This window comes from Streptomyces sp. NPDC043738, from assembly GCF_056436545.1.
In genome coordinates, this window is record NZ_JBWKCJ010000009.1 from 58,439 (window position 1) to 112,595 (window position 54,157).

Annotated in this window: 61 protein-coding genes and 1 riboswitch (1 of these 62 only partly in view); of the genes, 38 read left to right on the forward strand and 23 right to left on the reverse strand. The window is 71.0% G+C overall.

Translation table 11 applies throughout. The annotated features are described in order from the left end of the window. Window positions 1-95: 95 nt before the first annotated feature. Entirely contained in the window at window positions 96-1,190 is a 1,095-nt protein-coding gene (locus tag AC0680_RS14680; RefSeq protein ID WP_478628209.1) for an NAD(P)-dependent alcohol dehydrogenase, read from the reverse strand. 97 nt (window positions 1,191-1,287) lie between these two features. Beyond that, window positions 1,288-1,761: a DUF4334 domain-containing protein gene (locus AC0680_RS14685; RefSeq protein ID WP_478628211.1), complete on the reverse strand. Its 474-nt coding sequence runs from the start codon at window positions 1,759-1,761 to the stop codon at window positions 1,288-1,290. A 590-nt stretch (window positions 1,762-2,351) separates the two neighbouring features. Between AC0680_RS14685 and AC0680_RS14690 the strand changes: the two genes are divergently transcribed. Beyond that, entirely contained in the window at window positions 2,352-3,278 is a 927-nt protein-coding gene (locus tag AC0680_RS14690) for an NADP-dependent oxidoreductase (protein WP_478628212.1), read from the forward strand. Between the two features lie 4 nt (window positions 3,279-3,282). Then, window positions 3,283-4,221 carry an AraC family transcriptional regulator gene (locus tag AC0680_RS14695; RefSeq protein WP_478628215.1) on the forward strand — a complete coding sequence of 313 codons (939 nt, stop codon included), beginning with the start codon at window positions 3,283-3,285 and terminating at the stop codon, window positions 4,219-4,221. Between the two features lie 238 nt (window positions 4,222-4,459). Here AC0680_RS14695 and AC0680_RS14700 read toward each other — a convergent pair whose 3' ends face one another. Then, window positions 4,460-4,933 carry a MarR family winged helix-turn-helix transcriptional regulator gene (locus AC0680_RS14700; RefSeq protein ID WP_478628217.1) on the reverse strand — a complete coding sequence of 158 codons (474 nt, stop codon included), beginning with the start codon at window positions 4,931-4,933 and terminating at the stop codon, window positions 4,460-4,462. Window positions 4,934-5,023: 90 nt separating this feature from the next. On the opposite strand from AC0680_RS14700, the gene AC0680_RS14705 reads away from it, so the two are divergent. After that, window positions 5,024-5,350 carry a hypothetical protein gene (locus AC0680_RS14705; RefSeq protein WP_478628219.1) on the forward strand — a complete coding sequence of 109 codons (327 nt, stop codon included), beginning with the start codon at window positions 5,024-5,026 and terminating at the stop codon, window positions 5,348-5,350. A 21-nt stretch (window positions 5,351-5,371) separates the two neighbouring features. Here the strand turns inward: AC0680_RS14705 and AC0680_RS14710 are convergent, their stop codons facing one another. Further along, the gene (locus AC0680_RS14710) at window positions 5,372-6,115 is read right to left on the reverse strand and encodes a MerR family transcriptional regulator (protein WP_478628221.1); all 744 of its coding nucleotides are present in this window, start codon (window positions 6,113-6,115) and stop codon (window positions 5,372-5,374) included. 96 nt (window positions 6,116-6,211) lie between these two features. Here AC0680_RS14710 and AC0680_RS14715 point away from each other — a divergent pair, with 96 nt between their 5' ends. The 5 genes from AC0680_RS14715 to AC0680_RS14735 all read left to right on the forward strand — a co-directional run bounded on the left by AC0680_RS14715 (window position 6,212) and on the right by AC0680_RS14735 (window position 10,404). Next, window positions 6,212-6,682 carry a DUF6194 family protein gene (locus AC0680_RS14715; RefSeq protein ID WP_478628223.1) on the forward strand — a complete coding sequence of 157 codons (471 nt, stop codon included), beginning with the start codon at window positions 6,212-6,214 and terminating at the stop codon, window positions 6,680-6,682. A gap of 193 nt (window positions 6,683-6,875) precedes the next feature. Continuing rightward, the gene (locus tag AC0680_RS14720; RefSeq protein WP_478628225.1) at window positions 6,876-7,427 is read left to right on the forward strand and encodes a flavoprotein; all 552 of its coding nucleotides are present in this window, start codon (window positions 6,876-6,878) and stop codon (window positions 7,425-7,427) included. Window positions 7,428-7,593: 166 nt separating this feature from the next. After that, entirely contained in the window at window positions 7,594-8,133 is a 540-nt protein-coding gene (locus AC0680_RS14725) for a hypothetical protein (RefSeq protein WP_478628227.1), read from the forward strand. A 1,247-nt stretch (window positions 8,134-9,380) separates the two neighbouring features. Next, complete coding sequence (locus AC0680_RS14730; RefSeq protein ID WP_478628228.1) at window positions 9,381-9,980, forward strand: hypothetical protein; 600 nt, start codon at window positions 9,381-9,383, stop codon at window positions 9,978-9,980. A gap of 250 nt (window positions 9,981-10,230) precedes the next feature. Continuing rightward, on the forward strand, window positions 10,231-10,404 hold the full coding sequence (locus tag AC0680_RS14735) for a hypothetical protein (RefSeq protein ID WP_478628231.1): 174 nt from the start codon (window positions 10,231-10,233) through the stop codon (window positions 10,402-10,404). A 263-nt stretch (window positions 10,405-10,667) separates the two neighbouring features. Here AC0680_RS14735 and AC0680_RS14740 read toward each other — a convergent pair whose 3' ends face one another. Next, window positions 10,668-11,288 carry a hypothetical protein gene (locus tag AC0680_RS14740; RefSeq protein WP_478628232.1) on the reverse strand — a complete coding sequence of 207 codons (621 nt, stop codon included), beginning with the start codon at window positions 11,286-11,288 and terminating at the stop codon, window positions 10,668-10,670. Window positions 11,289-11,705: 417 nt separating this feature from the next. On the opposite strand from AC0680_RS14740, the gene AC0680_RS14745 reads away from it, so the two are divergent. Beyond that, the gene (locus tag AC0680_RS14745) at window positions 11,706-12,053 is read left to right on the forward strand and encodes a hypothetical protein (protein WP_478628234.1); all 348 of its coding nucleotides are present in this window, start codon (window positions 11,706-11,708) and stop codon (window positions 12,051-12,053) included. 7 nt (window positions 12,054-12,060) lie between these two features. Here AC0680_RS14745 and AC0680_RS14750 read toward each other — a convergent pair whose 3' ends face one another. Further along, window positions 12,061-13,038 carry a hypothetical protein gene (locus AC0680_RS14750; protein ID WP_478628236.1) on the reverse strand — a complete coding sequence of 326 codons (978 nt, stop codon included), beginning with the start codon at window positions 13,036-13,038 and terminating at the stop codon, window positions 12,061-12,063. Window positions 13,039-13,314: 276 nt separating this feature from the next. Continuing rightward, window positions 13,315-14,541, reverse strand: coding sequence for an acyl-CoA dehydrogenase family protein (locus tag AC0680_RS14755; RefSeq protein WP_478628237.1), 1,227 nt, complete (start codon window positions 14,539-14,541; stop codon window positions 13,315-13,317). A gap of 163 nt (window positions 14,542-14,704) precedes the next feature. Between AC0680_RS14755 and AC0680_RS14760 the strand changes: the two genes are divergently transcribed. Beyond that, complete coding sequence (locus AC0680_RS14760; protein WP_478628240.1) at window positions 14,705-15,352, forward strand: TetR/AcrR family transcriptional regulator; 648 nt, start codon at window positions 14,705-14,707, stop codon at window positions 15,350-15,352. A 91-nt stretch (window positions 15,353-15,443) separates the two neighbouring features. Here the strand turns inward: AC0680_RS14760 and def are convergent, their stop codons facing one another. Then, window positions 15,444-16,016, reverse strand: coding sequence for a peptide deformylase (def, locus tag AC0680_RS14765; RefSeq protein ID WP_478628242.1), 573 nt, complete (start codon window positions 16,014-16,016; stop codon window positions 15,444-15,446). Window positions 16,017-16,202: 186 nt separating this feature from the next. Between def and AC0680_RS14770 the strand changes: the two genes are divergently transcribed. The 5 genes from AC0680_RS14770 (at window position 16,203) to AC0680_RS14790 (ending at window position 20,784) form a co-directional block, all read left to right on the forward strand. Next, a complete protein-coding gene (locus tag AC0680_RS14770; protein ID WP_478628245.1) occupies window positions 16,203-17,441 on the forward strand; it encodes a MurT ligase domain-containing protein in 1,239 nt (412 codons plus the stop codon). 38 nt (window positions 17,442-17,479) lie between these two features. Continuing rightward, on the forward strand, window positions 17,480-18,208 hold the full coding sequence (locus AC0680_RS14775; RefSeq protein ID WP_384434810.1) for a type 1 glutamine amidotransferase: 729 nt from the start codon (window positions 17,480-17,482) through the stop codon (window positions 18,206-18,208). Window positions 18,209-18,361: 153 nt separating this feature from the next. Next, a complete protein-coding gene (locus AC0680_RS14780; protein ID WP_478628250.1) occupies window positions 18,362-19,387 on the forward strand; it encodes a 6-phosphofructokinase in 1,026 nt (341 codons plus the stop codon). Between the two features lie 105 nt (window positions 19,388-19,492). Beyond that, on the forward strand, window positions 19,493-20,452 hold the full coding sequence (locus AC0680_RS14785; RefSeq protein WP_478628251.1) for a cytochrome c oxidase assembly protein: 960 nt from the start codon (window positions 19,493-19,495) through the stop codon (window positions 20,450-20,452). 173 nt (window positions 20,453-20,625) lie between these two features. Beyond that, on the forward strand, window positions 20,626-20,784 hold the full coding sequence (locus tag AC0680_RS14790; protein ID WP_478628254.1) for a hypothetical protein: 159 nt from the start codon (window positions 20,626-20,628) through the stop codon (window positions 20,782-20,784). A gap of 61 nt (window positions 20,785-20,845) precedes the next feature. Here AC0680_RS14790 and AC0680_RS14795 read toward each other — a convergent pair whose 3' ends face one another. Next, complete coding sequence (locus tag AC0680_RS14795; protein ID WP_478628257.1) at window positions 20,846-21,340, reverse strand: SSI family serine proteinase inhibitor; 495 nt, start codon at window positions 21,338-21,340, stop codon at window positions 20,846-20,848. 154 nt (window positions 21,341-21,494) lie between these two features. Next, entirely contained in the window at window positions 21,495-22,184 is a 690-nt protein-coding gene (locus AC0680_RS14800) for a hypothetical protein (protein ID WP_478628259.1), read from the reverse strand. A gap of 298 nt (window positions 22,185-22,482) precedes the next feature. Between AC0680_RS14800 and AC0680_RS14805 the strand changes: the two genes are divergently transcribed. The 3 genes from AC0680_RS14805 (at window position 22,483) to AC0680_RS14815 (ending at window position 25,475) form a co-directional block, all read left to right on the forward strand. Then, window positions 22,483-23,211, forward strand: a complete 729-nt coding sequence (locus AC0680_RS14805; protein ID WP_478628262.1) for a lysophospholipid acyltransferase family protein — start codon at window positions 22,483-22,485, stop codon at window positions 23,209-23,211. 176 nt (window positions 23,212-23,387) lie between these two features. Continuing rightward, entirely contained in the window at window positions 23,388-24,518 is a 1,131-nt protein-coding gene (locus AC0680_RS14810; RefSeq protein ID WP_478628553.1) for a GDSL-type esterase/lipase family protein, read from the forward strand. A 129-nt stretch (window positions 24,519-24,647) separates the two neighbouring features. Continuing rightward, window positions 24,648-25,475, forward strand: a complete 828-nt coding sequence (locus AC0680_RS14815; protein ID WP_478628556.1) for a TIGR02452 family protein — start codon at window positions 24,648-24,650, stop codon at window positions 25,473-25,475. Between the two features lie 118 nt (window positions 25,476-25,593). On the opposite strand, the gene AC0680_RS14820 is transcribed toward AC0680_RS14815, so the two are convergent. After that, window positions 25,594-27,231, reverse strand: coding sequence for an alpha/beta hydrolase (locus AC0680_RS14820; protein ID WP_478628264.1), 1,638 nt, complete (start codon window positions 27,229-27,231; stop codon window positions 25,594-25,596). A 547-nt stretch (window positions 27,232-27,778) separates the two neighbouring features. On the opposite strand from AC0680_RS14820, the gene AC0680_RS14825 reads away from it, so the two are divergent. The 4 genes from AC0680_RS14825 (at window position 27,779) to AC0680_RS14840 (ending at window position 29,979) form a co-directional block, all read left to right on the forward strand. Then, the gene (locus AC0680_RS14825; protein ID WP_468985101.1) at window positions 27,779-28,162 is read left to right on the forward strand and encodes a hypothetical protein; all 384 of its coding nucleotides are present in this window, start codon (window positions 27,779-27,781) and stop codon (window positions 28,160-28,162) included. 44 nt (window positions 28,163-28,206) lie between these two features. Beyond that, complete coding sequence (locus AC0680_RS14830; RefSeq protein WP_478628267.1) at window positions 28,207-29,055, forward strand: hypothetical protein; 849 nt, start codon at window positions 28,207-28,209, stop codon at window positions 29,053-29,055. Window positions 29,056-29,125: 70 nt separating this feature from the next. Continuing rightward, window positions 29,126-29,509, forward strand: a complete 384-nt coding sequence (locus tag AC0680_RS14835) for a roadblock/LC7 domain-containing protein (RefSeq protein ID WP_478628269.1) — start codon at window positions 29,126-29,128, stop codon at window positions 29,507-29,509. Between the two features lie 95 nt (window positions 29,510-29,604). After that, window positions 29,605-29,979 carry a roadblock/LC7 domain-containing protein gene (locus tag AC0680_RS14840; protein WP_393500838.1) on the forward strand — a complete coding sequence of 125 codons (375 nt, stop codon included), beginning with the start codon at window positions 29,605-29,607 and terminating at the stop codon, window positions 29,977-29,979. Between the two features lie 3 nt (window positions 29,980-29,982). On the opposite strand, the gene AC0680_RS14845 is transcribed toward AC0680_RS14840, so the two are convergent. From AC0680_RS14845 to AC0680_RS14870, 6 genes are read right to left on the reverse strand one after another with little or no spacing between them, the layout of a single operon-like run. Further along, complete coding sequence (locus AC0680_RS14845) at window positions 29,983-30,828, reverse strand: urease accessory protein UreD (RefSeq protein WP_478628272.1); 846 nt, start codon at window positions 30,826-30,828, stop codon at window positions 29,983-29,985. Then, window positions 30,825-31,520: an urease accessory protein UreG gene (gene ureG / locus AC0680_RS14850; RefSeq protein ID WP_384489647.1), complete on the reverse strand. Its 696-nt coding sequence runs from the start codon at window positions 31,518-31,520 to the stop codon at window positions 30,825-30,827. The genes AC0680_RS14845 and ureG overlap by 4 nt, the downstream gene beginning before the upstream one ends. 57 nt (window positions 31,521-31,577) lie before the next feature. Next, a complete protein-coding gene (locus AC0680_RS14855; RefSeq protein ID WP_478628275.1) occupies window positions 31,578-32,252 on the reverse strand; it encodes an urease accessory protein UreF in 675 nt (224 codons plus the stop codon). A 55-nt stretch (window positions 32,253-32,307) separates the two neighbouring features. Further along, complete coding sequence (locus tag AC0680_RS14860; protein WP_478628277.1) at window positions 32,308-34,029, reverse strand: urease subunit alpha; 1,722 nt, start codon at window positions 34,027-34,029, stop codon at window positions 32,308-32,310. After that, on the reverse strand, window positions 34,022-34,333 hold the full coding sequence (locus tag AC0680_RS14865; protein WP_478628279.1) for an urease subunit beta: 312 nt from the start codon (window positions 34,331-34,333) through the stop codon (window positions 34,022-34,024). The genes AC0680_RS14860 and AC0680_RS14865 overlap by 8 nt, the downstream gene beginning before the upstream one ends. A gap of 17 nt (window positions 34,334-34,350) precedes the next feature. Continuing rightward, window positions 34,351-34,653, reverse strand: a complete 303-nt coding sequence (locus AC0680_RS14870) for an urease subunit gamma (protein WP_360957481.1) — start codon at window positions 34,651-34,653, stop codon at window positions 34,351-34,353. Window positions 34,654-35,176: 523 nt separating this feature from the next. Here AC0680_RS14870 and AC0680_RS14875 point away from each other — a divergent pair. Further along, window positions 35,177-36,121: a M28 family metallopeptidase gene (locus tag AC0680_RS14875; protein ID WP_478628282.1), complete on the forward strand. Its 945-nt coding sequence runs from the start codon at window positions 35,177-35,179 to the stop codon at window positions 36,119-36,121. Between the two features lie 58 nt (window positions 36,122-36,179). Here the strand turns inward: AC0680_RS14875 and AC0680_RS14880 are convergent, their stop codons facing one another. Beyond that, window positions 36,180-36,494: a type II toxin-antitoxin system Phd/YefM family antitoxin gene (locus tag AC0680_RS14880; RefSeq protein WP_478628284.1), complete on the reverse strand. Its 315-nt coding sequence runs from the start codon at window positions 36,492-36,494 to the stop codon at window positions 36,180-36,182. Window positions 36,495-36,552: 58 nt separating this feature from the next. Here AC0680_RS14880 and AC0680_RS14885 point away from each other — a divergent pair, with 58 nt between their 5' ends. From AC0680_RS14885 to AC0680_RS14900, 4 genes are all read left to right on the forward strand, one after another. Beyond that, on the forward strand, window positions 36,553-37,188 hold the full coding sequence (locus tag AC0680_RS14885) for an ATP-dependent Clp protease proteolytic subunit (RefSeq protein ID WP_478628287.1): 636 nt from the start codon (window positions 36,553-36,555) through the stop codon (window positions 37,186-37,188). A gap of 5 nt (window positions 37,189-37,193) precedes the next feature. Further along, entirely contained in the window at window positions 37,194-37,499 is a 306-nt protein-coding gene (locus AC0680_RS14890; protein ID WP_478628288.1) for a hypothetical protein, read from the forward strand. 291 nt (window positions 37,500-37,790) lie between these two features. After that, window positions 37,791-37,978, forward strand: a riboswitch (cyclic di-AMP (ydaO/yuaA leader). Between the two features lie 4 nt (window positions 37,979-37,982). Then, entirely contained in the window at window positions 37,983-38,456 is a 474-nt protein-coding gene (locus AC0680_RS14895; RefSeq protein ID WP_478628290.1) for a C40 family peptidase, read from the forward strand. A 57-nt stretch (window positions 38,457-38,513) separates the two neighbouring features. Further along, window positions 38,514-39,161, forward strand: coding sequence for a GNAT family N-acetyltransferase (locus AC0680_RS14900; RefSeq protein WP_478628292.1), 648 nt, complete (start codon window positions 38,514-38,516; stop codon window positions 39,159-39,161). A 65-nt stretch (window positions 39,162-39,226) separates the two neighbouring features. Here AC0680_RS14900 and AC0680_RS14905 read toward each other — a convergent pair whose 3' ends face one another. After that, window positions 39,227-39,907, reverse strand: a complete 681-nt coding sequence (locus tag AC0680_RS14905; protein WP_478628294.1) for a LysE family translocator — start codon at window positions 39,905-39,907, stop codon at window positions 39,227-39,229. A gap of 71 nt (window positions 39,908-39,978) precedes the next feature. Here AC0680_RS14905 and AC0680_RS14910 point away from each other — a divergent pair, with 71 nt between their 5' ends. Beyond that, window positions 39,979-40,896, forward strand: coding sequence for a LysR family transcriptional regulator (locus tag AC0680_RS14910; RefSeq protein ID WP_478628296.1), 918 nt, complete (start codon window positions 39,979-39,981; stop codon window positions 40,894-40,896). A gap of 236 nt (window positions 40,897-41,132) precedes the next feature. Then, complete coding sequence (locus AC0680_RS14915) at window positions 41,133-41,726, forward strand: NAD(P)H-dependent oxidoreductase (RefSeq protein ID WP_478628299.1); 594 nt, start codon at window positions 41,133-41,135, stop codon at window positions 41,724-41,726. Between the two features lie 102 nt (window positions 41,727-41,828). Here the strand turns inward: AC0680_RS14915 and AC0680_RS14920 are convergent, their stop codons facing one another. Further along, on the reverse strand, window positions 41,829-42,257 hold the full coding sequence (locus AC0680_RS14920; protein WP_478628301.1) for an ATP-binding protein: 429 nt from the start codon (window positions 42,255-42,257) through the stop codon (window positions 41,829-41,831). 257 nt (window positions 42,258-42,514) lie between these two features. Continuing rightward, window positions 42,515-43,741: an 8-amino-7-oxononanoate synthase gene (locus AC0680_RS14925; protein ID WP_478628303.1), complete on the reverse strand. Its 1,227-nt coding sequence runs from the start codon at window positions 43,739-43,741 to the stop codon at window positions 42,515-42,517. 156 nt (window positions 43,742-43,897) lie between these two features. Here AC0680_RS14925 and bioB point away from each other — a divergent pair, with 156 nt between their 5' ends. From bioB to bioD, 3 genes are read left to right on the forward strand one after another with little or no spacing between them, the layout of a single operon-like run. Next, on the forward strand, window positions 43,898-45,058 hold the full coding sequence (gene bioB, locus AC0680_RS14930) for a biotin synthase BioB (protein ID WP_478628305.1): 1,161 nt from the start codon (window positions 43,898-43,900) through the stop codon (window positions 45,056-45,058). Further along, entirely contained in the window at window positions 45,051-46,355 is a 1,305-nt protein-coding gene (locus tag AC0680_RS14935) for an adenosylmethionine--8-amino-7-oxononanoate transaminase (RefSeq protein WP_478628307.1), read from the forward strand. The genes bioB and AC0680_RS14935 overlap by 8 nt, the downstream gene beginning before the upstream one ends. A 14-nt stretch (window positions 46,356-46,369) precedes the next feature. Next, window positions 46,370-47,059, forward strand: coding sequence for a dethiobiotin synthase (gene bioD / locus AC0680_RS14940; RefSeq protein WP_478628308.1), 690 nt, complete (start codon window positions 46,370-46,372; stop codon window positions 47,057-47,059). Window positions 47,060-47,545: 486 nt separating this feature from the next. Here the strand turns inward: bioD and AC0680_RS14945 are convergent, their stop codons facing one another. Further along, window positions 47,546-47,917 carry a fic family toxin-antitoxin system, toxin component gene (locus AC0680_RS14945; protein WP_478628310.1) on the reverse strand — a complete coding sequence of 124 codons (372 nt, stop codon included), beginning with the start codon at window positions 47,915-47,917 and terminating at the stop codon, window positions 47,546-47,548. Then, window positions 47,914-48,189: a toxin-antitoxin system HicB family antitoxin gene (locus tag AC0680_RS14950; RefSeq protein ID WP_384435780.1), complete on the reverse strand. Its 276-nt coding sequence runs from the start codon at window positions 48,187-48,189 to the stop codon at window positions 47,914-47,916. Before AC0680_RS14950 ends, AC0680_RS14945 begins: the two co-directional genes overlap by 4 nt. Window positions 48,190-48,380: 191 nt before the next feature. Here AC0680_RS14950 and AC0680_RS14955 point away from each other — a divergent pair, with 191 nt between their 5' ends. The 6 genes from AC0680_RS14955 to AC0680_RS14980 form a co-directional block, all read left to right on the forward strand. After that, window positions 48,381-49,862, forward strand: a complete 1,482-nt coding sequence (locus tag AC0680_RS14955) for an APC family permease (protein ID WP_478628312.1) — start codon at window positions 48,381-48,383, stop codon at window positions 49,860-49,862. A 111-nt stretch (window positions 49,863-49,973) separates the two neighbouring features. After that, on the forward strand, window positions 49,974-50,864 hold the full coding sequence (locus AC0680_RS14960) for a TIGR03621 family F420-dependent LLM class oxidoreductase (protein WP_478628314.1): 891 nt from the start codon (window positions 49,974-49,976) through the stop codon (window positions 50,862-50,864). Between the two features lie 168 nt (window positions 50,865-51,032). Then, window positions 51,033-51,335, forward strand: a complete 303-nt coding sequence (locus AC0680_RS14965; RefSeq protein WP_478628315.1) for a hypothetical protein — start codon at window positions 51,033-51,035, stop codon at window positions 51,333-51,335. A 239-nt stretch (window positions 51,336-51,574) separates the two neighbouring features. Next, window positions 51,575-51,997, forward strand: coding sequence for a GNAT family N-acetyltransferase (locus AC0680_RS14970; protein ID WP_478628316.1), 423 nt, complete (start codon window positions 51,575-51,577; stop codon window positions 51,995-51,997). Between the two features lie 174 nt (window positions 51,998-52,171). Continuing rightward, on the forward strand, window positions 52,172-53,515 hold the full coding sequence (locus AC0680_RS14975) for a hemolysin family protein (protein WP_478628319.1): 1,344 nt from the start codon (window positions 52,172-52,174) through the stop codon (window positions 53,513-53,515). After that, window positions 53,512-54,157, forward strand: the 5' portion of a protein-coding gene (locus tag AC0680_RS14980; protein WP_478628321.1) for a hemolysin family protein. Its footprint extends 374 nt past the window's final position; 646 of the gene's 1,020 nt are visible here — the first part of the coding sequence; its start codon is at window positions 53,512-53,514; the stop codon falls past the right edge of the window. Before AC0680_RS14975 ends, AC0680_RS14980 begins: the two co-directional genes overlap by 4 nt.

Sequence of the window (54,157 nt, forward strand, 5' to 3'; positions counted from 1 at the left end):
GAAGGGGATCGCTCCCTCCTCGTCTTCTCCTCCGCGCACCAGCGGGACGCCCCCCCCCCCCCCCCCCCCCCCCCCCCGCCCGTGCCTGCGATCGGTCAGTCGAAGGTGAGCACTGGCTTGATGACCTCACCGGAGGCTGCGGCCCGGGCGGCCTCCTCGACGTCGCGGAAGGGGTATCGCGTGATCAGCTTCTCCACGGGCAGCCGCCCTTGCCGATGCAGTGCGATCAGGCGGGGGATGAACTCCTGGGGGACCGCGTCCCCCTCGATCACGCCGCGCAGTTGGATCCCCTTCCCTATCACCGTCATGATGTCGAGTTCGGCCGTTTTGCCGATTCCGACCAGTGCCAGCGTGCCGCGGTGCCGCAGGGCCGCGATGGCCTGGGAGATCACGTTCGGCTGGCCGGTGGTGTCGATGGCGTGGTGTGGTCCACCGGAGGTGATGTCCCGCACTGCTGCCGCCACATCGCCAACCTCCGTCGGGTCGAGGGCTGCGACGGCGCCGAGGTCTCGCGCTACCGCGCGACGGGAGGCGACCGGATCAACGGCGACCACCGAGACGCCCTCGCTCACCGCGGCCATGACCGCGCTCATCCCGACGCCGCCGGCGCCGAACACGACGAGCGACGAATCCGCAGCCGGTCGCAAGGTGTTGAGGACCGTGCCGGCGCCCGTCTGTACTCCGCAGCCGAGTGGGGCGGCAATGACGGGGTCGAGGTCGCCAGGGATCTTGACGCAGTTGCTCTCGTAGGCGATGGCGTACGTGCTGAAGGAGCTCTGGCCGAAGAAGTTGCCGAAGACCGGCTGACTGTCGCGAGAGAGGGGAGTGCTGCCGTCAGGTCGGGCGCCGCTCGCGTTGAGGGCGTTGATGCCCGTCTCGCAGTACGCCGGCTTAGCGGACGTGCAGTTGCCGCATGTGCCGCAGCTGCGGAACGTCAGGCACACGGTGTCGCCAGGGGCGACAGCGGTCACGGCCGAACCGACGGCCTCGACGACGCCGGCACCCTCATGGCCGAAGACCATGGGCAGACGAGACTGCGGCCAGACGTGCCGGGTACTGAGGTCGGTGTGACAGATGCCCGATGCCGTGATCTTGACGAGGACCTCGTCGGGCCGTGGCTCTTCGATATCAAGATCATGGATGGTGAAAGGGCCGCCGACGGATTCGACGAAAGCCGCCTGGATGCGCACAGGTTCCCCCTGAGCTCTTGGCCGCAGCACGCGGCCGGTTCGAAGGACGGGGCCGCCAGGAGGCCGGCCGACCGTATGAGAAGGGGCGCGGCGAGGGTCAGTCGCGTTCGAGGACGAAGTAGAAGTGGTTTCCCCGGTCGTCCAGGACGCCCTTGCCGTTCATGACGCCCAGGAGCGTCTGGGCATCGATCTGCTTGAAGTGATCGAGGATCGGGCGGGCGTCGTAGACCATGGTTGCTGTGGACTGACCGCGGAACTCGACCATCCACAAGCTGGCCCCACCACCGTTGCCCAGCTCGGTGTTGGAAAAGAGCTGTCCCTGGTCATCGCGGCAGATGAGGGGGTGCACCTCGGTGATGGACTCGAACTTCTTGCCGTGCCAGTTCGCTGTGGTGAGCATGGTCTCCACCGGATGCCCCGTGGCGAACGCGCTGCCCTTCCAGTCTCCGAGGATGTCCTCGGGCCGTACGGTTGGCAGTGCCATCCAGAGCTCGTCGAGTTCGACGGTGGATACCTGACCGCCGGCTGCGCGGATCTCGGCTATGCGGGCGCGGGCCTGCTCGTGGGTCATCGTGCTCCTCATCAACGGATACGACGACCCTATCTGTCGGGTTGTCAGGGGCTGTCGGGTTGTCAGGGCCTGTGTGGGACCGCCGAGTTCCACGGGGCGCTCCTGGCCCCCGCGCGGTCATCGTCGGGGCGGGGCTGCCAAGGGCTGCCTTCGACAGCCCCGCCCCGTGCGGCGTCCGGCGCCGATGTCAATGCCGATGCCGATGCCGATGCCGAGGGTTAAGCGACGGCCGGTACGTCGTTCGGATGGAGGATCTATCTGTCCCCGAACAGCGCCGCCAGCGCCCCCCAAGCCGGCCGGGATACCGGAACCGGAACCGTCGCTCCTTCTTCGGCAACAGCGTGGCTCGATCCGCACCCGCAAGTCATCCGGCAAGGTCCACGGCGACGTCCCCATGAGACGGGCAATGTCCGTCCCTACGACCGCGGCCCCGCGGTGGTCGCCGCGCGTGCCGGTGGCGGGGTGAGGAAGACTGAGGGTATCCAGGCGGAAGACGATGGGACATGTTTCCGAGACGGTAGGCCATTACGCAGCTCATTCGATCTCCCTAACGTTTAGGGCATCAACCCGAACGACAAGGGAGAGTTCCCATGCGTGCTGTTGTCCAGAATTCCTTCGGTGGCCCCGAGGTCCTGGAGACCGTCGACATCGACCGTCCCGAGCCCCTCGGCGGAGAGGTGCTCATCCGCGTTCGGGCCAGTGGCGTGAACCCCGTGGACGTTGCCGTCAGGTCGGGAGCCTATCCGCTGCTGGGCGAGCCGAGTTTCGGTGTGGGCTGGGACATCTCCGGCGTCGTGGAGGAGGTCGGTCCGGGAGCCCGGTTCAAGGTGGGGGACGAGGTGTTCGGGATGCCGTTCTTCCCGCGTGCCGCGACCGGGTATGCCGAGTACGTCGCCGCGCCCTCGCGACAGGTCGCCCGCAAGCCCGCCTCGCTCGACCATGTGCAGGCCGCCGCTGTGCCGCTGGCCGCGCTGACGGCTTGGCAGGGGCTGGTGGACGCGGCGCGAGTGAAGGCCGGCGACCGGGTGCTGATCCACCGCGCCGCCGGTGGAGTCGGGCACTTCGCGGTGCAGATCGCGAAGGCGCGGGGCGCGCACGTGATCGCGTTGGCGAGTGAGGCGCGGCACGAGTTCGTGCGGAGCCTTGGGGCGGACGAGGTGATCGACTACCGGGTCACCGACTTCGCTGATGCGGTGCGTGATCTCGATGTCGTCTTCGACTCGAACGCCCAGGGTTCGCGTTCGCTGAGCGTACTGCGCCCGGGCGGCACTCTGGTGAGCATCATGGAGCACTGGAACCAGGAGTTGGCAGCCGAAGTCGAAGCGGCGGGGCGGCACTTCGCGGGCGTGTCGGTCGAGCCCGACTACGCGTCGCTGGAGGCGATCGCCGCGCTGATCGATGCGGGACGGATCCGGCCCCATGTACAGGAGACATTCCCGCTCGAGGAGGCGGGCAAGGCTCACGAACTCGTCGGATCCGGGCGGGTGCAGGGCAAGGTCGTGCTCACCGTAGGGTGAGGGCGTGGACATCCTGACCGAGGCGCTGAGTTCGATGCGGACCGGGCTTCCCACGTCCGTCCGCACCGACGGCCGTGCCCCCTGGGGGCTTCGGCTGCCGTGCGTCGCGGGGGCGGGCTTCCACGTGGTGCTGTACGGAACGTGCTGGCTGGTCCCCCTGGACAATGCCCCACCCCACGTGGAGCCGATCGCCCTGAGTCCGGGCGATGTGGTCTTCCTGCGCGACGGCCGTGGCCACATCCTCGCCGACCATCCGTCCACACCGGCCCAGGTGGAGAGGCCCGAGCAGTTCCACCCGGGATCGCCCGTCGGTACGGTGAAGCTGGGCGGCGACGGCGCGCTGACCAGCCTGCTGTGCGGCAACTACCACTTGGACCAGAGGCGGCCGCACCCGTTGGTGCGGCAGCTGCCCGAGGTGATCCATCTGAGGACAGGGCACGGCCGCCACCCCGAGCTGAGCGCCGCCGTCCAACTGCTCGGGATGGAGCTGGAGAACCCACGGATCGGATCGGCAGGCATCGTCCCCGCGCTGATCGACTCGCTGCTGCTCTACATCCTGCGCGCCTGGCTGGAGGACCAGCCCCCGGCCGCCGCGCAGGGCTGGGCCGCGGCACTCGGCGACTCGGCGGTCGCCCCGGCGCTGGCGGCCATCCATGGGGATCCCTCGGCTGCGTGGACCGTCGAGTCGCTGGCCGATCGGGCCGGGCTCTCGCGGGCGGCCTTCGCGCGCCGCTTCGCAGCGCTGGTCGGCGAGCCGCCCATGGCCTATCTGACCCGTTGGCGCATGACGACCGCGGCCCGGCTGCTGCGCGAGTCCGACAACCCACTGATCGCTGTCGCCGCGCAAGCCGGATACAGCTCCGAGTTCGCCTTCGCGAAAGCGTTCAAACGCGAGTACGGCCTGGCCCCCGGCGGATACCGCCGTCAGGCCCGGACGGCCTGACGACAGCTCCGCCACCGGGCACGAAGGCCAGCCGACCATGGGCGACGCGAGAGTCCTGGACGACTCCTGGACGGCTCCTTGGACGGCTCCTGGACGACTCCTGGATGGCTCCTGGACGGCTTCTTGGACGAAGAGGCCGTGCCCGGCGGCCTGAGCGGGTCGACGGCGCGATTCCTGCTCACCGTCGCCCCGACGGACGAGCGCACGGACGAACCCCCGGGAAGCCCGCGGACCCGCATCAGCGCGAACGGTCCGCCCCACCCCGAGCGAGCGACTCCGTCAGACGCTCCAGGCGCATGGCGAAGGCGGCGGCCTCACCCGGCGGCCACGTCGCCATCTCCTCGGCCAGGAAGGATTCCATCGCCCCGCGCAACGTCGTGACCGCCCGCTCGCCCTCCTCGGTGAGGACCAGCCTGGTGGCACGGGCGTCGGCGGGGTCGGGGCGACGGGCGATCAGCCCGGCCTCCTGCAGCCTGGTCGCATAGCGGGTGGTGACGGTGCGGTCCATCCCGATGGCCTCGGCGAGCTTGGTGGCGGTGACGGGGCCCACGCGAGCGAGCCCGGACAACACCGGGTAGGTCGTGGCGTCCACGCCCTCCACCCCCGAGGTCAACCGGCCGTAGAGCCCGGCGCGGGTGGCTCGCAGGGTCAGTGCCCCGATGGCTGCTGCCACGCGGGCGGCGGGCGCGCTGTCATGCGTCGTTTCACTCACGCCTCGATGATACGTGCAAAAAGCACGGAGTCCTGTTACCGTCTAATGCGTGCAGAAAGCACGTTCATTCAACACGCAAAGGGTCCGGTCATGTCACATTCGTCTTCGCACCCGCACCCGCACCCGCACCAGCACCAGCACCAGCACCAGCACCAACCCGTCGTACGCCCCGAAGACGTGCTGCCCGAGGGGATCGACTCGACCGCCATCAACGGGCTGACCGTCCGCAAGGGTTCGGTGGCCGCATTCGTCGCCAACGCCCTACGACTGGACGACCTCACCGAGGGAACTCCCGAGCACGCAGCCGTTGTCACGAAGATGCGAGAGCTCGCCCCCGTCCTGCGCACCATCGGCCTCCTCGACGTCTTCCGGCCCCGCTCCCCCGCAGTGGAACGGATCCTCGCCGAGGTCGCGTAGCGCGGAAACAAGCGGGATCAGTCACGTAGCGCGGCGTGCGAAGCGACGAGCGGGGCAAGCGGGATCAGGTCGCGCGCCGTGCAGGGAGAGCAGGGCGCCGAGTGCGGCGGCACCGTCGAGCAGGGCTCTGGAGCGAGCCGTGATGCCGGCGTCCCTGGCAGCCAGCGCGGAGGCGACATCGTCCAAGCGGCGGGCGTGCGCCAGCTCCGGCATGAGGGCCCGAAGGGGTGCGATGCGGTAGCCGGCCTTGCGCAGTTGGTGAACGATCCGCGCATTGCGCACCTGAGTCGGGGTGTATCGGCGCGTTCCCCGCGCGGGGTCGCGGTCCGGGACGACGAGTTCCTCCGCATCCCAGTGCCGCAACGTCGAAGGGCGCACGCCCAGAGCGGTGGCGAGTTCGGAAACGCCCATCGAGTCCGAGGCGCTGACGTCCTCGATCGGCTCGCCGGCGATGGCTCGGGCGGCCTCCCTGGCCTGACTCAGTTCCGTGCGCTCCGTGTCGAGCCGGGCGTGCGCCGCGTCGAGAAGGGCAAGCGCCTGTGCGGTGGGGAGCTGGTGGACGGCCCGAACGATCTTCTTGGCCTCCGTCGGACCCGCGCCCGCCGCGAGGGCGCGGTAGGCCAGCGCGGACTGCAGATGTGCCTCCCCATAGATCCGGTAGCCCGTGGCCGTGCGCGCCGCCGGCGGAAGCACACCGTCGCGCTCGAGATTGCGAATCTGCTGAACGGAGTACCCGGCACACCGCGCGACATCGACCGTGCGCATCTCCCCCGATTTGAGACCTGGCAACGTGAATCTCCTCGCTCTCGACCCCGAAGTCTCCACGAGCACTTCAATGCAACGCTAGAGCACATGACCACCATGGACGAGATCATCAGCTTCGTGGGCGGCCTCGACGGCGTCCTGACCATCAGGCCGGCACCCGGCGACGGCTCACCGGAAATCAGCTGGGGCGACACGTTCTTCCACTACGCGCCCGATGGCGTCGCCCCGGCGACCGCCCAACCGTTCGCCACGATCGTGACCAAGGACTACCCCGGCGACGAGGCATCGCGTCTGGACCGGGCGGACACCTTCCGCGTGAACATCGCCGCCGGGAAGGAGGCGTTCATCCGGTGGACCGGGCACGCCCCACGCGAACCGGCCGCCACCGACGTCGACCCCAGCACCACCGACGCCGTGATCGCGCACCCCGCCTACGGCGCCGTCGGCTGGCTGGCAGTGGTGAACCCGGGCGAGCGTACGGAGGCGGCAACCCGTGAGCTGCTGCGTGCGGCCCATCACCTGGCACGCTCACGCCACGAGCGACGCGCTGAATCGACAACCCGATAAAGCGGCCCGGAGACGGGGCTGAGCCGGGGCGGCGGCCACCCGCCGTCGCCCCGACTGCCGACCCTTTTCATCACCACCCCGCATCCTCGGTAGGACCCCTCGGTAGGACCCCTCGAAAGCATCGTGAGGTCGAGCAACTCCCGCCCGAAGAGGCACCGTTGCGCGGCGTGGCGGATCGCGGTGGACTGCACCGATGACCAAGACCCACACCCTGTACCTGATCACCTGCGCCGCACCGCCCGCCCGCCGTCTGGAGATCCCCGTCCACGCTGCCCAGAAGGCGGGTTGGGACGTCTGCCTGATCCTCACACCGTCCGCGTACCGGTGGGCGATCGAGGACGCCGAGGGCGAGATCGAGGCCCTGGAGCAGCTCACCGGCCACCCCGTCCGGCACCAGTACAAGCTCCCCAGCCAGGACGACGTCCTGCCGCCGCCGGACGCGCTGCTGGTCGCCCCGCTGACCTGCAACACCCTCAACAAGTGGGCTGCGGGCATCAGCGACACCCTCGCGCTCGGGCTGATCACCGAGGGCATCGGGCTCGGCCTGCCGATCGTCGCCCTGCCGCACTGGGGCGAAGCCCAGGACGCGCATCCCGTCGTCGCCCGCAACGTCGACTTCCTACGGGTCGCCGGCGTGACCGTGCTGTACGGCGAGGGAGGGTTCGTGCCGCACCAGTTCCGCAACGGCGACCTCGACGCCTACCCGTGGCAAGCCGCGATCGACGCACTGCCGGCCATCGGCTGACCCCGGACAGCGCCTGCTCCCCGCAAGCGCGGATCGTCCCGTCGCCAACCTGGCGGCTGACAGCGCTCGTCTGCCGGCCGCCGGTTGGTCCCGGCGTCACATCAGGCGCTGCTGATTCCCTTCTGGGCTGCCGCAACGGCACTCCCGGCTGGCAGACTCCTCGATCATGGCGAACAGCGGACTGTGGGTCGGCATCCTCACTGCACTGACCGCGCTCGGAGCCAGCTACATCACCGCGCGGGCGACCTCACGCGCGGCGCTGGTCCAAGCCCGAACGACCACAATGGCGGAGGCCCTTCGTGAGCAGCGCGACCGGCGTAGGTCCACCTATCGGGAGATGATGAGTTGCGCGCACGCCTTCTCAGAGGTCACCTGGCAGATCGACGACGCCGACGCGGCACGTGACCGTGACAGCAAGGACCGGATCCTGAGGCAGATGTATGAGCGCATCGGCCCGACCATCGGGAACATGAACCGGGCAACCCACGAGGTCCGGCTCGATGGTCCTGCTGAGGTCTCCGCCGCGGCGGAGCAGGTGCGGCAGATGGCACGACGCGTGCAGCCGCTGCTCAAGGCGCTCATCGGTGACGACGGTCCCGAGCGCAGGCACGAATACGACGCCGCGTACCGGGATTTCCGGCAGGCCTTCGTCACGTTCGTAGGTCTGGCGAGACAGGCGTTGGAGGTCGAGGACCGAGAAAGCTAGCCCTCCCGCGCCGTCCGCACGGCAGCCGCCCACGGTATCGACGGGGCCGCCCGTCGAAGGCCTGCCCCTGCACGGGCCGGAGCCTTCGACCAGTGAGTGAACTACCCGCCACTGGCAGCGAGTTGGTCAGACCTAGCGAATCGGCGTGCCAGGCCGTCTGGGGTGAGGTGAGGGCGGGGCGCCGGAGGGCCAGCAATCGGCACAGCCCCACGGCACCGTTGTGCTTCTGTCAGCAAGCCCAGTGGCGCGAGGCCAAAGACGAGGGCGTCAGCCATCCAGGGTTCGTCCGTAGTACCGAGCCGCTGGCATGTCGAGGGACGCAAGGGCGGCAAGAAGCCGGACTTCCCGACATGGCTGGCGTCCTGCGAGCCGTTCCCCTCGTTATGGCCCATGCCAGGCTCCAGCTTGTCCGCACCTGGCTCAAGATCCTTTGAGGTTGCGCCGGCCGCACATGGCCGCCTACCGACGGGAGGGGCGGCCCGGCGGGTCTGCCCCCGAACACGGCTGGACGCGCACACTGCGAAATCGACCGGAGGTGACGTCCTACCGAGACGAGGCAGCGTTCCGCAGCTGGGGGCAAAGTCTGAGCCCGGTCCGCCGCCTGGTCGGGCAAATTTCGCTCATGGGGTTGCAGACGTTAGCGAAGGCTGAGATCCAGTGGGCGAATGTTCCAACACGCCAATGTCCCGATGGAAGGAGCCGTCTGGCTGATCAGCAACGTCCAGCAGCTTGCCGATCACCGACGGTGGCAGAAGGTCTCGTCGCTCGCTGATCTCCACTTCGCCGACCTACCTCACCGGCCGCCACAGTCGCTCAGTTGTCCCTGAAGTACCTGCAGGTCGGCCACGCATGGACCCGTGGGACGACAACCCCGCGCGCGGCCGAGCGCTGATGCAGGACCTCGTCCCCGCCCGGGGCGTCGAGGCATCTTGAGACTGACGGCATCGCACGACGAAGCGCCCCGCCCCTGCTGCGTCACAGCCGGGGCGCCGTCGCGCCACGCCCTCCCCACATGATCCACTGCCGTCACCAACAGTGACCACTATTACTGATCAGCGAAGCTCTGAACCCGGCGCACCTAGCAGCGACCTCCCCGGCGGTTTGTCCGTGATCCCCAGAAGGGGCCCTGCCCCATCCCTGGCCGATTGGGCGGTGACTCACCGTTGCCGCAGGCGCTTCGGCTTGCCAGTGAGGCCGCTCGGGTGAAGCCTGGAGTTGTGGTATCGGTCCGCCGGCAATGCCGCTCTTTGCCGCAGCGCCTGCTGATGTACGGCTCCTCGGCAGCCCTGGCTGCAGGAGGTGTACTGATTCCGAACGACGCATTGACTGCCGCCGCGATGCCACACCACGCCGCAACACCCACGGTTGCCGCCGGTATTGGCATCCCCGCCGTGGACTGGGCGGAGGTTACTGATCCCCCGAGTGGCGTCACAGCCCGACTTCCCGGAAAGGTCAAGGTCACGGAATCCAGTGACCCGCACTGCCGAATGTACTCGGCCCTCACGGCCGACACGCACGTGGTCTTCGGCGTCTGCGATCTCCCAGAAACCCCAACGATGGAGGGACTCCACGAAATCGCCAAGGGAGGGGCTGATTCCTTCCGCAAGAACTCTGGCAACGTGGCAATCAACTCCGGCACACGAGAGACCAAATTCGACGACCACCCAACTCTCGACCTCCGCCTGTCCACCAAGGAGGGCGGTCCTGATACCCCCGTCGGCGCCTTTCGCTACATCGCCGACGACTCCCGCGTCATCATTGCCGAGACCGTTGCCTATGCACAGAACGAGAAGTCACTGAACTCGACACACAAGCAACTCATCGCCGGCATCCGCATTCCAGACTGAGCCGTTCGTTCAGCGCCGCGAGGTAGGAGTAGGTGGCGGATCATCTTTCACCGGTTCCATCCACCGGGCTGCTGCTCGGCCTCCTGCCTGCGCCCTGCGCAGCAGCCGCCTTGGTCGGTGAACTCCGGGCAGTCCGCAATGCTGCACACTCGCCAACCTGTTCGTCTGGGCACCAGGCGCCTCCGTCCCTACGCTGTGCCCACCGATGTGAGGGTGAGGTATGAGGAGTGAGCCTGCGGCCGGAGTGGTTGTGACCGCGCTGATCGTGTTGCTGGTCAGCGTCGCGCAAGGGTGGACCGCGTGGGCCGTGCTGGCGGGCGCCACGATGGTGGGGACGACCACGCGGCGCCGGTTGAGTCCGCCGCCGGAAGTGACGTTGCAGCCGGGCGGCGAGGATCGACCCTGGCGTCGGCCGAAGGGCTGACTGGGGATTGCCGCCAGCTGGTTGGCCTGCTGCGGCGAGCGCCCCTCGGGCCGGGCAGCAGGCTCGGGTCCGCCTGGGGGTGTGCGGGCACCGTCGATGGCTTGCGCGGCTTTGGGTGCGCGCTGCTGCGTCAGCCGGTAGCTGGCGGCCTGGAGGCGTATCTCCGGGAGGGCATACGTGGTGCGCTGCATGTCACTCCTCGCGCGCCCTGCTGGACCCCGTCAACGCGATGAAGCCAAGACCGTGTCGGGGGCTTCGTCGTGTCAGCGGGTTCCGGCTGGTGGCCGATCGTCGATGACGATTCGGGTTACGTCGGGTCGTGTGGTGTGGGTGGTGAAGGTGGTCTCACTTGCTACGGCGTTGAGGGCTTGCCCGATGCGCTTGTAGATGATGGCGGCGAGATGCCGGGTTCCGGGGTCGGCTGTGTGGTCTTGCTGGGCTTTCCAGAGGGCGTCGAGGACGGCGATCAGGGTGCGGCCGGAAGCATCGGCGGTGACGAGACCGTCGTCCTTTTCATCGACGGCGCCGGGGAGCCGGAAGTGCCGGCCGCCGCTGGATTGGGTGACGAGGAAATCCCAGTGGTCTCGGTGGCAGGTGACCTCGGCGTAGGCGATGCCCGCGGCGAGGGCGAGGAGTTGCTCGAATTCAGCATTCTCGGGCTCGGTCTGCTGGGCTGGCTGTTGTGTGCTGCCCGGCGCGGGTTCCGCCGTGGGTGCAGCGGGGGCGCATGTGGCCGCTACCTCGGCTCGCCAGCTCTCGACGACGGCTCTGAGGCTGGCGAACTCGGCGAGGAGTCGCGTGCTGCCGGCCGGGTTCGGCCTTGGGCTGCTGCCGCTGGACGTCGCTGCGGAGGGCCTGGAGCTCGGTGTGGATGGCGTCGACACGGCCGTGGACGGCGGCTGCGGAGTCGCGGGCATTCTGCGCTGCGGTGAGCGTGGTTTCGACGGTGACACGAATTCCTGAGACTGCGTTCTCAAGCTTGCCGGGGAGCTCATTGAGGATCTGTCGCGGGATTTCACTGATGGCGGCGACGATGCGTTCGGTCTTGAAGGCCACGTATTCCCCCCTGGGTACTGGTGCCGAGCTGATGCTCCCCTGTGACGATCTGGTTGACGCGGCAGCTTTCGGCCGCTGTCGAATCGGGGGTGCATCGGGGGTGCATCGGGGCACGCAGCGTTGTGTTGGGGCGGACTCGCTCTCCCTTGCCCGTGCGCGGCTCACACCGACGTTCGCCCCTACACGCCTCTGCTGAACACCTCGTTCCGCTGGCAGGCTGTCGCCCTTCTGACTGAGGGGGTTTGATGGCGCTCGCCTGTCCGCGCTGCAAGGACCACAACCAGGTGTTGGATCTGCCGGAGTTTTGGCGGTCGTTGTCGCAGGATGCTGAGGCAAAACACAAGTACGCGCAGCCGCACGAGTGCACGATGCAGTGGACGTTGCCGGTTGCCTCGGTCGTGCTGGGTGTGGTGGCTCTGGTGGGCGGCGAGATCGCGGCCGGCCTCCTGCTGCTGGCCGGGGGTGTCGGGATCGGGGCGTGGTTGTGGCGGCGGGCGGCGGCGTCGGTGGAGGCGCGGGAGCGGTGGACGCGGTCGATGATCTGCCGGCAGTGCCCGGCGGTGTTTCTGCGGGAGGAAGCTGTGGCCGTCTGAGCCATACTCACGCTTGCATGCCGTGGAGCAGCTCTTCACGGCAGGCGATTCGCAGGGCGTCTATAGCGTCTGCCACGTCTTGGGTTTTCGCTGCGAACGTGTCGAGGGTTAGGGGCGATTGCAGTCGGGTGTGGGCCATGGACTGACCCGCGATCATCTTGAGGTTCCTGCAGAGTTCTCCCAGCTCTAGTGCCGCGTCAGAGGCGGCCTGGGCCGCCTGCATAACGGGGGCTGTACCAAGCAGTTCGGCCTCCAGTGAGAGTGTGATGACGTTCATGGTCTGCTGTTCGAGCTCGTTGATGTGGGCCTGGTTTAGTTGCTGCATCGAGACCTGATGCACAGCCTCGGCGGCTTGCCGGAACAACAGTTGCAGGGCACTGAAGATCTCTCGGTAGGTCCGGTTCCGTTCTTGTCGGACCCAGTGGACGTGTTCGCTGGCTGCTTGTCCGCTGACCTGTGCAACGGCGGCGTGGACGGCCGCGTCGGCACTGTGGCGTGCGGCTCTCCAGCTGGCCCATCCGCCGACTGCGGCACCGATGATGGCTGCGGCGAATCCGATGATGGCGGCGTAGAGAGCCGCCTTCCCCTCGTCCATCTTCCCCCCGGGGTGTGGTGCGTGGCGGGAGGCTATCGACTTCGAGGAGTGGACGTGTCCCCGTCCGAGGAATCGGGTGGGCGCCGGAATCTTGCGGATTTGCGGCAGGTTGGCGCCGTCCCATCCGAGCAGGTCGCGGGTGCTGGCTTCCCAACCGGCGAGGACGCCTTCGATGCCGCCGGTGGCGACTGGTACGCCGAGCGGCCCATCGTGCACAGCAGGGTGCCGCGGGGAGTCGTGCGAGGAGCCAGGGCGCGTGCCGACATCCGACCGGTCTTGGGCGTCGAGGGCATGGTGCCGCACGGACTCCGGCACAGCCACATGGTCCGGCTGGACGAGGGCGGACATCCCCGCGTCGCCGTCGAGGCTCGCATGGGTCATGTACTGCAAGGCGTAGAGGGTGTTCACTCACATGTGACGCTGCCCATGGAACTGAGGATCGCCGACCAGTTGCAGGGCCTGTGGGAGGACTCCCTCCGCCCGGTCCTGGATCGTCGCGAGTACGGGCCGTTCCCCGAGCTCACATCTCCCCGTCGCAAGCGATCTCCCAAAAATCCCCCACAAGCTGTTTGAGACGCCTGGGAGACACCCAAGGGCCCCACTCCGAGAAGAGCGGGGCCCTACTTCGTTCGCCGCGAACTACGCGCGTCTTACAGGGAGTTGACCCTAGCGAATCGGCATGCCCGACAGCGTGCGGGCGATGACCAGGCGCTGGATTTCGCTGGTGCCCTCGAAGATGGTGTAGATGGCGGCGTCGCGGTGCATGCGCTCGACGGGGTATTCGCGGGTGAAGCCGTTGCCGCCGAGGATCTGGATGGCCTGGGCGGTGACCTTCTTGGCGGTCTCGCTGGCGAAGAGCTTGGACTGCGAGCCCTCCGCGGCGGTGAACGGCTTTCCGTTGACGGCCATCCAGGAGGCGCGCCAGACCAGCAGTCGGGCCGCGTCGATGGAGGTGCGCATGTCGGCGAGCTGGAAGGCGACGCCCTGGTTGTCGATGATCGGGCGGCCGAACTGCTCGCGGGTCCTGGCGTACTCCAGGGCCTCCTCGTACGCGGCGCGGGCGGTGCCGACGGCCATCGCGCCGACGGCCGGGCGGGAGGCCTCGAAGGTGGCCATCGCGGCGTTCTTCACGCGCTCGCCGCCCGCCTTGGCGCGCTCGCGGGCGCGGGCCAGCCGCTCGTCCAGCTTCTCCTTGCCGCCGAGCAGGCAGCTGCCGGGGATCCGGACGTCCACCAGGACTACCTCGGCGGTGTGCGAGGCGCGGATGCCGTGCTTCTGGAACTTCTGGCCCTGGGAGAGGCCGGGGGTGTTGGGCGGGACGATGAAGGAGGCGTGGCCCTTGGAGCCGAGCTCGGGGTCGACGGACGCGACCACGACGTGGACGTTGGCGATGCCGCCGTTGGTGGCCCAGGTCTTGGTGCCGTTGATGACCCACTCGTCCTTGGCCTCGTCGTACACCGCGCGGGTACGCATCGAGGCGACGTCCGAGCCGGCGTCGGGCTCGGAGGAGCAGAAGGCGGCGACCTTCACGTCGTCGGCGTCGCCGTACATCTGCGGCACCCAGGTGCCGATCTGCTCCTCGGTGCCGTTGGCGAGCACGCCGACCGCGGCGAGGCCGGTGCCGACGATGGACAGGGCGATGCCCGCGTCGCCCCAGAACAGCTCCTCCATCGCCATGGGGATACCGAGGCCGGTCGGGTCGAAGTACTGCTGCGCGTAGAAGTCCAGCGAGTAGATTCCGATCTTGGCGGCCTCCTGGATGACCGGCCAGGGGGTCTCCTCGCGCTCGTCCCATTCCGCGGCGGCGGGGCGTATGACGTCGGCGGCGAAGCCGTGAATCCAGTCACGGACCTCCCTCTGCTCGTCGTTGAGCTCCATGGTGAACTCGGCCATGTCCCCTCCAGCGCTGCAGGCAGTACGATGTTACTAGCGGTAACCCGGAGTGTGTTACTCGCCAGTAGGCACTGTCAACTCCCCCGGCGGCGGATTCACGGTGGAGTACGGGTGTTACGTTGCGCGAGCGCCGCAGATTCACAAACGGGTGGGGAGCACGACCATGGAGAGCACAGAGCACGGCGAGGGACGGCATTCGGCGACCGAACGCCGGCGGCGGGAGCTGCTGGAGGCCGCGGAGCGCATCGTGCTGCGCGACGGCCCGGACGCGTCGATGAACGCCATCGCCGCCGAGGCCGGCATCACCAAGCCGATCCTCTACCGGCACTTCGGCGACAAGGGCGGGCTGTACCGCGCGCTGGCCGTACGGCACACCGACGCCCTGCTGGACAATCTGCGCACCGCACTGGACGCGCCGGTCCTGCGCCGGGACCGGGTCGAGGCCACCCTCGACGCCTATCTGCTCGCGATCGAGACCCGCCCGCAGGTCTACCGCTTCCTGATGCACCCCTCGGACGAGGAGAACTCCCCGGAGTCCGGTTTCGACGTGGGGCGGCACTCCGCTCCGCTGCTGCGCCGGCTCGGCGAGGAGCTGGCCAAGGTCATCACCGACCGGCTGGACCTGGGGCCGGGCGGCGAGCTGAGGGCCCGGGTGTGGGGGCACGGCATCGTCGGGATGATGCACGGTGCCGGCGACTGGTGGCTGCGCGAACGCCCCTGCTCCCGCGAGCAGTTGGTCGAGCAGCTGACCGACCTGCTGTGGGGGCAGCTGGCCATGGTCGAGGACCGCGCGGGCGGCCCCGGCTTCTGAGCCGAGCCGGGGCCGCGATGCCGAAGCCGCGAGGGCCGGGCCCGTCGCCGCCCTCGGCGGGCGGCCCGGCGGCCCGGCGGCACCCGTCGCCTCAGCGGGCGGCCGCCGCCTCCGCGGCCGCGGCGCGCGCCGCCCAGGGAGACCTGGCCGCCGTGCGCAGCACCCGGCGGCGGCGCAGGCCGGTGAGCCGGTCGACGTACAGCTGGCCGTCGAGGTGGTCGCACTCGTGCTGGAGGCAACGGGCGAAGTACCCGGTGCCGGTCACCGTCCTCGGCTCGCCGGTGACGGTGAAACCGGTCACCACGGCGCGGTCGTGGCGCGGGGTGCCCGCCTCGATTCCGGGGAGCGAGAGGCAGCCCTCCGGCCCGCGGATGACCGGCCCGTCGACCTCGACGAGCCGGGGGTTGACGAGATGTCCCAGATGGCGGACGTCCTCGTCGTCGGGGCAGTCGTAGACGAACACCCGCAGCGGGACACCGACCTGGTTGGCGGCGAGACCGACGCCGTCGGCTGCGTACATCGTCGCGAACATGTCCTCGACCAGCCGGGCCAGCTCGCCGTCGAAGGCGGTGGCGTCCTGACAGGTATCGGTCAGGGCCGGATCGCCGAGCAGGCGCATCGGGCGGAGACGGCCGGAACTACCGGGAATGGTGCGGGAGCGCATGGGGCCAAGCGTACGGTCCCATGAACACCGGATGACGTCGCACGGGTGGCGGGGTTCGGGCCCGCGGCCGGATCTCGATAGGCTGATCCCCGACCGAAGCCTCCGGCCGGTCATCGGCGGCGGAGGAGGCGTTCCACCGGCAGCCACACCGCAGGGGGGCGCCGGACGCAAGGAGGATCAAGGACGATGGCAGGCAACACGGAGCCGCTGTCGCCGCGGGCCAAGCTGGCCGTGACGGCAGGCAAGGCCGCGGCGGCGGTATCGCGCGCGGCGGGCCGCGGCAGCGGATCGGTGATCGGTGGCCGGGTGGCGCTCAAACTCGACCCCGACCTGCTCGCGCGGCTGGCCCGGCACCTGGACGTGATCCTGGTGTCGGCGACGAACGGCAAGACCACCACGACGCGGCTGATCGCGGAGGCACTGCGGGCCAGCGGCCCGGTGGTCTCCAACGCGCTCGGCGCCAACATGCCGGCGGGCATCACCTCCGCGCTGGCCGGCGGCTCGGACGCCAAGTACGGCGTCATCGAGGTCGACGAGAAGTACCTGGCCGGTGTGGCACGCGATGTGACGCCGAAGGCCATAGCGCTGCTGAACCTCTCGCGCGACCAGCTCGACCGCGCCGCCGAGACCCGGATGCTGGCGGAGCGCTGGCGCGAGGGCCTGGCCGACTCCAAGGCGCTGATCATCGCCAACGCGGACGACCCGCTGATCGTCTGGGCGGCCTCGTCGTCCGCGAACGTGGTGTGGGTCGCGGCCGGCCAGGAGTGGAAGGACGACGCCTGGTCCTGCCCGTCGTGCGGTGGCGTGATGCAGCGCCCGGGCGACGACTGGTTCTGCGGCGAGTGCGGCTTCCGCCGCCCGATGCCCAGCTGGGCGCTCTCCGGTGATCACGTCCTCGACCCGCACGGCAGCGCCTGGCCGATCAAGCTGCAGCTGCCCGGCCGCGCCAACAAGGCGAACGCCACCACCTCCGCCGCGGTCGCCGCCGCCTTCGGGGTGCCGCCGCAGGTGGCCCTGGAGCGGATGTTCTCGGTGCAGGCGGTGGCCGGCCGCTATGACGTGGTCAGCTTCATGGAGCGCGAGCTGCGGCTGCTGCTGGCGAAGAACCCGGCCGGCTGGCTGGAGACGTTCTCGCTGATCGACCCGCCGCCGACCCCGGTGATCATGTCGGTGAACGCGCGCGGCGCGGACGGCACGGACACCTCCTGGCTGTGGGACGTCGACTACACCCGGCTGGCCGGACACCCGCTCTTCGTGATCGGCGACCGCAAGCTGGACCTGGCGGTGCGCCTGGAGGTCGCGGGGCTCGACTTCCAGGTGTGCGAGAACGTCGACGAGGCGGTGCGGATGGCGCCGCCCGGCCGGATCGAGGTCATCGCCAACTACACGGCCTTCCAGGACCTGCGCCGCCGCGTGGGCAACTGAGTGCGGTCCACGGACGTTACGGACAAGGACGAGCGAGCATGAGTGACAACAGCCTGCGCCTGGTGTGGGTCTACCCGGACCTGCTGAGCACGTACGGCGACCAGGGAAACGCCCTGGTGGTGGAGCGGCGGGCGCGCCAGCGCGGTCTGGACGTCCAGCGTCTGGACGTACGCTCCGACCAGCAGATTCCCACCTCCGGTGACATCTACCTGATCGGCGGCGGGGAGGACCGGCCGCAGCGGCTGGCCTCCGAGCGGCTGATCCGCGACGGCGGTCTGTCCCGCGCGGTCTCCAACGGCGCGATCGTCTTCTCGGTGTGCGCCGGCTACCAGATCCTGGGCCATGAGTTCATCAACGACCTGGGCGAGCGGCAGCAGGGCCTGGGGCTGCTGGACGTGGTGAGCACCCGCGGCGAGGGCGAGCGCTGCGTCGGCGACGTACTGGCCGACATCGACCCGAAGTTGGGGCTGCCGCCGCTGACCGGCTTCGAGAACCACCAGGGCGTCACGCATCTGGGCAAGACCGCCCGGCCGTTCGCCAAGGTGCGGTTCGGCAAGGGCAACGGCGTCGGCGACGGCTACGAGGGCGCGTACAACGACACCGTCTTCGGTACGTACATGCACGGCCCGGTGATGGCCCGCAACCCGCACATCGCCGACCTGCTGATCAAGCTGGCGCTGGACGTCAACGCGCTCCCTCCGGTGGACGACCGCTGGTACGAGGCGCTGCGCCAGGAGCGGATCGCCGCGGCGACCCAGCCCGCCTAATCCGATTCGCCCGAATCACCCCCTTTTCGTACGCCCGCAGTCCCGCACTGCGGGCGTACGTGTACCCGCCGCCTTCGCGCTTGTAGGGTGTGCGGAATCCAACCGGACGACGGGGTCCGGGCCCCCGGTTGAGTTGCAGAGGTTTTTCGAGCAATGCGCATTGGTGTACTCACCTCCGGCGGCGACTGCCCCGGACTGAACGCCGTCATCCGCTCCGTCGTCCACCGCGCCACCGCCGATCACGGCGATGAGGTGATCGGCTTCCGCGACGGCTGGAAGGGCCTGCTGGAGGCCGACTACCGCAAGCTCGACCTCGACGCCGTCGGCGGCATCCTGGCGCGCGGCGGCACGATCCTGGGGTCGTCGCGGGTGCAGCCCGCCCATCTGCGGGACGGTGTCGAGCGGGCCCGCGGGCACGTCGCGGAGCTGGGCCTGGACGCGATCATCCCGATCGGCGGCGAGGGCACGCTCAAGGCGGCGCGGCTGCTGTCGGACGCCGGGCTGCCGATCGTCGGCGTACCGAAGACCATCGACAACGACATCGCGGTCACGGATGTGACGTTCGGCTTCGACACCGCGGTGGGCGTCGCCACCGAGGCGCTGGACCGGCTCAAGACCACCGCCGAGTCGCACCAGCGGGTGATGATCGTCGAGGTGATGGGGCGGCACACCGGCTGGATCGCGCTGCACTCGGGCATGGCGGCCGGTGCGCACGCGATCGTGGTGCCGGAGCGGCCCTTCGACATCGACGAGCTGACGGCGCGGGTCTCCGAGCGGTTCGAGGCCGGCAAGAAGTTCGCCATCGTGGTGGTGGCCGAGGGCGCCAAGCCGCGCGAGGGCACGATGTCCTTCGACGTCGGCGGCAAGGACATCTACGGGCACGAGCGGTTCGCCGGCGTCGCCCGCCAGCTCTCCGTCGAGCTGGAGAACCGCCTCGGCAAGGAGGCCCGCCCGGTGATCCTGGGCCACGTCCAGCGCGGCGGCACCCCGACCGCGTACGACCGGGTGCTCGCCACCCGCTTCGGCTGGCACGCCGTCGAGGCCGCGCACCGCGGCGACTTCGGGATGATGACCGCGCTGCGCGGCACGGACATCACGCTGGTGCCGCTGGCCGAGGCCGTGGAGACCCTCAAGACCGTGCCCGCCGAGCGCTACGACGAGGCCGAGTGCGTGCTGTGATCCAGCGGTAGTTCAGCGCTCCACGAACCGCCCCCGGCCACCGCCATGGCCGGGGGCGGCTCTACTCTTGTCGCCGGAGCATTGGTACGAATCAGGAGCGAGCGGATGGATCACAGCGGGCACGGCATGGACGGCATGAACATGGATCTGCCGCCGTTCACGCTGGGGCGGGGCCTGGAGTTCGGTGGTGATCCGTTCTTTCTGGTCGGCTGCCTGCTGGCGCTCGGGCTGTACGGCTGGGCGGTGGTCCGGCTGCGGCGGCGGGGTGACGCATGGCCGGTGGGCCGGACCGTCGGCTGGGCGCTGGGCGTACTCACCGTGGCGCTGGCGATGTGCACCAAGCTCAACGACTACGGCATGGCGATGTTCAGCGTGCACATGGTCCAGCACATGATCATCAGCATGCTCTCGCCGATCCTGCTGCTCCTGGGGGCGCCGGTGACGCTGGCGCTGCGCGCGCTGCCGGCCGCCGGACGCGGCCGCAAGGGCCCGCGCGAACTGCTGGTGGGTCTGCTGCACAGCCGCTACATGCGGATCATCACGCACCCCGCGTTCACCATCCCGCTGTTCATCGCGAGCCTCTACGCGCTGTACTTCTCGCCGCTGTTCGACTTCCTGATGGAATCCAGGGCCGGGCACATCGGGATGATGGTGCACTTCCTCGCGGTCGGCCTGGTCTTCTTCTGGCCGATCATGGGCGTGGACCCGGGGCCGCACCGGCCGGGCTATGTGATGCGGATGCTGGAGCTGTTCGCGGGCATGCCGTTCCATGCGTTCTTCGGCATCGCGCTGATGATGGCGTCGGAGCCGATGGTCGACACCTTCGTCCACCCGCCGGCCTCGCTGGGGATCGAGGCGCTGGCCGACCAGCAGGCCGCCGGCGGCATCGCCTGGGCCTTCAGCGAGATCCCGTCCGTCGTGGTCCTGATCGCCCTGGTCTACCAGTGGTACAAGTCCGAGGCGCGCCAGTCGCAGCGCGCGGACCGGGCCGCCGAGCGCAACGGCGACAAGGACCTGGCCGACTACAACGCCTACCTCGCCTCGCTCAACACGCGGGGGCGCTGACGACGGGTCGGCACGTAGCGCCGTCTTCTGGGGGTCGGGCGACGGGCGGGCGGGTCGCCCATCTGGCGGTACGGGCCGCGGCCGGGGACGATGGTCCCATGGCCGCGGCCCGTGGCGTGTGAGCGGACGAAGCGAGCGCAGCGTTCAGCGGCCGCCATGAGGAGGTTGCGGGTATGCCCGGATCTGCTAGGACGATGGCCGTGCTGACGGTGGGCGGGCTGGTGGTGGCCACCGCCTACACCGTGGCGCTGGGCGCCGACGGCTGGCTCTGGTTCTGTTGGGTGGTGCTGGCGCTGGTGACGGTCGGGGTCGTGGCGGCACGGCCGGTCTGAGCGCGCTGACGTGTGCGGCTCCCGCCGGTGTCTCCCGGATCCTGGAAGTCCTCAAGAGCCCTCAGAAGCGGAAGACCGGCCCGGTGGCGGAGTCCATCGTGCAGAGGTTGGCGAACTCCTGGTGCCAGTCCACCGCGGCGCCCCGGAAGGTGCCCCGCGCGCTGACGGTGACCGGGGCGAACTGCTTGGTGCAGCCGTGCGGCTCCCCGGGCAGCGCGTCGAAGTCCCCGCGCGCCCAGGTCAGCGCGTTGCACGCGGCCAGCGCGTGCGGATGTCTGCCGTAGGTGTCAGGGCAGCCGAGTCGCACCCCGCGGATCCAGGTGTTGCCGTCCCCGGACACGGTCAGCAGCAGGCCCTGGTCGGCGGCGGGCGGCTTCGGCGCGGCGGACGGCGGCGGCTCGGCGGCGGGTGACTTCGGCTCGGCGGCGGGCGGCGGCGGCTCGGCGGCGCCCGCCGGGGTGGGGAGGAAGGTGCCGGCCAGCACCGCGGACACGGTGGCGAGCACGGCGGCGGGCAGGGCGGCACGGGCGGAGGTGGGTCGGCGGCGCACGGGCATCGGTGTCTCCTCGGAACCCTCGGTGGATTCAGGCCACCTCGCCCGACGCCGGCGCACAAGCGGCCACGCCGCGAGGTCGCCCGTACGGGCCGCTCACACGACAAGGTGACCGGCGGCGGAGGAGGCGGCTCCGCCACCGGTCACCGGACCGGGACTACCCGACGCGCTCGATCCGGGCGCGGCGGATCAGGAACTTCCCCTCCTCACGTACCTGCTCGAACGCCGCGTTGTTGAGCAGTACGCAGCTGCCCGACGTCGAGGTCACGGACACGGTCGTCGACTTGTTGTTGTCCAGGTTGGTCACCTTCAGCTTGGTCCCGGCGGGGAACTCGTTGCTGGAGGCGGCCGGTGCCCCGCCCTCGCCGGAGAGCGTCACCGTCGAGCCGGGGCAGACGACGTCGCCGTCCCCACCGGGCGGGGCGGCGGAGGCCGACGGGTCGTCCGCTGCGGGCGGCTCCGCCGAGCCGGGCGGCTCCTCGCCAGCGGGCGGCTGCCCGGACGCGGGCGGCTCACCGGCGGCGGGCGGCTCCTGGGCCTTTGGTGGAGCGCCCGCGGCATCGCCCCCGTCCGCTCCCCCGCTGCAGCCGGCGGCCTTCTGCTTGGCCTGGATCTCCTTGATGACGGCCTGCCGGTTGGCGATCCGCGCCGCCGACTGGGCGTCGGGACGGGCCTGCTGATCGGCGATGAACTTCTGGTTGTTGCTCAGGGCGGTGGCCAGTCCGTCGCACGCCACCGATGCCTGACTGGTCCCCGTCGTCGCGATGGCGATGCCGCCGACCAGCGCCGCGGCGCTGATCCCGACGACGATCTTCTGACGACGCGTCACTCTTCTCTTTCGGGACATGTATGACTCCCTGTCCTCGGCCTGGAACCTGGGGTCCAGACTCGGTTGCCGGCCAGTACGGCGCGCCGGGCCGGCCTCGTTCAGGGGGAGGGGAAAGTTGTCCGCGGATGCCAAAGCGAGGTGCGGCGGCGGTCCGGCCGGCTCCGGGCGCCGTCCCGCCCCGCCCGGACGGCGTGATCCGGGCCGGGGGTGTTACCACCGACGGCGGTTGCCCATACACTCACTGCCCATCCGGGAGCCCTCGTGACCTGGAACGACGCAGCCGCCGAGACGATCCGACGGGAGAGGGAGCCGCCCCGTGTTCTATCAGGTGCTGAAGTACTTCCTACTGGGGCCGTTACTGCGGCTGGTGTTCCGGCCGCGGATCGAGGGACTGGAGCACGTCCCGGAGGAGGGCGCGGCGATCATCGCGGGCAACCACCTCTCGTTCGCGGACCACTTCGTGATGCCGGCGATCGTGCCGCGCCGGGTGACGTTCCTGGCCAAGGCCGAGTACTTCACCGGGCCGGGTCTGAAGGGGCGGCTGACCGCGGCGTTCTTCCGCGGCGTCGGGCAGATCCCGGTGGACCGCTCCGGCGGCCGCGCCTCACAGGCGGCGATCTCCTCGGGACTCGCCGTCCTGCGCAAGGGCCGCCTGCTGGGGATCTACCCGGAGGGCACCCGCTCGCACGACGGCCGGCTCTACAAGGGGCGTACCGGGGTCGCCTCGATGGCCATCCAGGCGGGGGTGCCGGTGGTGCCGTGCGCGATGATCGGCACGTTCGAGGCGCAGCCGACCGGTCGGCGGCTGCCGCGGGCCATGCGGATCACCATCCGCTTCGGTGCGCCGCTGGACTTCTCGCGCTATGCGGGGCTGGCCGACGAGCGGATCGCGCTGCGTGCCGTCACCGACGAGATCATGTACGCGATCCTCACACTGTCCGGCCAGGAGTACGTGGACAAGTACGCGGGCGAGGCCAAGGCTGAGGCCCAGGCGCAGGCCCGCGCCAACGGGCGGCGCGGGCACGGCGGCGGACAGGCGGGGTAGGCGCCCGGCCCCCGAGGGCGGCCCGGCGGCAGACCTGTCGCCAGGTGCGGAAACTCGGATGCCCAATGGGCCTCCGGTTGGCAGGCTGGGATCATGAACTCCGAGCTCAACGACGTCACCGGCCTGCCGAGGAGGGCGATGTGACGGACTGGATCACCACGCCCGTCGAAGCGCGCATGCTGCGCGGCGCCCTCGATGTGGAACGCACCGCGCGCGGCGTGCTGCCGCACCGGCTGCCCGCCTGGGCCCGCAAGCAGTTCCCCGACGAGAACTTGGCGATGACCGAGGCCAAGCCCGCCGGGGTGCGGCTCGTCTTCCGTACCGCGGCCACCGCCGTCGAGCTGGACACGCTCCCCACCAAGGTCGTCTACGAGGGCGTTCCACCGCTGCCCGACGGCAGGTACGACCTGCTCGTCGACGGCCGTCTCACCGGCCGGGCCACCGCCTCCGGCGGCAATGTGCAGACCGTCGACATGGCCACCCAGTCCGTGGTCACCCGGCCCGGACCGGCCGGCACCGTCCGGTTCGACGCACTGCCGGCGGGGATCAAGGACGTCGAGATCTGGCTGCCGCACAACGAGATCACCGAGTTGATCGCCCTGCGCACCGACGCCCCGGTCGAGGCCGCACCGGACCACGGCCGCAGGGTGTGGCTGCACCACGGCAGTTCGCTCAGCCACGGCTCCCATGCCACCTGCCCGACGGAGACCTGGCCGGCGCTGGTCGCCGCCCGGACCGGCGTGGAGCTGATCAACCTGGGGTTCGGCGGCAACGCGCTGCTCGACCCGTTCACCGCACGTGCCATGCGGGACACCCCCGCCGACCTGATCAGCGTCAAGATCGGCATCAATGTGGTGAACGCGGACGTGATGCGGCTGCGTGCCTTCGGCCCGGCGGTCCACGGCTTCCTCGACACCCTCCGCGAGGGCCACCCCAGCACACCGCTGCTGGTCGTCTCCTCGGTCCTGTGCCCCGTCCAGGAGGACACCCCGGGCCCCCTCATGCCGGACTTCAGTACCGGAAGGCTGCAGTTCCGGGCCGTGGGAGACCCGGCGGAGCGCGCCGCCGGGCGGCTGACGCTGAACGTCGTCCGCGACGAGCTCCGCCGCATCACCGCGCAGCGGGCGGCCGACGACCCCCACCTGCACTACCTCGACGGCCGCTCGCTCTACGGCGAGGCGGACTTCGCCGAACTGCCCCTGCCCGACGGGGTCCACCCGGACGCCGCCGGTCATCGCCGTATAGGTGAGCGCTTCGCCGAGCTGGCATTCGGCGCCGGCGGACCGTTCGCCGCCGCGGCCGACTGACCGTCATGGGGCCCGGGGCGGTGGACGGTGGGTCTCACCGCCCCGGTACCTGCCGCAATTCGCTCGCGCGGTGCACCGTCCGGCCCGTACCTTGATCACCATGAGTGATCGGATGCGGGGGTGCCGACGATGAGCGCCCGGCTGCGCGGGATGGCGCAGGAGACGGAACGGATCGTTGCGGCGGGTGCGTATCGCGCGCCGGGCGGACGACTGGTGGAGATCGCGGCGGCGGTCGACGGGGCGCGGGCGGGGACCCGGATGTACGGGCCGGAGCCGGTCGCGGTCGAGCGTCCGGCTGCCGGGCCGGGCGCGACGGTCTTCGAGGTGACGGGAGAGGGCGGTCTCACCGCCGGCCGGCGGCTGTCCGAGGCGGGCGGCGGCCCCCTGGCCGTGCTGAACTTCGCCTCGGCGCGCAATCCCGGAGGCGGATATCTCAACGGTGCGCAGGCCCAGGAGGAGGCGCTGTGCCGCGGGTCGGCGCTCTACACCTGCGTGCGCGAGGCGCCGGAGTTCTATGCGGCGCACCGGGCCGATCCCAGTCCGTTCTACAGCGACCGGGTGATCCTCTCGCCCGGTGTGCCGGTGTTCCGGGACGACCGGGGCACACTGCTCGAAGTGCCGTACGAGGCGGGTTTCTTGACGGCCGCGGCGCCCAACGCGGGAGTGATCGCACGCCAGCGGCCGGACCAGGCGGCGCGGGTGCCGGCGGCACTGGCCGCGCGTGCGGAGCGGGTGCTGGAGGTCGCGGCAGCCGGCGGGCACCGCAGGCTGGTGCTCGGCGCCTGGGGCTGCGGGGTCTTCCGCAACGAACCGGCCGATGTGGCACGGGCGTTCGCCGCGGCGCTGCTCGACGACGGCCGCTTCGCCGGCTGGTTCGACCGGGTGGTCTTCGCCGTGCTGGACCGCCGGGCGGACTCCCCCACCAGGGCCGCCTTCGCGGAGGTCTTCCCGGTCTGACGCGCCGGGAGCGGGCGGACGGTGACGCGCCGCGGCTGGTTCGGCCAACGGCGCGGAACGCGAGAAGGGGCGGCCGGGAGGGGATTCCCGGCCGCCCCTTCGTGTCACCTGCGTGCCGCTACGGCGCGGCCGGCAGGTCGGCCGCGCCCTTGGCGACGGCCTTCGCCGTCGGCTTGGCCGGCTTCGGCGTGGCGTGCGGGGCGCACGTCACGTCCTTGGCGTCGGTCTTGCCCTCCAGGAAGTAGGCGTCGACCCGGTCGTTGATGCAGGGGTTGACCTGGCCGGTGACGCCGTGCGAACCGGCGTCCTTCTCGGTGATCAGACGCGAGCCCGCGAACCGCTTGTGCAGCTCGACGGCGCCACCGTACGGCGTGGCCGCGTCCCGCTCGCTCTGCACGATCAGCACGCTCGGCAGCCCCTTGCCGGTGGCGACCTCCACCGGGCGCTGCTGCTTGACCCCCCAGGTGGCGCAGGGCAGGTTCATCCAGGCGTTGGACCAGGTCATGAACGGTGCCTGCTGGTGGATGCGGGTGTTGTCCCGGTCCCACTTCCGCCAGCTGGTGGGCCACTTGGTGTCGGTGCACTCGACGGCCGTGTAGACGGCGTTGCCGTTCTCCGAGGCGATGTTGCCGGCCGTGTCCTTGAGGTTGGGACCGGCGTTCTCGACCAGCGGCTTGCTGTCACCGGCGAGGTAGGCGCTCCAGACCTCGGCGACCGAGGCCCACATCGAGTCGTAGTACGGCGCGTTCTGGAAGAAGCCCGTCAGCTCGGCGGGGCCGACGACTCCGCCGATGGGGTCCTTCTTGGCGGTGGCCCGCAGCTTCTCCCAGGCGGCCTGGACCTTCTCGGGGGTGTCACCGATGTGGTAGGCCGCGTCGTTCTCGGCGACCCACTTCTTCCAGTCGCCCCAGCGGGTCTCGAAGGCGAGATCCTGGTCGAGGTTGGCCTGGTACCAGATCTTCTCGCGGGACGGGTCGACGACACTGTCGACGAGCATCCGGCGGACATGGTCCGGGAAGAGCGTCGCGTAGACGGCGCCGAGGTAGGTGCCGTAGGAGACGCCCAGGTAGTTGAGCTTCTTCTCGCCGAGCGCGGCACGCACCACATCGAGGTCGCGGGCGGTGTTCGCGGTCGTCATGTACGGCAGGAGGTCGCCGCTGCGCTCGGCGCAGCCCTGCGCGTACTGCTTGGCGAGCTTGCGCTGGGCGCGCTTGTCCGCCTCGCTGTCCGGCACCGGGTCGGCCTTGGGGGCCTTGACGAACTCCTGCGGGTCCATGCAGGAGATGGCGGCGGAGTGGCCCACTCCCCGGGGGTCGAAGCCGACGAAGTCGTATGCCTTCGCGGTCTTGGCCCACAGGGGGTTCTTGGTGGTGATACGGGTCGGGAACCGCATGCCCGAACCACCGGGTCCACCGGGGTTGTACAGGAGGGAGCCCTGTCGCTCCTCCTTGCCGCCGGTGCTGACGGCCCGGTCGACGGCGATCTTGATGGTGCGGCCGTCGGGCCGGGCGTAGTCGACCGGGACGGTGACATAGCCGCACTGGACGGGCGACTTCAGGCCCCAGTCCGCGGGGCAATCCTGCCAGTCGATGCCCTTCTTGGCCGCGCGCGCGGCGGCGGTCTGAACGCCGCGCGCTTCGGCCGTCTTGGTCTTCGGGTGCTCGCCGGCGCTGGCGGGCGTGGCGGCTATCGCTCCGGTGAGGAGCGCGCCGGTCACCAGGGTGCCGGCGGCGCCGAGCGCTGCTTTTCTTCTCACGTGGTGGTTTCCCCCTGCTCGGTTGCCACTTGTGGCGGCGTTGATCACAGGTCTTACGGAGGGATCCTGTCGTCTTACAGCCCCTCCTGAACAGGTTTGACCGGCAATTCTTTACCAAGCCGTAGGTTTTGAGGCCGGGTGGGCTCCGAAAGCGGAACGGCCGGACATCGCGGCAGAACCGCATCATTCCAGCCAAGGCGAGCGGGCAGAGGTGCGCGGCGCAGGGCTCGGCACGCCGTACCGGGGTGGCTGCCAACCAGAGCCGCACACGGGGCAGTTGACGTGGCGGAATGGAGACGGCCGCGTGGCCGGGCGACTCGCGCGCCGTCGCGTCCCGGCGAGGCGGGACCCGACTCGATGGCCGCCGGAGGACCGCGGATGGGCGAGAACACGTCAATTGCCACAGACCTGCCCAGGAGGCATGTGCCCATCGCGCACCTTCAGTAACCTTCCGTGAAGGCTCTCCCACACGCTGCCACAACGGGAGGGCTTCGGCGTTTTCGCGCCTCAGCCGCCCCCTCCACAGCCGTCGCGAAGGAGTTCCGAAGTGCCGGGTATCGATCAGGTCTTGTCCCGAGCGATGGGGATACCAGGTGTCCTGGGCGCCGGGCTGATCGACTGGACCAGCGGGCTGACCCTCGGTACGGCCGGGCAGGCCCCGCACGGCGACCATGACGCGGCCGCGGCGGACACCGCCGACGTCGTGCAGGCCGTGGCGCGCAACGCCACCTTCGACACCGGCGGCGCCTCCGGTCCGGCCCTGGAGGACCTGATCATCACGGCCGCCGGCAGCTACCACTTGATCCGTTTCGTGCACACCGCCTTCGACAGCCAGACCTATCTCTACCTCTGGCTGGACCGTGCGCAGGCCAATCTCGCCGTCGCCCGGCTGCGGCTGCGTGATCTGGCGGCGGAGCTGGTCCCGTCCTGACGCCGCTGCTCCGCCACCTCGCACGAACGGTTAGGGAACCAGCCATGGGCCTGCCCATACCTCCTCGCCCGCCCGTCCCGGACGGGCTGCTCGACCGGTTCGCCGCGCAACGCGTCACCGGCGTCCTGCGTGGCCCGCACGGTTCGGTCTACCTGCTCGACGGGGCGGTCACCTGCGTCGAGGGCGCCGCCGCACCCGGGCTCGACGTGCGGCTCACCGCGGCCGGCAAGGTGCCCGAGCAGGGCTGGGGGCAGGCCGTCGACACCGCCGGACCCCAGCACCGCGTCGGCCAGTTCCTGGTCAGCGAGGGCTGGCTGACGCAGGGTGAACTGGAGATCTGTCATCTGGCGGCCCTGCTCGACGCCGCCTTCTTCGCCCTGCCGCTGCCACCCGAAGCCACCTCCTTCACCCCCGGGACCGCCCACTGGCTGGGGTCCGTGCGCCAGATCAGCGCCACCGCCCTGCAGCAGGCCACGGCCCGCCGCCGGGCGCTGCTGGACCGGCTGCGGCCCTGGGCCGCGGTCGACACCTCGCCCGTCGTTCCCGTACGCCCGGGCCGCCGGGCCCGTGCCACGGCCGGGCAACGGCGGCTGCTGGAACGGGCCGACGGCCGGCACACCCCGTACGACCTCGCCCGCTCACTGGGCCAGTCCGCGTTCGTGACGCTGCTCGACATCCGCCGTCTGGCCGCGGCCGGTCTCGTGCGCGTGCCGTCGCCGGCCGCACTCCCCCGGCGGCGGCCCGGCGCCTGCCTGGACGGGCACCTGCCGGAGCCCGCCGATCGGCGCGCAACCCCGACCTGGCAACTACCGGTACCGGAACTCCTCGACACCGCCGATCCGGATATTGCCCTGCTGATCCGATTGCGTACGGCGCTGGAGGAAAACCTGTGAACCCTTGCGCGCGAAGACCGTGCACGGCATGAGGCGCGCCATCAAACGACTGGCCGCGAAAAGGAGACTGATGACGATCGAGCCCCGGATCCGGGACGAGCTACTCGCTCTGCGGGATCAGGTGAGGCATTTCCAGGGCGGAATGGTGGCGAGCGTGGACGGCATGGTCATCGCCCACGACCTTCCGGACATCGAACCGGACGGCCTCGCCGCCCTGACCGCCGCGGCCATCGGGGTCGCCAAGCGCCTCACCGAGGCGACCGGTCAGGGGACGTTCGAGGAGTCCCTGACCCGCGGCGCCGGTGGCTACATCGCGGCCTACTCGGCCGGCCGCCGCGCCGTCCTCACCGCCGTGGCCAGCCCGGACACCAACGTGGGCCGGCTTCATCTGCAGGCCAGACGGGCGGCCGAACGCATCGGCGCCCTGGTCGACTCGGCACCGCACCGGCAGTAGCGCCCCGCACGGGAATTCCTTCACCGCACACCTACGACCTCAACACCACGCACCACGCAGCAACACCTTCGAAGAACGGAAAGGTCACACCCCTCATGGCTCAGATGGAATCCGCCCTCGCCGACGCCATGTCGACCATCGAAGGCGCCATAGGCGTCGCCCTGGTCGACTACACCAGCGGAATGGCGCTGGCCACTCTCGGCGACAACCTGGCCCTGGACCTCAATATCGCCGCGGCCGGCAACACCGATGTCGTCCGCGCGAAGATGCGCACCATGGAGATGCTGGAACTCCAGGGCTCCATCGAGGACATGCTCATCACCCTGACCGCCCAGTACCACATCATCCGTCCGGTCACCGGCAAGAGCGGCAGCGGCCTCTTCCTCTATCTGGTGCTGGACCGCAAGCGCGCCAATCTCGCGCTGGCCCGCCACCGCCTCGCCCGGCTGGAGGCCGACCTGGAGGTGTGAGCCTCACCCGGCGGCGGCGCTGCGGGCGGCCTCGTCCAGCAGGCGCCGCAGCCGCAGCGCGTCCGGCGCGAGGGCCGTGGCCAGCGCCCCGCCACCGGCGAGCGGCGCCAGGACCCCCTGACCCGCGCCGTCGGCGGACCGGTCGCCCGCCGCCGCGCCCAAGAGCCGTACCTCGGCCGGCCCGGACTCCCCCTGCCGGTCGATCACCAGGAGTTGCCCGACGGCCCGGTGGCCGCCCAGTACTGCCGGGGTGTCCCAGCCGGGGACCCCGGGCCCGTACGCGGTCTCCTGGTCGAGCAGCGTAAGGCCGGCACGGCGCACGGTGAGCCGGCTGCGCAGCGCTCCGGTCTGCTCGCCGCTGCGTCCCAGGACCTGCTCCTCGCGGAGCACCAGGCGGGCGGTGGGGGCGAGTTCGACGGTCGTGGTCATCCGCAGATCGCTGCCCGCGGCGGAGATCAGCGGCTCGGGCAGCCAGTCCAGCCGTGCGCCGTCGCCCACCGTCAGATGGACGTCGTAGGTGGCCGGTGCGCCGGTGCGGCCGGGCAGCGCGACGGTCGCCGCGGCGGCCGTGATGTGCAGCGCGCTGCCCGCCTCGGCCGTGGCCTCGATGCGCAGCCGGTCGCCGCCGAGCGGTGCGCTCATGGCGCCGACGACGCAGACCCGGGCCTGGTCGCCGTGCGTGCGGATACGGCGCAGCGCGAGCGGGCCGTCGCCGTCGAGGACCGGCAGCCGGGTGGTGCCCGAACCGCCGTCGGACCGCGCGACGATCCGGGCCGTGGCACGCAGACCGGCTGCCGGGACCGCGGTGGCCTGCGGCCCCGCCGCCTGCTTCGGGAGCGCGAGGGTCATGCCGGGCCCGCGGTCCACTCCGCCAGCCGGGCGCGGACCCAGTCCGATACGGGCTTCACACCGTTCGGCGACTTCAGTGCCGTGAACGCGACGGGCAGTTCGCCGCGCTGGGCCTTGGCGTCGCGGGCCATGCCCTCCAGGTCGACACCCACGTAGGGCGCGAGGTCGGTCTTGTTGATGACGAGGAGGTCGGCGGTGGTGACGCCGGGGCCGCCCTTGCGGGGGATGTCGTCGCCGCCGGCCACGTCGATGACGAAGATCTGGGCGTCGACCAGTCCCTTGGAGAAGGTGGCGGTGAGATTGTCACCGCCGGACTCGACCAGGACGAGGTCGAGGGGGCCGACCGCCTCCTCCAGGTCCTCGACGGCTTCGAGGTTGGCGGAGATGTCGTCGCGGATCGCGGTGTGCGGGCAGGCGCCGGTCTCGACGGCCGTGATCCGCTCGGCGGGCAGTACGGCCTCGCGGAGCAGGAACTCGGCGTCCTCGCGGGTGTAGATGTCGTTGGTCACCACGGCGATGGACAACTCGTCGCGCAGCGCCCGGCACAGCGCGGCGACGGTGGCGGTCTTGCCGGTGCCCACCGGGCCGCCGAGGCCGAGGCGCAGGGCGCGGCGCGTTCCGTCGGCGCGTACCGGGTCGGCGGCGCTGTAGGTGTACCGCTCGGGGAAGGTGTCCTTGTGGTCGAGGTGCATACGGGCTCCGGGGGCTTGGTGTGGGGTTCGGGGGCGGGGTCTGTGGTGGCGTGGTGCTCAGGAGGCGAAGAGGCGTACCGGCCAGGCGGCGTGCTGCTGGGCGGTGATGTCCAGCAGTGGCGCGGAGGCGGCGGGCAGCGCGTCGACCCCTTCGGCGCGCACCCGCCGTGCCGCCTCGGCCGCCCGGCCGGCGACCTGATCGAGGTCGGCGGCCAGGTGGGCGAGCACCGCGGTGGCGTCGAAGGGGTCCAGGCTCAGCAGGCGGACGGCCGCGGTGGCCGGGCCGCTGACGTTCTCGTACGCCACCGCGTACGCGGCGTCCAGCGGCTCCAGCCCGGCCGACCGCGCGGCCAGCCCCAGCACGACGGGCTGGTGTGCGCCCCGTGGCCGGGCCGCCGCCAGCGCGTCGAGTTCGGGTGACGGCCAGGTGGCGCGGGCGGCCCGCATCATCTGCCGCCCCAGCTTGCGGGCGGTGGTCCGCAGCGCGGGCACCGGTGTGCGGGCGTCGGCCGCGTCGTCCAGCGCGAGCGGGTCGTGCCCGGCGGCCGCCGCGGCGGACAGCGCCGCCGCGACCAGGCCCGCGGTGTGCAGCCGCCCCCGGCAGAAGCTCGCAAGGCTCGCGGCGTCCTTGATGCGTCCCGCCGTGACGGCCGGTTCGGCGCCGCCCGAGTGGGCGTGCCCACCGGCCGGGAACCGTCCGTCGGCGAGGATCAGCAGCGCCGCCCGGCTCATCGGCGCCGCTCCAGTGTGTTTCGGGTGTGCTGCCCCGGTTCGTTCATCGCGGCGCTCAGAAGAGGAAGTACCGCTGGGCCATGGGGAGTTCGGCGGCGGGAGCGGGTTCGACCACTTCGCCGTCGATGGTCACCGTGAAGCGGTCGGGGTCGACATGGACGCGCGGCAGGGCGTCGTTGTTGCGCATGTCGGCCTTGGTGACGCCCCGGGTGCTGCGGATCGCCTCGTACGGCTTGGCGAGCGCCAGGCGCTCGGAGAGGCCGTCCTCGATCGCCTGCTGGGAGACGAAGTTGACCGAGTTGCTGCCCGGGGCCCGGCCGGTGGCGCCGAACATCGGGCGGGGCAGGACGGGCTGCGGGGTGGGGATGGAGGCGTTGGCGTCGCCCATCTGCGCATAGGCGATCTGGCCGCCCTTGATGACCAGCTGCGGCTTGACGCCGAAGAACGCCGGGTCCCACAGGACGAGGTCGGCGAGCTTGCCGTCCTCGACGGAGCCGACGAGGTGGTCGATGCCCTGGGCGATGGCCGCGTTGATGGTGTACTTGGCGACATAGCGGCGGGCCCGGTGGTTGTCCGCGCCGCCGTCGCCGGGCAGGGCTCCCCGGCGCCGCTTCATGACGTGCGCGGTCTGCCAGGTGCGCAGCACGACCTCGCCGATCCGGCCCATGGCCTGGGCGTCGGAGGACATGATCGAGATCGCGCCGAGGTCGTGCAGGATGTCCTCGGCCGCGATCGTGGAGGGGCGGATCCGGGATTCGGCGAAGGCCAGGTCCTCGGGGACGGCGGGGTTGAGGTGGTGGCAGACCATCAGCATGTCGAGGTGCTCCTCGACGGTGTTGACGGTGTGCGGCCGGGTGGGGTTGGTGGACGCGGGCAGCACGTTCGGCTCGGAGACCATGGCGATCATGTCGGGGGCGTGGCCGCCGCCGGCGCCTTCGACGTGGAAGGCGTGGATCGAGCGGCCGGCGATGGCGGCCAGGGTGTCGCCGAGGAAGCCGGCCTCGTTGAGGGTGTCGGTGTGGATCGCGAGCTGGGCGCCGCTCTCCTCGCAGACGTTCAGACAGGCGTCGATGACGGCCGGGGTGGCCCCCCAGTCCTCGTGGATCTTGAAGCCGAGGACGCCGGCCCGCAGCTGGTCGCGCATCGAGGCCATGGACGTGGTGTTGCCCTTGCCGAGCAGCCCGACGTTGACGGGCAGGGAGTCCATCGACTCGAACATCCGGGCGATGTGCCAGGCGCCCGGGGTGATGGTGGTGGCCTTGCTCCCCTCCGCCGGCCCGGTGCCGCCGCCGACCATCGTGGTGACGCCGGAGGCCAGCGCCTCGTCCGCCTGCTGGGGGCAGATGAAGTGGACGTGGGTGTCGATGGCGCCGGCCGTGAGGATCTTGCCGTTGCCGGCGATGACCTCGGTCTCGGGGCCGATCACGAGGTCGGGGTGGACGCCGTCCATCGTGTCGGGGTTGCCGGCCTTGCCGAGCGCGACGATCCTGCCGTCGCGGATGCCGACGTCGGCCTTGACGATGCCCCAGTGGTCGAGCACGACGGCCCCGGTGATCACGGTGTCGGGGGTGCCCTCGGCCCGGGTGGCGCGGGACTGGCCCATCGACTCACGGATTACCTTGCCGCCGCCGAAGACCGCCTCGTCACCGGCTCGTCCGGGTCCGCCCGAACGGTCCTCGGTGATCTCGATGACCAGGTCGGTGTCGGCCAGCCGGATCCGGTCGCCGGCGGTCGGGCCGAAGAGATCGGCGTACGCCTGGCGGGTCAGCTCAGCCATCGAGAGTGCCTCCGGTCTCGCCCCGCAGGCCCTCGACGATCCGCTTGCCCCCGATGGGCACGAGTTCGACCTCGGTGGGAATGCCGGGCTCGAAGCGCACGGCGGAGCCGGCCGCGACGTTCAGCCGCTTGCCGTGCGCGGCCGCGCGGTCGAAGTCGAGGCCGGGGTTGGCCTCGGCGAAGTGGTAGTGGGAGCCGACCTGCACGGGGCGGTCGGCGGCGTTGAGGACCGTCAGGCGGGTGAGCGGGAGGCCTTCGTTGAGGCGCACCGGCTCATCGGCGTGGAGGACCTGTCCCGGGATCATCTGCTGCTCTCCCGCCGTCAGTTGATGGGTTCGTGGACGGTGACGAGCTTGGTGCCGTCCGGGAAGGTGGCCTCGACCTGGACATCGTGGATCATCTCGGGCACGCCCTCCATCACCTCGTCGCGGGTGAGGACCTTGCGGCCGGAGGACATCAGCTCGGCGACGGTGCGGCCGTCCCGGGCCCCTTCGAGGATGTGCACGGTCAGCAGCGCGATCGACTCCGGGTGGTTGAGTTTCAACCCCCGGGAACGGCGCTTTTCGGCCACGTCTGCCGCCACATGAATCATCAGGCGTTCCTGTTCATGCGGGGTCAGTTGCATACGTTCCACCTCACAGTCTTCCCGCCCGGACGCGTAAGCCCAGGTCACGGGCGTGAGCACACCCACGGGTTAGGTGTACCACGCAGCATTTAAAGGAGGAGCAAACCGACTTCCAGCACTTGGCCATCAAGCGCCCCACACCCGGAGGCTAGTTCGGCGGGATTTCGGCGACGTTACAACCAGGGGCACGTCAGCGCCTCGTCGTACGCCCCGTGTAACACGAGGTCTTCGCGCCCGTTACGGCGCGGCAACCGCTGTCCCGCGATCGCGGCAAGGACAGCACCCCCTTGACCGTACGCGGAATCGAGTGGCGAATTCCGTACCCCGAAGGTGCCTCCGCCGCACGAAACGGACGACCCATCGCAGCCCCAATTCCCCGCTATCACAACAAAAGGGACACGCTCCGCTACGCGAACACACCTGTCCGATATGCGCTCTTGACGATCTCCGCGGTGATCGCGATCCTCATGTGCGCGTCAAAACGCTCCGCACCAACCCCCCACACCAGTATCGGAGCCACACAGTGTCTCGTTCTGCACGAATACGTCGGGTCGCGCTGGCCACCGGCACCGCCACCGCCCTGGCCGCCACCCTCTTCGTCGCGACCGGCGCCCACGCCGACCCCGCGCCGGCGGCCGCCCCCGACATCGACGTCAAGGCCGTCCAGGCCCATCTGGACCAGCTCCAGTCGATCGCCGACGCCAACGGCGGCAACCGCGCCCACGGACAGCCGGGCTACAAGGCCTCCATCGACTACGTCAAGGGCAAGCTGGACCAGGCCGGATTCACCACCGAGGTCCAGGAGTTCGACAACAACGGCGCCAAGGGCTACAACCTCGTCGCCGACTGGCCCGGCGGCGACGAGGGCAAGACCGTGATGGCCGGCGCCCACCTGGACTCGGTCGACGCGGGCCCCGGCATCAACGACAACGGTTCCGGTTCGGCCGGGATCCTGGAGGTCGCGCTCGCGGTCGCCAAGGCGGACCTCAAGCCCACCAAGCACCTGCGGTTCGGCTGGTGGGGCGACGAAGAGGACGGCATGGTCGGCTCGAGCCACTATGTCGACACCCTCGGCGCGGGCAAGTCGAAGCTCGACTCGTACCTGAACTTCGACATGATCGGCTCGCCGAACCCGGGCTACTTCGTCTACGACGACGACACCCGCCTGGAGAAGGTCTTCAAGGACTTCTTCGCCACCAAGAACCTCGCCACCGAGAAGGAGACCGAGGGCGACGGCAGGTCGGACCACGCCGCCTTCAAGGACGCGGGCGTCCCGGTCGGCGGCCTCTTCTCCGGCGCGGACTACATCAAGACCGAGGAGCAGGCGAAGAACTGGGGCGGCGAGGCGGGCAAGGCGTTCGACGCCTGCTACCACCAGTCCTGCGACACCTCGAAGAACATCGACGAGAAGGCGCTGGACAACAACACCGACGCCATCGCCCACGCCATCTGGGAGCTCAGCTCCTGAACCGGTCCTCCTGACGTACGGTCAGCGCCCTCCTGAAAGGTCGGCGCCGACCGACCGGTCACCTCTCCCGACCCGGTCGCCGATCCCCGGCGGCCGGGTCGCGGTGTTCTGCGGCGATGCCGAAGCGCCGCCGTTCGCCCGGAGCGGACGGCAGCTGGCGGACGGTGGAGACCGTACTGATCACCTGCTCCTCCTCCCCGCCCTGCTCACGCCGCCCCAGCTCTTCGAGAAGCTGCAGGTCAGCGGCGGATACCAGCGCCACCAGCGGCTTGCCGTGCCGGGTGACGACCACCCGTTCACCGCCATAGACGACGCGGTTGATCAGATCGGCGAGCTCGGCTCGGGCTTGCGTCACCGGAATTTTGTAGGCCATGCTGCCATTCTAACGGGATGTACATCCTGTACATTTTTTACGGAAGAGAGGAGCAGTCATGCTGCGACCCACGGCTCGCTACGTCCTGCCCGAGTTCACCGAGCGCACCTCCCAGGGGACGCGCACCATGGACCCGTACTCCAAGCTGCTCAGCGAGCGCATCATCTTCTTGGGCACCCCGGTGGACGACGCCTCCGCCAACGACGTCATGGCGCAGCTCATCCACCTCGAACACGCCGCGCCGGAGCAGGACATCTCGCTCTACATCAACTCCCCCGGCGGCTCCCTCACCGCGATGACCGCCATCTACGACACGATGCGCTTCGTGTCGTGCGACGTGGCGACGGTGTGCCTGGGGCAGGCCGCGTCCGCCGCCGCGGTACTGCTGGCCGCCGGCGCCCCCGGCAAGCGGCTGGCGCTGCCCGGCGCCCGGGTGCTGATCCACCAGCCGTCGCTGGCCGAACCCATCCAGGGGCAGGCCACCGACCTGCAGATCCAGGCGGAGGAGATGCTGCGCGGCCGCGACATGCTGGTGGAGATGCTGGCGCGGCACACCGGGCAGACCCCCGAGCGGATCGCCACCGACATCGAGCGCGACAAGATCTTCGACGCCCCGGCCGCCCAGGCGTACGGACTGATCGACGGGCTCACCCGCAACCGCAAGCAGTCGGCCCTCCAGCCCGTCACGCGGTGAGCCGGATGCTGCCACCGGAGCCACCGCCACTGCCCGCCCTCACCCGCGCCGAAGGCGAACTGATCGACCGTTACCTGGAGGTGCTCGACCTGCTGGGCCGCATCAACCCGGCCCGCGGCGGCCACACCTACAGCGGCCTGCGGGCCGCGCAGGCGCTCGTCAGCAAGGCCACCGGGCTGCGGGACGCCCTGACGCTGATGCATGACAGAGGCGAGAGCGAGCTGCACCACGACACGCTCGCCCGGGCGCTGCGGGTCCTGGACGGTGAGCGCCGGGCCCAACTGGTCACCGTGCCGCCCGGGGAGCGCTGACCCGACACGCCCAACCCGGGCTGCTCGGACGGCGTAGCGTCCACGGCTTTTGCGAGGAGGTGACGAATTGCGCGGGGCGGAGAGAATTCCTCCGGTCTCCATGTTTCGCCCCAGGTCCCGGGACCGCGACACTGGGCACCCCGCCACCTGAAGGAACAATTCCCCCTATTCGGTCTAAATGTGACCCATCTCACATACGGCATTTTCAGCTCGGAATTCGGGTGGTGGGTGCGTGACGATCCCTTCGACGACAAGACCCCGCCACAGCGACGGGGCGGTCCGGACGGGCGCCTAATCCCGCCGCCGTACCGGATGTCCGGTCGACGGTGTGGACCGGCGGGAGCGGAGGACCCGAGCTAGACGGGGTCCGGGCCTGCACGGCCGACGGACTCCTTGGGGTGAAGCCGTACGCACGGCCGGGCATCTTCGCCTGCCCGAACCCGACAGGTCTTCCTTCGCAGGCGGCTGACGAAGGGTTCGCGCATGACCGTGCGCACGCATACGCCGCATCTGCTGGCCCGCGCCGCCACCGTCTCCGCTCTGACGATGGTCACCCTCGGCGCCACCACCCTCGCCCCGGGGGCGACCACCGACGCCGAGGCCGCGTCCGTCGCCGCGCATGCGGTGCGGGTCGCGGCCTCCAAGCAGGGTTCCCCCTACGAGTTCGGCGCGGAGGGGCCGTACCGCTTCGACTGCTCGGGGCTGACGCTGTATTCGTTCAAACGCGTCGGCCGGGCCCTGCCACGCAGCGCCGCCGCGCAGTACGACCAGACCCGGCACGTCCCGGCCTCCTCCCGAAGACGCGGGGACCTGGTGTTCTTCCACTCGGCCCGCGGCGTCTACCACGTCGGCATCTACGCGGGCCGCGACCGGATGTGGCATGCGCCCAAGACCGGCGACGTGGTGCGGCTGGCGAGGATCTTCAGCACCGCGGTCTCCTATGGGCGAGTGAGCTGACCTGGGGCTTCGCCTTACGCTTGGTCAATTGTCAGTGCGGCTCGGTAGTTTGACGGGGTGACCTGGCACTTGAGCAAGCTGCTGGCGGCCGCGGCACGCGGAAGCTTCCCGCCCGCGGACGGATCGGTGACGGTGCTGCCCCAGCCGTCCCCGCGCGACATCGGCGTGGCGTCCTTCACCTGTCATGCCGTGGTGTTCGCGGACGTGGAGCCCGCATGGGTCCATGAGCGGATAGCGCCCGGCGATCTCGCCGGGCCGCTCAGCCCGCCGTTTCTGACCGCTCTGGGCGAGCGGGTGGGGCGCGAGGCCAACAACATCGACATGACGACGGTCGCCGGAGCCCTGCCCGGTCCACCGCCGCTGGAGCTGGTGGAGACGACGGACCGGAGCCATCCGCGGATAACCCGCGCGCTGCGCCACCGCGACGAGGTGCGGGCTTGGACGACCGCCGACGGCGGGACGGTGGTCATCGGCCGCGGTGTGGCCGGCCGCTGGGAGCTGGCCGTCGAGGTGGACGCCGGCGGCCAGGGGCGCGGTCTGGGCCGCAGGCTGGCGCAGGCCGCCCGGCATCTCCTTCCGGCCGGTGAGCTGCTGTGGGCACAGGTCGCGCCCGGTAACGCCCGCAGTGTGCGCGGGATACTCGCAGCCGGGTTCGTGCCGGTGGGCGCCGAGGTGCTGATGGTGCCGTACGGCGGCCGCGGCTGAAGTCCGCCGGCCCACCCGGACCTCGGCCGGGCCCGCGCACGCCCCACTGGGCCGGCGCACTCACCTCAGCCGACCAGCAGCTCGACGAGCAGGATGCCGCCCAGGGCGCTGAGCAGTGCGCCGGTGACGGCTTCCAGGACGCGGGCGACCTGCGGGCGGCGCAGCCAGGTACCCAGTCGGTCGACGAGCAGTGCGACGGCGGGGAACCACACCAGCGCCAGCACGACAACCATCGTGGCCAGCAGCAGCGTACGGGGCAGCGCCGGCTGGCCCGCCGGTACGAACTGCGGCAGCAGGCTGAGGAAGAGCACGGGGGCCTTGGGATTGAGCGCGTTGGTAAAGAAGCCCTGGCGCAGTCCTTGCGCGGCGCCCAGCAGGGCGGCCGGGCGGGCACCGGCGCAGGGCGCGACGCCGGCGGCATCGGCGTCCGGGCCGGTCGGCGGCGCCGCGTCGGCGGCCCTCGGGCGACGGGCCGCGATCAGCGCGCGCCCTCCCAGGTACAGCAGATAGCCGCCGCCGAGGAGTTGGACGGCGCCGAAGAGCCCGGGCACGGCGACCAGCACCGCGGCGAGCCCGGCGACGGCCAGCGCGGTGTGCACCAAGAGCCCGCCCGCGACCCCGACGGCGGTCGCCACCCCCGCCCGGCGCGAGTCGAGGGCGTTGCGCACCACGACCGCGAAGTCCGCGCCCGGCATGGTGACCATGCCCGCGGCGACTCCGGTGAAGGCGACCAGTTGTCCGTCCATGGGAGCAGCTTCGCTGGCCAGAGCCTTTCCTGGGTATGGACAATCTTCTTGGGGGGCCTAAAGAGGTGGTGATGTACGACCCCACGCGGCTGGCCGCGCTGGTGGCGGTGGCGGAGGCCGGTTCGATCACCCGGGCGGCCGCCCGGCTGGGCTACACCGCGCCCGCGCTCTCCCAGCAGCTCGCCAAGCTGGAACGGGAGGCCGGTGCCGCGCTGCTGGTACGCCACCATCGCGGGGCCCGGCTGACGGCGGCCGGTGAGCTGCTGCTCGTACGCGCGCGGCGGGTGCTCGACGAGCTGGAGCAGGCCCGGCACGAGCTGTCCGTGCTGACGGGGCTGTCCGGCGGGCGGCTGCGGATCGGCACGTTCATGACGGCGGGCACCCATCTGCTGCCGCCCGCGCTCAGCTCGTTCCGACGCGCGCACCCCGATGTGGAGCTGAGCGTGACGGAGTACGTACCACCGCAGGCCACCGGGGCGGTGGCGCTGGGCGAGGTCGATCTGGCGCTGACGCACGAGTATGTGCCGGGTCCGGCGATGCCGCCGCCGGAGGGGGTGCTGCTGGATCCCCTGCTGACCGAGGAGCTGGTACTGGTCACCGCGCCGGGCCATGCCCTGACAGCGGGCTCCGGACGGCTGCCGCTGACCGAACTGGCCGGTCAGCCGTTGGTCAGCACGGCTCCGGCGAATCCCAACCGGCGCGAGGTGGAGGCGGCGCTGGCGGCTGCCGGGGCGAGTGTGGCGGTGCGCTGCGAGTCACCGAGCTATGCGGTGGTGTGTGCTCTGGTGAGCGCGGGACTCGGGGTGGCGGTGGTCCCGGAGATGATGGCGGAGGGCTCGATGACCCCGCTGGGCGTCCGCCGGCTGGACCCGCCGGAGCTGCGCCGCCGGATCTCGGTGGCCTACCGCCCCGGCGGCGGCACCCCCGCCGCGGACACCTTGCGCGCTCTGCTGCACGGAGCCTTCAGCCGCCACACCGGCACCCCGTAGGGCATGTCCGTACCGCCCCGTCCGGCCCGGTGCACCCCGGCCTCCCTCGGATCGCCGACGCCGGCGAACCGGCCGCGAGACCGCCGAGGGACAGCCGAGGAACCGGCATGATCCCGAAAACCGTCCGCCCGTTCGACCGCTCACGGATAATGACGCTCGGCCGAGTGGGCGCGGAGGCACCCGAGCCCCCATGGACCGACGGCCGCTGACCGCTCATCTCGACCGGGGGACGAACCATGCGTATCGGTGTGTACCTTGCCCACCCGCGCCCAGGCAGCTTCAACCACGCGCTCTTCGACGCCGTCGTGGCGGAGCTGGGCGAGCGCGGGTGCGAGGTGCTCGCGCACGACCTCTGCGCGGAGGGCTTCGCACCGCTGCTCTCCGCCGAGGAGACCGAAACGGTCCGGTCGGCGCCGGCCTCCCAGGACTCGCAGGTCTCGCTGCACCGGGCGGAGGTGGCCACGCTCGACTCCCTGGTGTTCATCCATCCGAACTGGTGGGGCATGCCGCCCGCGGTCCTCACGGGCTGGGTGCAGCGGGTCCTCGCACCCGGCGTCGCCTACAAGCTGGGTACCGCGGAAGGGGAGCCCGCGGGGCTGCTGCCCGCCCGCCGGGCCCTCGTCCTGAACACCTCCGACACCCCCGCCGACCGCGAGGAGGGCGAGTTCGGCGACCCGCTGCAACGGATCTGGGCGGCGTGCGTGCTGCCGTACGTGGGTGTCACGGACGTGCGCCGGGCCGTCTTCCGTACCGTCACCGACTCGGCCGAGGAGAGCCGTGCGGCCTGGCTGCACCAGGCGCGCCGGGAGGCCGCCGCGCTGCTGGCCTGACGGTGGCACACGGCGGCGCCGGGCACCTGTTCCGGTGCGGGAGCCGTGGCACCGGGTCCCGCACCCCGTAGCGAAAGGTTCCTGCAATGCGGCTCCGCGCTGTCAGCGGACCGCGACCTGCCACGGCATCGTGATCCACACCGTCTTGCCGCCGGAATCGGTGGGGACGACCGAGAGGCGGCCGCCGGCCTCCGCCGCGAGGCAGCGGACGATGACCATGCCCCGGCCGTTGTCCTGCTGGACCGCGGCGGGCAGCCGGCGGGGCCGGCGCGGATGACTGTCGGTGACGCCGACCCGCAGCACCTCGTCCCGGTCGAGCCGCAGCTCGACGGTGAAGGTCGGGGACTGGCCCAAGGTGTGCTGAACGGCGTTGGTGGCGAGTTCGGAGACGATCAGCCGGACGGAGTCGGCGGTGTCGGTGTCGCCTGGAAGGCCCCATTCGGCGAGCACCGCCAGGGTGTGCCGGCGGGCGAGGACGACCGAGTCCGGGGCGCTCGGCAGGGTGAGTGACGATTCTTGGTGGTCTGCCATCGCGACGCCGTCCCTTTCCCACCGAGGCCGGCTCCGGTCCGCTGACCAGGGTGCTGGGGATGCCGCTCGGGACACCGATTCGGCCTCGGACTTCTGCTGTGCGCCAGACTGCCACCCATGCTGCCGGTGTGGTGCTCGATCCACCAACTTATACAGATTTCTGTCGCTCGATGCGGTGAACTCTGCCACGGGAGACCGGATTTGATGCGCGTGGGATCCCTGTGGCGAGGCCCGCGGGCAGCCGTCCGCCGGTCGCCTCAGCCCGTGGGCGCCGTGGCCACGATCGTCCCGACCGCCCGGTCGATCTGGCGGTCCGTCAGATCCGCCCGAGCGGTGAGCCGCAGCCGGGAGATCCCGTCGGGTACCGACGGCGGCCGGAAGCAGCCGACCGCGAGGCCGGCGGCACGGCAGTCGGCGGCCCAGCGGACCGCGGCCTCCGGCGACGGGGCGCGTACCGAGACCACCGCGGCGTCCGGCCGCACGGCCGCCAGGCCCGCCGCGGTCAGCCGGCCGTGCAGCTCGCGGGCGACCTGTCCGGCGCGGGTGGCGCGCTGCGGCTCGCGGCGCAGCAGCCGCAGCGCGGCGAGCGCGCCGCCGACCGCCGCCGGGGCGAGGCCGGTGTCGAAGATGAACGAGCGGGCGGTGTTGACCAGGTGCTCGATCACCCGGGCCGGGCCGAGCACCGCACCGCCCTGCGAGCCGAGCGACTTGGAGAGGGTCACCGTGGCCACCACATCGCCGTCACCGGCCAGTCCGGCCGCCGACAGCGCCCCGCGGCCCCCGTCACCGAGGACACCGAGGCCGTGTGCGTCGTCGACGAGCAGCGCGGCGCCCCTGGTCCGGCAGGCCTCGGCGAGCGCGGGCAGCGGTGCGGCGTCGCCGTCGACCGAGAACACCGAGTCGGTGACGGCCAGCGCCCGGCCGTCGTGGCCGGTGAGCGCGGTGCGTACGGCCTCGGGATCGGCGTGCGGGGCGACTTCGGTACGGGCCCGGGACAGGCGGCAGCCGTCGATGAGGGAGGCGTGGTTGCCCGCGTCCGAGACGACCAGGGTGCCGGGAGCGGTGAGTGCGGTGACGGCTGCGAGATTCGCGGCATAGCCGGACGACAGCACCAAAGCGGCCTCGAAGCCGCAGAACGCGGCGAGTTCCGTCTCCAGCAGGGCATGCAGCTCGGTGCTGCCGGTGACCAGCCGCGAGCCGGTCGCGCCCGCGCCCCAGCGGTGCGCGGCCTCCGCCGCGCCGTGGGTGACCTCGGGGTGGCGGGCGAGTCCGAGGTAGTCGTTGCTGGCCAGGTCGAGCAGCGGGGAGTCGGCGGGCCGGGGGCGCAGGGTGCGGACGAGCCCGGCCCGTTGACGCTCGGCGTGTGCCGCGTCGATCCAGTCGAAGGCCGTGTGGTACGCCTTGCGGGACGGTGCGGCCGGGTGCCCGGCACGGGGCTCGGGCGGGGCGTCGCGGAGCAGCGGCGGGGCGGAGTCCTGCGGCATCGGCGTCCTTAGTCGTTCGGCCTCGATTGTGGGCTGTCGATAGACGTTAGCGGTCGTTCCGCACGCACACAGTGTGGCGATACACACACCCCGATCGCCGCTCGTTGTGGGAATCCTCCTTGGCCGGGGGCGGTGGCGTACGTCAGGATCAACGCCATGGACCTGCTGAACACATTGGTGGACAAGGGACTGCGGCGCGAGTTGCCGACCCGTGAAGAGGCGCTGGCCGTGCTGGCGACTTCCGATGACGAACTGCTCGATGTCGTGGCCGCGGCCGGAAAGGTGCGCCGCCAGTGGTTCGGGCGGCGGGTCAAGCTCAACTATCTGGTCAACCTCAAGTCGGGCCTGTGCCCCGAGGACTGCTCGTACTGCTCCCAGCGGCTGGGGTCGAAGGCCGAGATCCTCAAGTACACCTGGCTCAAGCCCGATGAGGCCTCCAAGGCGGCGGCCGCCGGAGTGGCCGGCGGCGCCAAGCGGGTCTGCCTGGTGGCCAGTGGCCGCGGTCCCACCGACCGGGACGTGGACCGGGTCTCGGAGACGATCTCCGCGATCAAGGAGCAGAACGAGGGTGTGGAGGTGTGCGCCTGCCTCGGGCTGCTCTCCGACGGCCAGGCAGGCCGGCTGCGCGCGGCGGGCGCCGATGCGTACAACCACAACCTCAACACCTCAGAAGCCACCTACGGCGACATCTGCACCACACACGACTTCTCCGACCGGGTCTCGACCGTCCAGCAGGCCCAGGCGGCGGGCATGTCCGCCTGCTCCGGGCTGATCGCCGGCATGGGTGAGAGCGACGCCGACCTGGTCGATGTGGTCTTCGCGCTCCGTGAGCTGGACCCCGACTCCGTCCCGGTGAACTTCCTGATCCCCTTCGAGGGCACCCCGCTCGCCAAGGAGTGGAACCTCACCCCGCAGCGTGCGCTGCGCATCCTGGCGATGGTCCGGTTCGTCTGCCCGGACATCGAGGTGCGACTGGCCGGCGGCCGCGAGGTCCACCTGCGCACCCTGCAGCCGCTGGCCCTGCACCTGGTCAACTCCATCTTCCTCGGCGACTACCTGACCAGTGAGGGCCAGGCCGGCAAGGACGATCTGGCGATGATCGAGGACGCCGGGTTCGAGGTCGAGGGCACGGACACCACGACGCTGCCCGAGCACCGCAGGCAGCCCGGAGACGACGACGCGGAGCCGGCGCGGACCGCGGACGCCGACGCCGGGGCACCCGCCGCCACCGTCCCCGCGCCGACCGACGAGAACCGCCGCGACCTGGTCGCGGTGCGCCGCCGCGGCGCCGGTACCGACCTGCCGCCCAATGCCTGAGCCGCTCGCTCCCCGCGAGCTGCTCGCGCTCGACCGGCAGCACGTGTGGCATCCGTACGGGCCGATGCCCGGCCGGGACGCGCCGCTGCTGGTCGAGTCGGCATCCGGGGTCCGGCTGCGGCTGGCCGAACCGGTCGAGGGCCAAGACGAGTTGGTCGACGGCATGTCCTCCTGGTGGTCGGCGGTGCACGGCTACAACCACCCGGTGCTCAACGACGCCGCACGCGGCCAGCTGGAGCGGATGAGCCATGTGATGTTCGGCGGGCTCACTCACGAGCCCGCCGTACGGCTGGCCAAGCGGCTGGTGGACATCACCCCGGAGCCGCTGCGGCACGTCTTCCTCGCCGACTCCGGTTCGGTGTCCGTCGAGGTCGCCGTCAAGATGTGCCTGCAGTACTGGCGCTCGCTCAAGAAGCCCCGCAAACAGCGCCTGTTGACCTGGCGGGGCGGCTATCACGGCGACACCTGGCAGCCGATGTCGGTATGCGACCCGGAGGGTGGCATGCACGAGCTGTGGCAGGGGGTGCTGCCGCGGCAGATCTTCGCGGACGCGCCGCCGGCCGGCTTCGACGCCGCCCCCGACGAGGCGTACGCGGCGCACCTCCGCGAGCTGATCGGCCGGCACGCCGAGGAGCTGGCGGCGGTGATCGTGGAGCCCGTGGTGCAGGGAGCGGGCGGAATGTCGTTCCACTCCCCCGGGTATCTGCGGGTGCTGCGGGAGGCCTGCGACGCGCACGACGTCCTGCTCGTGTTCGACGAGATCGCCACCGGCTTCGGCCGTACGGGCGCCCTCTTCGCCGCGGACCACGCGGGCGTCGCGCCCGATGTGATGTGCGTCGGCAAGGCGCTGACCGGCGGATACCTCACCCTGGCCGCGACGTTGTGCACGGCGGCCGTCGCCGACGGCATCTCGCGCGGCGAGCTGCCGGTACTGGCGCACGGCCCCACCTTCATGGGCAATCCGCTGGCCGCGGCCGTCGCCGACGCCTCGATCGAGCTGCTGCTGGCCCAGGACTGGGCGCAGGAGGTCAAGCGGATCGAGGCCGGACTGCGGCACGGGCTGGCGGCGGCGGAGGACGTCCCCGGGGTGCGCGAGGTACGGGTACTCGGCGCGATCGGCGTCGTCCAGCTCGACCACCCGGTGGACATGACGGCCGCGACCCGGGCGGCGGTCCGGGAGGGCGTCTGGCTGCGCCCGTTCCGCGATCTGATCTACACCATGCCGCCGTACATCACCGGTGACGACGATGTGGCGCGCATCTGCGCCGCGGTGTGCGCGGCGGCGCGCGAGGGCTGAGAGGAAACACAGAGATGTCAGTGCTTTTCGTGTCCGGCACGGGCACGGAGATCGGCAAGACCGTGACCACGGCCGCGATCGCCGCGGCCGCGATCGCCGCGGGCCGTTCGGTGGCGGTGCTCAAGCCGGCCCAGACCGGCGTCGCGGCACACGAGGCGGGCGATGCGGCGGAGGTCGAGCGGCTGGCCGGTCGGGTCACCACCCTCGAACTCGCCCGCTACCCCGACCCGTTGGCGCCCGCTACGGCGGCCCTTCGGGCCGGACTGCCTCCGGTGCGACCGCACGAGATCGCCGAGGCCGCCGCGAAGCTGGACGCCTCGCACGACCTGGTGCTGGTCGAGGGCGCCGGCGGGCTGCTCGTACGCTTCGACGCGGACGGCCACACGCTGGCCGACGCCGCGCGCCTGGCGCAGGCCCCCGTCCTGGTGGTCGTCCAGGCCGGTCTGGGCACCCTGAACGCCACCGCCCTGACCGCACTCGCGCTGCGCACCCACGGGCTCGACAGCCCCGGTGTCGTCGTCGGCAGCTGGCCGTCCGAGCCGGATCTGGCGTCCCGCTGCAACCTGGAAGACCTCCCCGACGCGGCGGGCGCCCCCCTGCTCGGCGTCATCCCGGAGGGCTCCGGCACACTCCCCCCGGACGCGTTCCGCGCGGCGGCGCCGGGGTGGTTGTCCCCGAGCCTGAACGGGACTCGGCGCCCCTGACGCTGCGCTTGGGCTGCTTCCCACGTTTTCGGCTTTCCCGCCGTGGGCGTTGCTCGCCGTTGCTCCCCCACTGCCTTAAGGGCGTGGGAGGTGCCCCCAGCGGCGGGTGTGGGTTTGTCTTCGGCTTACCCGCCGTGGTGGTTCTTCGCCGTGGCGCCTGCGGCGGGCGTGGTGTTGTCGGGTGCGGTGACAGCCCTACGGACTCCGTCCTACGGTCTGTCCCCTCCCGTGGGTGGATGGGAAGACAGGCCGGTGGGGGCGGGCCCCGTCCGTCGACTACCGGCACACGAACGCTGACCTCCAGCCCCACCGGTCTCCTCTCCCCCACTCACGGGAGGGGGCGGACCGCAGGACGGAGTCCGGAGGGCCGCACCCGCTGCCGTAAACGCCCCGCGCAGCGGCACCAGCCCGCCGCAGGCGAAGACAAGCGAAACCCCCACGGCGGGCCAGCAGACAACGTGGGCCGCAGCAAAGCGCAGCGAAACGCTAGACGGTCCAGGCCCGCAGTTCCTCCGCGATCGCCTGCACATCCGCCGTGCCGTCCTTCACCAGGCGGGCCAGTTCGCGGACCTGTTCCGGGGAGGTGGCGATCTTCAGGCCGCTGGCGACGAGGTACCCATACGCGACGGCGGTCGCGAACATCGCGTTGGAGCGCTCCAAGGCCGGTACGTGGAGCAGGAGTTGGAGCAGACAGGCCGCGCGGTCGTGCGGTTCGGGATACACGGGGACGCCGAATATCTCGGCTTCGTGCCGACTGACCGCGGCAACCAGGGCGCCCCAGTCGGTGACCTGGGGGTCTCCGGGGGTGTGCTGTTCGGCGATGAGCAGGAGCCAGGCGAGGTCGATGCGCAGGTTCACGTGGTGCCCGGCAGTCCTTCGCGGCTGTCGGCGGGGGCCGTACGGCCGGGGGCACCGCGTGTCTCCGGGCCGAATTCCTCGGCGAAGACCCGTTCGTACTGCTTCATGAAGTCCGAGGCGGCCTCGACGAAGGTCTGGCCGACCTCGCCGGCGTCCTTGAGGACGAGTTCCTCGATATAGCGGTTCATGCTCACTCCCCGCTGCAGGGCGCGCTCCCGCGCCGCTTCGGCGGTGGCCTCGTCCACCCGGACGTTCAGCTGTGTCTTCGCCACACCTCCACGCTAGCGCGCATCCGCTAGCACCGGCAAGCATCGCCGCCGGTCCCCGGCGAGGGCGGGTGGCCCGCGTGCCCGCGTTCCCGCGTGCCGCTGCCGATGCCGCCGGAGCGGATGCCGCACGATGTGAATGTCGGACGACTGACCGGACCGCCCGCGACCGCTCGGCCCTCAGGAGGACCACCGCAGTGTCCGTCCCCGCACCCGTCCCGCATCTGAAGCGCAGTCTGCGCCGCTTCGACATCATGGCCATGGGCGTCGCCGCCGTGATCTCCTTCGATGTGATCGGGCAGATCGCCTCCGGCGGCGGTCAGGCCGTGACCTGGATCGCCGTGATCGCGGTGGCGTTCCTGCTGCCGTACGCCCTGATGTTCGCCGAGACCGGGGCCGCGTTCCCGCAGGAGGGCGGCCCGTACGTCTGGGTGGAGGTGGCGTTCGGGCGGCTGGCGGCCGCGCTGACCACCATGTTCTATTGGGTCACCAATCCCGTGTGGCTGGGCGGTTCGCTGGTCTTCGTGGCGGCGGAGGCCTGGGACGGCTTCGTCTTTCCGCTCGGCTCGGGGACGGTGGCCGACTACGCCTTCAAGCTGGTGTTCATCTGGGCCGCCATTCTCACCGCCGTGGTCTCGCTGCGCCGCGGCAAGTGGATCACCACGGCCGGCGCCGGCGCCAAGGTCCTGGCGCTGGCGTTCTTCACGGCCACGGCGGTGGTGTACGGCGTCCAGCACGGCTTCCGGGGCCTGGAGAGCGCCGCCTTCTCCCCCAGCGGCGCCGGGTTCCTGGCGCTGGTGCCGGTCCTGCTGTTCGCGTTCGTGGGGTTCGAGGCGCCCAATGCGGCGGGGGACGAGATGCTCGATCCGCAGCGCGATGTGCCGGTCGCGATCGGGCTGTCCGGAGCCATCGCCACCTGCTGCTATCTGCTGCCGATCCTGGCCATCGTCTGTGTCGCGCCGGCCGGGCGGGTCACCGGCGTCGGTGGGTTCATGGATGCCGCACGGCTGGTCTTCGGGATCTACGGGAGCTGGCGCGGGCCGCTGCTGACCTTCGTCGCCGTGCTGTTCGTGGTGGCGCTGGTGACGCAGGGCAGCGCCTGGATGATCGTCGCGGACCGGATGCAGGCGATGGCCGCCGCCGACGGCGGGTTCTTCAGCCGGGGCCTGGGCGTCTTCCATGCCCGGCTGGGCACTCCGGTCCGGATGAATCTGCTGTCGGGCGTGACCGCCACCATGTTCATGGCCGCCGCGATGAACCTGGCGAGCGGAGACGCCTCGGCGATCTTCGGCGTGGTGCTGACCGTCGCGATCACCACCCTGCTGCTCTCCTACATCGCCGTGATCCCCGCGCTGCTGGCGCTTCGGCTGCGCCACCGCGAGGTGCCCCGCCCCTACCGGGTCCCCTTCGGCACCCCCGGCTTCGCCCTCGCGAACCTGCTCGTCTACGCGTGGATCCTGCTCGGCGCATGGGTGGCGCTGTTCCCCGGCACCCTGGAGGCGTTCGTCGGCATTCCGTACGACTTCCGGGCGACCTGGGGAGTCTCCCGCTTCGCCTTCGAGGCCTTCACCCTCGGCACGGTCGCGCTGCTCCTGGCCGTCGCCGCCGCCGGGTACGTCGTCCAGCGCATCCGCCCGCAGCCGGGCCACGATCAGCCCGGGCCCGGACCGGACCGGTAGGGCGGTGGTCACCGGGCAACGGGCCCTGTGGCCTTCGGTGTTCGGGCCGATCATGGTTGCATGGGCGGCGACCGGTCACACGAGACGCCGTGCGTTCCTCAAGGGGGCCTCATGCCACGTCCGTTCCGCTTCGGTGTCAACATGCTCGCCATCGACTCGGGCGCCGGATGGCGCGAGAAGTGCCGCCGGGCGGAGCAGTTGGGCTACGACGTCCTGCTGGTCCCGGACCATCTGGGGATGCCGGCGCCGTTCCCCGCGCTGGTCGCCGCGGCGGAGGCGACCGAACGGCCGCGGGTGGGCACCTTCGTCCTCAACGCCGGGTTCTTCAACCCCGCGCTGCTGGCCCGCGAGGTCGCCACCACGGATGCTCTGACCGGCGGACGGCTGGAACTCGGCCTGGGCACGGGGTACGTGCGTGCCGAGCACGAGACCGCCGGGCTGCCCTGGCACTCGCCCGGCGAGCGGGTGGACCATCTCGCCCGCACCATCGAGGAGTTGGACCGACTTCTGGGCGATGCCGGGCATGTGCCGCAGCCGGCCCAGCGGCCGCGGCCGCCGCTGCTGATCGGTGGCAACGGCCCGCGGATGCTGCGGCTGGCGGCGCGGCACGCCGAGATCGCGGCGTTCACCGGCGGCCGCCCGGCGCGCGACGAGCCGGAGGCGAAGCTGGAACTGATGCCGGCCGACGAGCTGGCCGCCTCGGTCGCCCGGTACCGGGAGTACGCCGCAGACCGCCCCGAGCCGGCCGAGCTGAACATCCTCGTGCAGCGGGTCGTGGTCACCGACGACCGGCGGGCCGCCGCCCGCGAGATCGCCGCGCTGGACGTCGGCCTGGACGAGGAGCAGGCGCTGGAGGCCCCGACGCTGCTGATCGGCACGCCGCGGCAGATGGCCGAGCAACTTCGGGAGCGCCGTGAGCTCTTCGGCTTCTCCTACATCACCGTCCTGGACCCGTTCCTGGAGGCCTTCGCACCGGTGCTGGCAGAGCTGGCGGGCAGCTGACGCGGCGGTGCGGTGGCCGGTGGGGTTCGCCGGCCGGCCGCCGCACCGTGCGCCGAAAGGGCGGATTCCCGGAGCGATGCGGTCTCCCCGGGCGGCGCAGTGGAAGACCTTCCGGCGGCGGTGCGGAACCGCGCGGCCTTGCTGTCCCAACCGGGGAAGGTAGAAATGATGCTGACGAAGAGACATGTCGCCACGGTGCTCACGGCCGTCATGGCGGCCGGCTGTGTGTCCATGGGCAGCGCTTGGGCCGCCAAGCCGAGCCCGACCACCTCGAACCGCTCGAGCCACTACGCGGAGGCCAACCGCACCTGCCAGGTGCCCGAGCAGCAGAACGGCAGTACCGGCCTCCTCGGCCACATCGTGACCGGCGGTGTGATCGGCGACACGATCGACCGGGCCCATCTCTGCCGCATCGACCTGACCCTGCTCGACAACAGCGAGCCGGCGCCGCGCACCGGCGGCGCCGTCTGACGGGCGGCTCCCGTCACACACCGCACCGGGCCCGTCCCGGGCTCCCGGCGGCCTCGCGGTCCCGTGCTCCCGGGGACGACCGGTGCCCACGCGGCCTTGTCGCCTCGTCGCGCCGCAGCGGTGCGGCACCCGCCCTCGCCTCCAGGCCCCGCTCCGGGCCTGGAGGCAGCGCCGTTTCGGCGCGGGTGACCCGGGAAACGACTGGCGGACCGGGGCCGGATGGTGCTTGGCTCGGCACCATGATCGACATAGATATCCGCTCGGCCGTTCCCGCGGACGCCGGGGCCGTGCTCGACTTCTGGAAGACCGCCGCCGAGGGGACCAGCATCAGCGATGACGTCGCCGGGGTGACGCGCCTGGTCGAACGGGACCCCGGTGCGCTGCTCCTGGCCGAGGCGGACGGGGTCCTCGTCGGAACGGTGATCGCCGGCTGGGACGGCTGGCGGGCGTCGCTGTACCGGCTCGCCGTGCACCCGTCCCGGCGCCGGCAGGGCGTCTCGAAGGCCCTCCTGGAAGCCGCCGAAGAGCGCTTCGTGGCGCTGGGCGGGCGGCGCGGTGACGCCATGGTGCTGGAGGCGAACGAGCCGGCCCACCACGCGTGGGCCGCGGCGGGGTACCGACGTGAGGATCACTGGCGGCGATGGACCAAGCCGCTGGCCTGAGGAACCACCCCTCCGACCGCATCAGCTTTGCCAAGCCTTTACCATGGTGGTTCCGCTACTCCGGTGAAAGGTGTGTGAGCGTCCGACCATGGGCGAGCCTCCCAGTTGTCGAGCAACCCGGCGACACTGCGCAAACCTCCCGATCGTGTTCGATCATGGGACGGAGGTGACTCGATGACCGACCTGCTCCTGCTGGGCGTGGCGCTCCTCCTGACCCTGGCCTGTGGTGTCTTCGTCGCGGCCGAGTTCTCGCTGACGACCGTGGAGCGCAGCGACCTCGAGCGCGCCGCCGAGCGCGGCGAGCGGGGCGCGGACAGCGCTCTGAAAGCGGTCCGCGGTCTGACCTTCCAGCTCTCCGGCGCCCAGCTCGGCATCACGGTCACCGGCCTGGTCATCGGCATGCTGTCCAAACCGGCGATCGCCACCCTGCTGGCGGGGCCGCTGGACGCGATGGGGCTGCCGAACGCGGCCGCGGAGTCGCTGGCCCTGGTGCTCGGTACGGCGATCTCCACGGTCGTCCTGATGGTCGTCGGTGAGCTGGTCCCCAAGAACTGGGCCATCTCCAGTCCGCTGGCCATCGCCAAGAAGGTCGCCACGGCCCAGCGCGGCTTCAGCGCCACGTTCAAGCCGTTCATCAGGCATCTCAACAACACCGCGAACCACACGGTCCGCCGTATGGGCCTGGAACCGGCCGAGGAACTCGCCTCGGCGCGGGGCCCGCAGGAACTGGTGGCGCTGGCCCGGCACTCCGCGAAGGAGGGCGCCTTGGAGGCCGACACCGCCGAGCTCTTCGTCCGCACCCTCAATCTCCCCGACCTGACCGCGGAGAACGTCATGACGCCGCGGGTGCAGGTGATGGCGCTGGACGTGCAGTCCACCGCGGAGGACGTCGCCAACGCCACCCGGGCGACCGGGCTGTCGAGGTTCCCCGTCTACCGCGGCAGCCTGGACAGCGTCGTCGGGGTGGCGCACATCAAGGACGTGCTGACCATCCCGGCCGAGCGCCGCCCCCGCCATCCGGTGTCCGAGCTGCTGCGCGAACCGCTGCTGGTCCCCGCGACGCTCACCGTGGACCGGCTGCTGGACCGGCTGTCCGGCAGGCGCACGATGGCCGTGGTCATCGACGAGTACGGCGGTACGGCCGGTGTCGCGACGCTGGAGGACATCGTCGAGGAGGTGGTCGGCGAGGTCCGCGACGAACACGACCCGATGGAGACCCCCGACCTCGCGCCGGCCGGCACCGACGCCGAGGGCCGCGAGGTCTACCAGGCCGACGGCGCGGCACGCACCGACCAGCTGGAGCGGATCGGCCTGCGGCTGCCGGAGGGCCCCTACGAGACCCTCGCCGGCCTGATCGCCACCGAGCTGGGCCGGATACCGGTCACCGGCGACCGTCTTGAGGTGGCCGGCTGGTCGATGGACGTACTGGACGCCTCCGGCCATCGCGCGGCGCGGGTGCTGCTGCACGCCCCGCCGCCCGGCAGCAGCGCCGAGCGGGAGACGGGGGCCGGCCGATGACCGCGCTCCAGCTCTTCGTGGGCCTGCTGACGCTGGTCGTCAACGCCTTCTTCGTGGGTGCCGAGTTCGCCATGATCTCGGTGCGCCGCAGCCAGATCGAGCCGTACGCCGAGCGCGGTGACCGCCGGGCGACCAGCGTGCTGTGGGGGCTGCAGCATGTCTCGGCCCTGCTGGCGGCCGCTCAGCTGGGCATCACACTGTGCACGCTGGTCCTGGGCGCGGTCGCCGAGCCCGCCATCGCGCACCTCCTCGAACCGGTCTTCCGCGCCGTGGGGATCTCGCACACGCTGATCCACCCGATCTCGTTCGTGATCGCGTTGTCGCTGGCCACGTACCTGCACATGCTCTTCGGCGAGATGGTGCCGAAGAACGTCGCGCTGGCCGAGCCGGTGCGCACCGCGCTGGCCCTGGGGCCGCCGCTGGTCGCGCTCACCCGGACGCTGCGACCGGTGATCTTCGGCATCAACGCGCTCGCCAACGGGCTGCTGAAGCTGCTGCGGGTGGAGACCAGGGACGAGGTGACCGCGACCTTCTCGGACGACCAGCTGGCGAAGATGGTCGAGGACTCCCAGCAGGCCGGGCTGCTCGACGAGCGGGCCCGGGAGCGGCTGCGGGACGCCCTGGAGCTGGGCCGCCGCCCGG

Coding starts and splice junctions, on each gene's coding strand:
- AC0680_RS14710 (WP_478628221.1), bottom strand. CDS start 6,115: ATGCGCACGGTCGATGTCGCGCGGTGTGCCGGGTACTCCGTTCAGCAG.
- AC0680_RS14855 (WP_478628275.1), bottom strand. CDS start 32,252: ATGAGCCGGGCGGCGCTGCTGATCCTCGCCGACGGACGGTTCCCGGCC.
- AC0680_RS14690 (WP_478628212.1), top strand. CDS start 2,352: ATGCGTGCTGTTGTCCAGAATTCCTTCGGTGGCCCCGAGGTCCTGGAG.
- AC0680_RS14780 (WP_478628250.1), top strand. CDS start 18,362: ATGCGCATTGGTGTACTCACCTCCGGCGGCGACTGCCCCGGACTGAAC.
- AC0680_RS14745 (WP_478628234.1), top strand. CDS start 11,706: ATGGCGCTCGCCTGTCCGCGCTGCAAGGACCACAACCAGGTGTTGGAT.
- AC0680_RS14890 (WP_478628288.1), top strand. CDS start 37,194: ATGCTGCCACCGGAGCCACCGCCACTGCCCGCCCTCACCCGCGCCGAA.
- AC0680_RS14785 (WP_478628251.1), top strand. CDS start 19,493: ATGGATCACAGCGGGCACGGCATGGACGGCATGAACATGGATCTGCCG.
- AC0680_RS14770 (WP_478628245.1), top strand. CDS start 16,203: ATGGCAGGCAACACGGAGCCGCTGTCGCCGCGGGCCAAGCTGGCCGTG.
- AC0680_RS14965 (WP_478628315.1), top strand. CDS start 51,033: ATGCTGACGAAGAGACATGTCGCCACGGTGCTCACGGCCGTCATGGCG.
- AC0680_RS14815 (WP_478628556.1), top strand. CDS start 24,648: ATGAGCGCCCGGCTGCGCGGGATGGCGCAGGAGACGGAACGGATCGTT.
- AC0680_RS14975 (WP_478628319.1), top strand. CDS start 52,172: ATGACCGACCTGCTCCTGCTGGGCGTGGCGCTCCTCCTGACCCTGGCC.
- AC0680_RS14860 (WP_478628277.1), bottom strand. CDS start 34,029: ATGGCTGAGCTGACCCGCCAGGCGTACGCCGATCTCTTCGGCCCGACC.
- AC0680_RS14840 (WP_393500838.1), top strand. CDS start 29,605: ATGGCTCAGATGGAATCCGCCCTCGCCGACGCCATGTCGACCATCGAA.
- AC0680_RS14705 (WP_478628219.1), top strand. CDS start 5,024: ATGTCACATTCGTCTTCGCACCCGCACCCGCACCCGCACCAGCACCAG.
- def (WP_478628242.1), bottom strand. CDS start 16,016: ATGCGCTCCCGCACCATTCCCGGTAGTTCCGGCCGTCTCCGCCCGATG.
- AC0680_RS14905 (WP_478628294.1), bottom strand. CDS start 39,907: ATGGACGGACAACTGGTCGCCTTCACCGGAGTCGCCGCGGGCATGGTC.
- AC0680_RS14915 (WP_478628299.1), top strand. CDS start 41,133: ATGCGTATCGGTGTGTACCTTGCCCACCCGCGCCCAGGCAGCTTCAAC.
- AC0680_RS14970 (WP_478628316.1), top strand. CDS start 51,575: ATGATCGACATAGATATCCGCTCGGCCGTTCCCGCGGACGCCGGGGCC.
- AC0680_RS14810 (WP_478628553.1), top strand. CDS start 23,388: ATGCTGCGCGGCGCCCTCGATGTGGAACGCACCGCGCGCGGCGTGCTG.
- AC0680_RS14935 (WP_478628307.1), top strand. CDS start 45,051: ATGCCTGAGCCGCTCGCTCCCCGCGAGCTGCTCGCGCTCGACCGGCAG.
- AC0680_RS14715 (WP_478628223.1), top strand. CDS start 6,212: ATGGACGAGATCATCAGCTTCGTGGGCGGCCTCGACGGCGTCCTGACC.
- ureG (WP_384489647.1), bottom strand. CDS start 31,520: ATGCACCTCGACCACAAGGACACCTTCCCCGAGCGGTACACCTACAGC.
- AC0680_RS14755 (WP_478628237.1), bottom strand. CDS start 14,541: ATGGCCGAGTTCACCATGGAGCTCAACGACGAGCAGAGGGAGGTCCGT.
- AC0680_RS14800 (WP_478628259.1), bottom strand. CDS start 22,184: ATGTCCCGAAAGAGAAGAGTGACGCGTCGTCAGAAGATCGTCGTCGGG.
- bioD (WP_478628308.1), top strand. CDS start 46,370: ATGTCAGTGCTTTTCGTGTCCGGCACGGGCACGGAGATCGGCAAGACC.
- AC0680_RS14720 (WP_478628225.1), top strand. CDS start 6,876: ATGACCAAGACCCACACCCTGTACCTGATCACCTGCGCCGCACCGCCC.
- AC0680_RS14895 (WP_478628290.1), top strand. CDS start 37,983: ATGACCGTGCGCACGCATACGCCGCATCTGCTGGCCCGCGCCGCCACC.
- AC0680_RS14880 (WP_478628284.1), bottom strand. CDS start 36,494: ATGGCCTACAAAATTCCGGTGACGCAAGCCCGAGCCGAGCTCGCCGAT.
- AC0680_RS14790 (WP_478628254.1), top strand. CDS start 20,626: ATGCCCGGATCTGCTAGGACGATGGCCGTGCTGACGGTGGGCGGGCTG.
- AC0680_RS14910 (WP_478628296.1), top strand. CDS start 39,979: ATGTACGACCCCACGCGGCTGGCCGCGCTGGTGGCGGTGGCGGAGGCC.
- AC0680_RS14760 (WP_478628240.1), top strand. CDS start 14,705: ATGGAGAGCACAGAGCACGGCGAGGGACGGCATTCGGCGACCGAACGC.
- AC0680_RS14920 (WP_478628301.1), bottom strand. CDS start 42,257: ATGGCAGACCACCAAGAATCGTCACTCACCCTGCCGAGCGCCCCGGAC.
- bioB (WP_478628305.1), top strand. CDS start 43,898: ATGGACCTGCTGAACACATTGGTGGACAAGGGACTGCGGCGCGAGTTG.
- AC0680_RS14960 (WP_478628314.1), top strand. CDS start 49,974: ATGCCACGTCCGTTCCGCTTCGGTGTCAACATGCTCGCCATCGACTCG.
- AC0680_RS14830 (WP_478628267.1), top strand. CDS start 28,207: ATGGGCCTGCCCATACCTCCTCGCCCGCCCGTCCCGGACGGGCTGCTC.
- AC0680_RS14865 (WP_478628279.1), bottom strand. CDS start 34,333: ATGATCCCGGGACAGGTCCTCCACGCCGATGAGCCGGTGCGCCTCAAC.
- AC0680_RS14845 (WP_478628272.1), bottom strand. CDS start 30,828: ATGACCCTCGCGCTCCCGAAGCAGGCGGCGGGGCCGCAGGCCACCGCG.
- AC0680_RS14795 (WP_478628257.1), bottom strand. CDS start 21,340: ATGCCCGTGCGCCGCCGACCCACCTCCGCCCGTGCCGCCCTGCCCGCC.
- AC0680_RS14925 (WP_478628303.1), bottom strand. CDS start 43,741: ATGCCGCAGGACTCCGCCCCGCCGCTGCTCCGCGACGCCCCGCCCGAG.
- AC0680_RS14885 (WP_478628287.1), top strand. CDS start 36,553: ATGCTGCGACCCACGGCTCGCTACGTCCTGCCCGAGTTCACCGAGCGC.
- AC0680_RS14835 (WP_478628269.1), top strand. CDS start 29,126: ATGACGATCGAGCCCCGGATCCGGGACGAGCTACTCGCTCTGCGGGAT.
- AC0680_RS14725 (WP_478628227.1), top strand. CDS start 7,594: ATGGCGAACAGCGGACTGTGGGTCGGCATCCTCACTGCACTGACCGCG.
- AC0680_RS14775 (WP_384434810.1), top strand. CDS start 17,480: ATGAGTGACAACAGCCTGCGCCTGGTGTGGGTCTACCCGGACCTGCTG.
- AC0680_RS14685 (WP_478628211.1), bottom strand. CDS start 1,761: ATGACCCACGAGCAGGCCCGCGCCCGCATAGCCGAGATCCGCGCAGCC.
- AC0680_RS14870 (WP_360957481.1), bottom strand. CDS start 34,653: ATGCAACTGACCCCGCATGAACAGGAACGCCTGATGATTCATGTGGCG.